This is a genomic window from Bifidobacterium aerophilum, assembly GCF_010667685.1.
Taxonomy (GTDB): Bacteria; Actinomycetota; Actinomycetes; order Actinomycetales; family Bifidobacteriaceae; genus Bifidobacterium; species Bifidobacterium aerophilum.
This window is the reverse complement of sequence record NZ_WHZW01000001.1, coordinates 1-57,671: the sequence shown is the minus strand read 5'-3', so window position 1 is coordinate 57,671 and position 57,671 is coordinate 1. Positions and strand designations below refer to the sequence as shown.

General features: G+C 65.1%; 45 protein-coding genes and 1 pseudogene (1 of these 46 running past the window's edge). 38 read left to right on the top strand and 8 right to left on the bottom strand.

Features of this window, described 5'->3' with window-relative positions; genetic code table 11:
• The 18 genes and pseudogenes from GFD25_RS00230 to GFD25_RS00145 form a co-directional block, all read left to right on the top strand.
• Nucleotides 1-1,492: the end of a PD-(D/E)XK nuclease family protein gene (locus GFD25_RS00230; RefSeq protein WP_239512322.1), read on the top strand. It extends 2,465 nt beyond the left edge of the window; only the last 1,492 of its 3,957 coding nucleotides appear in the window; its start codon lies beyond the left edge, outside the window; it ends in the stop codon at nucleotides 1,490-1,492.
• Entirely contained in the window at nucleotides 1,489-5,685 is a 4,197-nt protein-coding gene (locus tag GFD25_RS00225) for an ATP-dependent DNA helicase (RefSeq protein ID WP_163228757.1), read from the top strand. Before GFD25_RS00230 ends, GFD25_RS00225 begins: the two co-directional genes overlap by 4 nt.
• A gap of 139 nt (nucleotides 5,686-5,824) precedes the next feature.
• A complete protein-coding gene (locus GFD25_RS00220) occupies nucleotides 5,825-6,601 on the top strand; it encodes a GNAT family N-acetyltransferase (protein WP_163228755.1) in 777 nt (258 codons plus the stop codon).
• Complete coding sequence (locus GFD25_RS00215) at nucleotides 6,598-7,917, top strand: MFS transporter (protein WP_163228753.1); 1,320 nt, start codon at nucleotides 6,598-6,600, stop codon at nucleotides 7,915-7,917. The genes GFD25_RS00220 and GFD25_RS00215 overlap by 4 nt, the downstream gene beginning before the upstream one ends.
• Before the next feature lie 123 nt (nucleotides 7,918-8,040).
• A complete protein-coding gene (dapB, locus tag GFD25_RS00210; RefSeq protein ID WP_163228751.1) occupies nucleotides 8,041-8,793 on the top strand; it encodes a 4-hydroxy-tetrahydrodipicolinate reductase in 753 nt (250 codons plus the stop codon).
• A 153-nt stretch (nucleotides 8,794-8,946) separates the two neighbouring features.
• Complete coding sequence (gene dapA / locus GFD25_RS00205) at nucleotides 8,947-9,837, top strand: 4-hydroxy-tetrahydrodipicolinate synthase (protein WP_420837532.1); 891 nt, start codon at nucleotides 8,947-8,949, stop codon at nucleotides 9,835-9,837.
• 459 nt (nucleotides 9,838-10,296) lie between these two features.
• Nucleotides 10,297-11,988: pseudogene (locus tag GFD25_RS00200) on the top strand (ribonuclease J); the annotation flags it as partial.
• An 87-nt stretch (nucleotides 11,989-12,075) separates the two neighbouring features.
• Nucleotides 12,076-14,685, top strand: coding sequence for an aminopeptidase N (pepN, locus tag GFD25_RS00195; RefSeq protein WP_163228747.1), 2,610 nt, complete (start codon nucleotides 12,076-12,078; stop codon nucleotides 14,683-14,685).
• 254 nt (nucleotides 14,686-14,939) lie between these two features.
• Nucleotides 14,940-16,328: a phosphoglucosamine mutase gene (gene glmM / locus GFD25_RS00190; RefSeq protein ID WP_163228745.1), complete on the top strand. Its 1,389-nt coding sequence runs from the start codon at nucleotides 14,940-14,942 to the stop codon at nucleotides 16,326-16,328.
• Nucleotides 16,329-16,378: 50 nt separating this feature from the next.
• On the top strand, nucleotides 16,379-17,032 hold the full coding sequence (locus GFD25_RS00185; RefSeq protein WP_163228743.1) for a peptide deformylase: 654 nt from the start codon (nucleotides 16,379-16,381) through the stop codon (nucleotides 17,030-17,032).
• Nucleotides 17,033-17,158: 126 nt separating this feature from the next.
• The gene (locus tag GFD25_RS00180; RefSeq protein WP_163228741.1) at nucleotides 17,159-18,790 is read left to right on the top strand and encodes an ABC transporter substrate-binding protein; all 1,632 of its coding nucleotides are present in this window, start codon (nucleotides 17,159-17,161) and stop codon (nucleotides 18,788-18,790) included.
• Nucleotides 18,791-19,127: 337 nt separating this feature from the next.
• Complete coding sequence (locus GFD25_RS00175) at nucleotides 19,128-20,105, top strand: ABC transporter permease (RefSeq protein ID WP_163228739.1); 978 nt, start codon at nucleotides 19,128-19,130, stop codon at nucleotides 20,103-20,105.
• Nucleotides 20,106-20,119: 14 nt separating this feature from the next.
• On the top strand, nucleotides 20,120-20,953 hold the full coding sequence (locus GFD25_RS00170; RefSeq protein WP_163229027.1) for an ABC transporter permease: 834 nt from the start codon (nucleotides 20,120-20,122) through the stop codon (nucleotides 20,951-20,953).
• Entirely contained in the window at nucleotides 20,950-21,729 is a 780-nt protein-coding gene (locus GFD25_RS00165; protein ID WP_163228737.1) for an ATP-binding cassette domain-containing protein, read from the top strand. Before GFD25_RS00170 ends, GFD25_RS00165 begins: the two co-directional genes overlap by 4 nt.
• A 2-nt stretch (nucleotides 21,730-21,731) precedes the next feature.
• On the top strand, nucleotides 21,732-22,475 hold the full coding sequence (locus tag GFD25_RS00160) for an ABC transporter ATP-binding protein (protein ID WP_163228735.1): 744 nt from the start codon (nucleotides 21,732-21,734) through the stop codon (nucleotides 22,473-22,475).
• A 132-nt stretch (nucleotides 22,476-22,607) separates the two neighbouring features.
• On the top strand, nucleotides 22,608-22,976 hold the full coding sequence (locus GFD25_RS00155) for a GntR family transcriptional regulator (RefSeq protein WP_163228732.1): 369 nt from the start codon (nucleotides 22,608-22,610) through the stop codon (nucleotides 22,974-22,976).
• Nucleotides 22,973-23,896, top strand: a complete 924-nt coding sequence (locus GFD25_RS00150) for an ATP-binding cassette domain-containing protein (RefSeq protein WP_163228729.1) — start codon at nucleotides 22,973-22,975, stop codon at nucleotides 23,894-23,896. The genes GFD25_RS00155 and GFD25_RS00150 overlap by 4 nt, the downstream gene beginning before the upstream one ends.
• A gap of 3 nt (nucleotides 23,897-23,899) precedes the next feature.
• The gene (locus GFD25_RS00145; RefSeq protein ID WP_163228726.1) at nucleotides 23,900-24,847 is read left to right on the top strand and encodes a hypothetical protein; all 948 of its coding nucleotides are present in this window, start codon (nucleotides 23,900-23,902) and stop codon (nucleotides 24,845-24,847) included.
• A gap of 6 nt (nucleotides 24,848-24,853) precedes the next feature.
• Here the strand turns inward: GFD25_RS00145 and GFD25_RS00140 are convergent, their stop codons facing one another.
• The gene (locus GFD25_RS00140; protein ID WP_163229025.1) at nucleotides 24,854-25,867 is read right to left on the bottom strand and encodes an NAD(P)-dependent oxidoreductase; all 1,014 of its coding nucleotides are present in this window, start codon (nucleotides 25,865-25,867) and stop codon (nucleotides 24,854-24,856) included.
• A 202-nt stretch (nucleotides 25,868-26,069) separates the two neighbouring features.
• On the opposite strand from GFD25_RS00140, the gene GFD25_RS00135 reads away from it, so the two are divergent.
• Together GFD25_RS00135 and GFD25_RS00130 are read left to right on the top strand one after the other, a co-directional pair.
• A complete protein-coding gene (locus GFD25_RS00135; RefSeq protein ID WP_163228723.1) occupies nucleotides 26,070-26,288 on the top strand; it encodes a helix-turn-helix transcriptional regulator in 219 nt (72 codons plus the stop codon).
• Nucleotides 26,289-26,303: 15 nt separating this feature from the next.
• Nucleotides 26,304-26,780: a DUF2178 domain-containing protein gene (locus GFD25_RS00130; protein ID WP_163228721.1), complete on the top strand. Its 477-nt coding sequence runs from the start codon at nucleotides 26,304-26,306 to the stop codon at nucleotides 26,778-26,780.
• 105 nt (nucleotides 26,781-26,885) lie between these two features.
• Here the strand turns inward: GFD25_RS00130 and GFD25_RS00125 are convergent, their stop codons facing one another.
• Entirely contained in the window at nucleotides 26,886-27,293 is a 408-nt protein-coding gene (locus tag GFD25_RS00125) for a GNAT family N-acetyltransferase (RefSeq protein ID WP_163228718.1), read from the bottom strand.
• Between the two features lie 122 nt (nucleotides 27,294-27,415).
• The gene (locus GFD25_RS00120; RefSeq protein WP_163228715.1) at nucleotides 27,416-28,030 is read right to left on the bottom strand and encodes a sugar O-acetyltransferase; all 615 of its coding nucleotides are present in this window, start codon (nucleotides 28,028-28,030) and stop codon (nucleotides 27,416-27,418) included.
• 602 nt (nucleotides 28,031-28,632) lie between these two features.
• Here GFD25_RS00120 and GFD25_RS00115 point away from each other — a divergent pair.
• From GFD25_RS00115 to GFD25_RS00095, 5 genes are all read left to right on the top strand, one after another.
• Entirely contained in the window at nucleotides 28,633-29,649 is a 1,017-nt protein-coding gene (locus tag GFD25_RS00115; protein WP_163228713.1) for a pyridoxal-phosphate dependent enzyme, read from the top strand.
• A 131-nt stretch (nucleotides 29,650-29,780) separates the two neighbouring features.
• Entirely contained in the window at nucleotides 29,781-30,962 is a 1,182-nt protein-coding gene (locus tag GFD25_RS00110) for a cystathionine gamma-synthase (RefSeq protein WP_163228710.1), read from the top strand.
• Between the two features lie 305 nt (nucleotides 30,963-31,267).
• Nucleotides 31,268-31,639, top strand: a complete 372-nt coding sequence (locus tag GFD25_RS00105) for a hypothetical protein (protein ID WP_163228708.1) — start codon at nucleotides 31,268-31,270, stop codon at nucleotides 31,637-31,639.
• Nucleotides 31,640-31,687: 48 nt separating this feature from the next.
• Nucleotides 31,688-33,727 carry a RecQ family ATP-dependent DNA helicase gene (locus GFD25_RS00100; RefSeq protein ID WP_163228705.1) on the top strand — a complete coding sequence of 680 codons (2,040 nt, stop codon included), beginning with the start codon at nucleotides 31,688-31,690 and terminating at the stop codon, nucleotides 33,725-33,727.
• A gap of 223 nt (nucleotides 33,728-33,950) precedes the next feature.
• A complete protein-coding gene (locus tag GFD25_RS00095; protein ID WP_163228703.1) occupies nucleotides 33,951-34,433 on the top strand; it encodes an S-ribosylhomocysteine lyase in 483 nt (160 codons plus the stop codon).
• Nucleotides 34,434-34,552: 119 nt separating this feature from the next.
• On the opposite strand, the gene GFD25_RS00090 is transcribed toward GFD25_RS00095, so the two are convergent.
• Entirely contained in the window at nucleotides 34,553-35,290 is a 738-nt protein-coding gene (locus tag GFD25_RS00090; RefSeq protein WP_163228700.1) for a FadR/GntR family transcriptional regulator, read from the bottom strand.
• 198 nt (nucleotides 35,291-35,488) lie between these two features.
• Here GFD25_RS00090 and GFD25_RS00085 point away from each other — a divergent pair, with 198 nt between their 5' ends.
• The 3 genes from GFD25_RS00085 (at nucleotide 35,489) to GFD25_RS00075 (ending at nucleotide 37,897) form a co-directional block, all read left to right on the top strand.
• Nucleotides 35,489-36,082, top strand: a complete 594-nt coding sequence (locus GFD25_RS00085) for a gluconokinase (RefSeq protein ID WP_239512314.1) — start codon at nucleotides 35,489-35,491, stop codon at nucleotides 36,080-36,082.
• Nucleotides 36,083-36,152: 70 nt separating this feature from the next.
• On the top strand, nucleotides 36,153-37,046 hold the full coding sequence (gene gnd, locus GFD25_RS00080) for a phosphogluconate dehydrogenase (NAD(+)-dependent, decarboxylating) (protein ID WP_163228698.1): 894 nt from the start codon (nucleotides 36,153-36,155) through the stop codon (nucleotides 37,044-37,046).
• A gap of 365 nt (nucleotides 37,047-37,411) precedes the next feature.
• Nucleotides 37,412-37,897 carry a GNAT family N-acetyltransferase gene (locus GFD25_RS00075; protein WP_163228696.1) on the top strand — a complete coding sequence of 162 codons (486 nt, stop codon included), beginning with the start codon at nucleotides 37,412-37,414 and terminating at the stop codon, nucleotides 37,895-37,897.
• Nucleotides 37,898-38,188: 291 nt separating this feature from the next.
• Here GFD25_RS00075 and GFD25_RS00070 read toward each other — a convergent pair whose 3' ends face one another.
• The gene (locus GFD25_RS00070) at nucleotides 38,189-39,610 is read right to left on the bottom strand and encodes an amino acid permease (protein WP_163228693.1); all 1,422 of its coding nucleotides are present in this window, start codon (nucleotides 39,608-39,610) and stop codon (nucleotides 38,189-38,191) included.
• Between the two features lie 331 nt (nucleotides 39,611-39,941).
• Here GFD25_RS00070 and alr point away from each other — a divergent pair, with 331 nt between their 5' ends.
• The 6 genes from alr (at nucleotide 39,942) to GFD25_RS00040 (ending at nucleotide 48,443) form a co-directional block, all read left to right on the top strand.
• Entirely contained in the window at nucleotides 39,942-41,300 is a 1,359-nt protein-coding gene (gene alr, locus GFD25_RS00065) for an alanine racemase (RefSeq protein WP_163228691.1), read from the top strand.
• Between the two features lie 105 nt (nucleotides 41,301-41,405).
• On the top strand, nucleotides 41,406-42,680 hold the full coding sequence (locus GFD25_RS00060) for a deoxyguanosinetriphosphate triphosphohydrolase (protein ID WP_163228688.1): 1,275 nt from the start codon (nucleotides 41,406-41,408) through the stop codon (nucleotides 42,678-42,680).
• Nucleotides 42,681-42,697: 17 nt separating this feature from the next.
• Nucleotides 42,698-44,833 carry a DNA primase gene (dnaG, locus tag GFD25_RS00055; protein WP_163228685.1) on the top strand — a complete coding sequence of 712 codons (2,136 nt, stop codon included), beginning with the start codon at nucleotides 42,698-42,700 and terminating at the stop codon, nucleotides 44,831-44,833.
• Between the two features lie 126 nt (nucleotides 44,834-44,959).
• The gene (locus tag GFD25_RS00050) at nucleotides 44,960-47,314 is read left to right on the top strand and encodes an LTA synthase family protein (RefSeq protein ID WP_239512313.1); all 2,355 of its coding nucleotides are present in this window, start codon (nucleotides 44,960-44,962) and stop codon (nucleotides 47,312-47,314) included.
• A gap of 195 nt (nucleotides 47,315-47,509) precedes the next feature.
• The gene (locus GFD25_RS00045; RefSeq protein ID WP_163228682.1) at nucleotides 47,510-48,190 is read left to right on the top strand and encodes a hypothetical protein; all 681 of its coding nucleotides are present in this window, start codon (nucleotides 47,510-47,512) and stop codon (nucleotides 48,188-48,190) included.
• 34 nt (nucleotides 48,191-48,224) lie between these two features.
• Nucleotides 48,225-48,443, top strand: coding sequence for a helix-turn-helix domain-containing protein (locus GFD25_RS00040; RefSeq protein WP_163228680.1), 219 nt, complete (start codon nucleotides 48,225-48,227; stop codon nucleotides 48,441-48,443).
• 12 nt (nucleotides 48,444-48,455) lie between these two features.
• Here the strand turns inward: GFD25_RS00040 and GFD25_RS00035 are convergent, their stop codons facing one another.
• On the bottom strand, nucleotides 48,456-49,811 hold the full coding sequence (locus tag GFD25_RS00035) for an MFS transporter (RefSeq protein ID WP_163228677.1): 1,356 nt from the start codon (nucleotides 49,809-49,811) through the stop codon (nucleotides 48,456-48,458).
• Between the two features lie 348 nt (nucleotides 49,812-50,159).
• On the opposite strand from GFD25_RS00035, the gene pdxS reads away from it, so the two are divergent.
• From pdxS to GFD25_RS00015, 4 genes are all read left to right on the top strand, one after another.
• Nucleotides 50,160-51,035 (top strand): pyridoxal 5'-phosphate synthase lyase subunit PdxS, encoded by an 876-nt coding sequence (gene pdxS / locus GFD25_RS00030; RefSeq protein ID WP_163228674.1) that lies wholly within the window; start codon nucleotides 50,160-50,162, stop codon nucleotides 51,033-51,035.
• Between the two features lie 39 nt (nucleotides 51,036-51,074).
• Complete coding sequence (pdxT, locus tag GFD25_RS00025) at nucleotides 51,075-51,713, top strand: pyridoxal 5'-phosphate synthase glutaminase subunit PdxT (RefSeq protein ID WP_163228671.1); 639 nt, start codon at nucleotides 51,075-51,077, stop codon at nucleotides 51,711-51,713.
• Nucleotides 51,714-51,844: 131 nt separating this feature from the next.
• Complete coding sequence (locus GFD25_RS00020; protein WP_163228668.1) at nucleotides 51,845-53,509, top strand: aminotransferase-like domain-containing protein; 1,665 nt, start codon at nucleotides 51,845-51,847, stop codon at nucleotides 53,507-53,509.
• A 79-nt stretch (nucleotides 53,510-53,588) separates the two neighbouring features.
• A complete protein-coding gene (locus GFD25_RS00015) occupies nucleotides 53,589-54,584 on the top strand; it encodes an isoaspartyl peptidase/L-asparaginase family protein (RefSeq protein WP_163228665.1) in 996 nt (331 codons plus the stop codon).
• Between the two features lie 332 nt (nucleotides 54,585-54,916).
• On the opposite strand, the gene phnX is transcribed toward GFD25_RS00015, so the two are convergent.
• Both phnX and GFD25_RS00005 read right to left on the bottom strand, forming a co-directional pair.
• Nucleotides 54,917-55,699, bottom strand: a complete 783-nt coding sequence (gene phnX / locus GFD25_RS00010; protein WP_163228662.1) for a phosphonoacetaldehyde hydrolase — start codon at nucleotides 55,697-55,699, stop codon at nucleotides 54,917-54,919.
• 217 nt (nucleotides 55,700-55,916) lie between these two features.
• A complete protein-coding gene (locus tag GFD25_RS00005) occupies nucleotides 55,917-57,125 on the bottom strand; it encodes a 2-aminoethylphosphonate--pyruvate transaminase (RefSeq protein ID WP_163228660.1) in 1,209 nt (402 codons plus the stop codon).
• Nucleotides 57,126-57,671: the final 546 nt, after the last annotated feature.

The following is a 57,671-nucleotide window of genomic DNA, read 5'->3' as shown; positions in this document are numbered from 1 at the left end:
GAAGAACCACGCGCAGCCGAACCAACGCGAATACGCCCGGGTCGCGGGAAACGACCGATTCGGCGGCATGGACGGCACCCCTCGCGGGTTGGTGGCGGCGGCTCGCACGGTACTGGCCACCCAGCCGCATGACAGCACGCAGTGGAGGGACGCCCTCGACGCCCTGCACGTGCTCCGCGACCATGGCATCGCCGCCGCGGATCCCCGCAACTGGCCATTCGTGGATGATGGCGCCCGTGGTGCGGACCGGCATGAGGAACGCTCCGAATCCGAACCGAACCCGGACATGACGGTCACGATGTCGCCTTCCGACGTGGACGCCATCTGGGCATGCCCGGTGTGCTGGCTGATGGAACGCCGTTTCTCCGGACCTCGCGCCGGCACCGTGGAAGCGTCCTTCGGCTCGCTGATCCACGCGGTGGCCCAGCACGCCAGCGAAGAGGGACTGGACCTGCCGTCGGCGTTCCCCGACCTGTCCGTGGACGGCCGCGTGAAGGCCGTCACCGACCGCATGATGGAGATATACCGCGAACTGGCGAAACAGCCGTCGCCCGGCACGGAAGCGAGCCTCCGGTACGGTGCCGCGCGCAAGGACGCCACCGCCCGCGACGTGCTCGAACGGATCGCCTCGTACTTCGTACGGTCGAACACCGGCGACTATCTGGCGGGCAACTCCGGCAGCTTCTCGGTCGGCACGCTGACGTCGGCGGAATGCGAACGCTCGTTCGCGGCCCGGTTCTCCCTGGACGACATTCTCGCCGCATACCGTCGCATCCCTGGCGCGGAACATACGACACGGCATGAGCTGACCGCCATCATGGGCATGCTGGTCGGCGGCTGGCCGCAAGGCATGGACGAGGGGCTCGTCATACGGCTTACCGGCCGCATCGACCGGTTGGAGCATCGCACGCTGTCCGACGGCGCCGAGCGAATCCGCCTCATCGACTACAAGACCGGCGGCGTGCCTTCGGTCAAGGGGATCTTCAACGATCTGCAGCTGGTGTGCTACCAGCTGGGACTGATATTCCCCGAACACGATTCCCGTAAGGACGCTGAGACGGCCCCGTGGCCGGACATCGCACAAAGCGCCCTGTTCCACGTCGCGTCGAACGACGCCCCGGCGAAAAGCTATGCCCCGGAAAGCCTCTACCAGCCGGCGCTGTTTCTCGCGGACCGGCTGAATGACGGCACATTCACGCCGCGCTACCATTACCGGGATCCCGCGACGCTTATGGACATACCCGATCTGGACACCGACCCGCCGGCCGGAATCGGCGATGCGGCATGGCGTTCGTTCCTGACATTGCGCGGCACGCAGGCGACATGGGCGCTGACCATGATCTCCCGCGTGTTCTACGCTGCGGCGGCAAGCCGTTCGGCATCGCTGACGGCGCACCCCACGCCATCCCATCTGAAACATTGCCGTATGAAAGAAGCGTGTCCCGCCTGCGCCGGGCAGGTCGACACCGTATTCGAAACGAGGCAGCCATGAGCGGCATCATCACCGACAGTCCCGAACAGGCACAGGTCATCCACGCGCCGGCGGATGATGACGTGCTGGTGGTCGCCGGCGCCGGCAGCGGCAAGACCTACACGATGACCAGGCGCATCCTCGGCCTGATCGACGGCGGAGTCCCGCCGGAACGCATCCTCGGCCTGACCTTCACGCGCAAGGCCGCCTCAGAACTGCTCTCCCGCGTCTCCGCCGCCGTAAGCGACCGGCTGTCCGGCGGCGACGAAAACGCCACGCGCCGGGATCCATCAGGACGAAGGCACGCGCCGAACGCGTTCCTCAAACCCGAAGTCTCCACCTATGACGCGTTCTTCCAGTCGATCGTACGCCAATACGGTCTGCTTGTGGGGTTCGACCGGGATACGCAGCCGCTGAGCGACGCGGGCGCGATGAACCTGGCCTCCAACGTGATCGGCCGTCATCTTGACCTGTTGATGCCCTATGATTTCGGCGCGTTCTCCACGATCGTCGACAAGACGCTCCTGCTGTCGCATGCCATCGGCAACGCGATGATCGGCGGCGCGGTCGACACCGTCGACGAGGCGATCGCGCGCATACGCCGATGGGACGCCGACTTCATCCGTCAGCTGGACAAGGCGATCGGGCAGGAGCCGGTGCCTCAGGAACAACCCAAGGTGAAGGTTCCCGCGCGCAGGAAAAAGGACACGGACGCCGCATTCGCCGCCAAACAGGATGCCTACCGTGACGAACTGCGCCAGTTGTGCGTCTGGCGTTGCGCCGCACTGCGCGACGTGACGCGCAAGCGGGAGGTCCTGTTGGAGCTCGTCGAGGAATACGAGCGGGAAAAACGCCGCCAGAACATGGCGGAATTCAGCGACTTCACCGTCGCCGCCTACAAGCTGGTATCCCGCTTTCCCTCCATCGGGGAACGGTACCGCCACCGGTACACGCATGTGCTGCTGGACGAATACCAGGACACGTCCACCACGCAGGCCATGCTGCTGGCCGCGCTGTTCCACCCGACGGATCCCGGCACGTTCTCGGTGAAGGCATCCGGGAACGGCGTCGCCGCATCCGCGGTGAACGCGGTGGGCGACCCGTTTCAGTCGATCTACGCGTGGCGAGGGGCAAGCCCCGGCGCGTTCCGCATGTTCCAACGTGATTTCGGCATGTCCGACGACGCGAAGCCATACCCGCTGAGCGTCACCCGCCGCAATACGAGCATCGTGCTGGAGGCAGCCAACAACCTGACCATGCCGCTGCGCCTGCCGGACAGAAGACCCGGCAGCTCGCTCATGAGGGAGGTGGAGGTCGGCGAACTGTCCGCCCTCGACGACGCCGCGACCGGCACGATCGGGGTGCTGGGATTCGACACGTTCGGCCAGGAGATCGACGCGGTGGCACGGTTCGCGCGCGAGGCGATGGCACGGTATGCGACGGGCGGATCCTCCGGTGCGGCCGGCATGGACGACCACCCCCATGTGGCGGTGCTGTTCCGAGGCAAGAACCGTATGGTCGAATTCGCCCAAGGCCTGGAACGGGCCGGCCTGCGCACGCTGGTCGTCGGACATTCGGCACTGCTGGAACGTCCCGAAACGCGCGACCTGCTCGCCCTGCTGCGCGTGGTGGCCGACCACACCGATTCGGATTCGCTGATGCGACTGCTCGCCACCCCTCGGTTCGGACTCGGATCGCAGGAGCTGACCGTTCTGGCCGATCTGGCGAATCGGCTGGACGCGCAGTACCGGTACCGGGCCCTGGTCCAAGCCGGTCTGATCGACGACATCGCGGCGAAGGACGGGTGGGCGGCGGATGGCGGCGCGCCGGAAACCGACAGGAGATACATGGACATCGTGCGCGCGTACCGCGACCAGGTGCCGCACGCCGTGTTCCTCGCGGACCTGCTTTCCCGCAAGGACCTGGAGACGCTGGTGCGACGGGACGGGCGGATGGACGGCCGATCCGTCGCCGCGGTCGTCCGCGCCGGCCAGACGCTGCGTCAGGTGCAGGCGGTGGAGAACCATCCGATCGGCGCGGTGATCGAAACCGCGGTACAGGCGCTGAACCTCGACATCGACATGATCGTGGCGCAGGCGATCGCGCACCCGGACAAGCCGGTCACCCCGTCATTGGCCAGAGCGGGAGTGGATCCGATCATCTCCCTGGTCGACACGTACACCCAGGAGATCATCGAGGGGCAGAATCCCAGTCTGCGGGGTTTCATGGCCTGGCTGGACTCGCTCGGACGCGTCGAAGAGGAGAACGCCGTCATGCCTGACGTTCCCGCGGACGTGGTGCTGATGACCATCCATCAGTCCAAAGGGCTTGAATGGGATGCCGTCGCCGTCGTCGGCATGGGGGCCGGCATGTTCCCCAGCAACAAAAGCCGGCTGACCATCATGCCCGACGACCGTCATCCGGGCGGCATATCCGAACGGTCGGGACGATGGACGCCCCCCGAATACCATGCGACCGTGCCGACCTGGCTGGACGACGAGGCCGCCGTGCCCGTACCGGTCCGCGTCGACGCCGGCATCCTGCCGAGGTTCCCCCACGACGCCGAGCCCGGAGCCGACCCGTCCGACACGCTCGGCATGCTCGACGACGTCGAAGTGATCGACGACGAGATCTATGGCGACATGCGCGGCGCCGACATCGGCGACGGCATGGGCGAAACGGATCCCGACACCTGGTATCTGACGCAATCCGAGGAATACGGCCGCCGCCTGTTGGCCGACGAACGACGATTGGCATACGTGGCGCTCACGCGCGCCAAAAACGATGCGCTGCTCACCTACAGCAGGTATCCCGACGCCGGCCTCGATCCCAGGGCGGTGACGCAGACGGGAGGCCGCAAGCCCAACGCCACCAAGCCGTCGGTGTTCTGGACCGAAATATGCGATTCGCTGTGCCACAGGGACGACATCGTCATGGCAAACGGGCCGCAACCGTCGGAGCATCCGCAGAACACCGATGCGCCCGAACATCCGTCGGCCGCGCGACATGACGGCCATAAAGACGAAACCCCGCTTGCCGTCACGCCGCAGGAAGCCGGCCTGCCACGCCCCGACGGCTTCTTCGCCGGGGATCACGCCGCCTCGTACGAACATGCGGTGGTGGAGGAGGCCTGGCGGACGCCGATGGAATCCGGCATCGCGCATGATCCGCTGCCGTGGCCCGCCTCGCTGTCCGAAGACGTCATGGAACGCCTGCGATCGGGAATCGACCTGATGGAACGGGAGCCGGGAGACGTAGGCGCGGGAGCGGACGCCGCGACCGGATCGGATACGGGCGCACCCGGGTCCGACGCCCGCGATTCGCTGCTCACACGCGCCCGCATGCTGGTTTCGGATCCCGATCTGATGCCACGATCCTACGAAGACGACACGGAACTCGACTCCCGGGTCCGCCGGCAGGCGATGCGCATGCTCGCACAGGGCCGGCAGTCGGTCACCGCACTGCAGGCGCGCGCGGGCGCGTCGAACGCGCGCGAGACTCGAACCCTATGGCGCGGGCTCATACGGCCGGTCCCGCATGTCGCCACGCCGGCGGCCGAAGCCGGCACGCTGTTCCACGCATGGGCCGAACGATTCGTCAACGCCTATGACGACGGTTGCGGAACCGGCGGCCTCATGGCGGACGGCATGCCATCGGACGCCGGCGCCGACGGCATGATCGCCGATGCGGCCGCACCGGCATCACGCGACCTCATGGTCTCCGAACTGGTCAAGCGAGAGCAGGCGATCCGCGAAGGAAAGGAGCGTGCGGCCAAGAACCGTCACCTTGCCGTCTGGCAGCGTCGTCTCGTCGAATCGACATGGGCCGCACGGCGGCCGGTATGGGCGGAACGCCAGATCGTCGCGGCCCTTCCGCAACTGGGCGGCGGCATCGTCAACGGCAAGCTCGACGCGGTGTTCGAAGGAGGACTCGACGAACGTGACACGTCGAAACGGTTCGTCATCGTCGACTGGAAAACCGGCGCCAAGCCAAGAAAACCCGACGCCGTGGCCGAAAAGCTCCTGCAGCTCGACTGGTACCGACTGCTGCTGTCGACGATCGAACGCGTGCCGCTGGACAGTATCGACGCCACCCTCTACTATCTGAGTGAGCCTGACGAACAGGCGCGCGAGCTGCATGCGGCCGCGAAAACCGAAGAGGAGATCCTTGCCGAGTTGAGCTCCGGCATCCCCGAACAATCCGACGACGACTGACGGGCGGCGAACAGGCCGTACGGGCCCGCGGGAGAAACGCACCGCGGGCGTCGCGCCGGAGGGGGTTCCGCGACCCTTGGCCGGCATGTGTGGGCGGGCACACATGCAGGACAACCAACACAAAGGAGCAAAGATAACCATGGCTGCGACGGACGCAACCAACCGCATTCCCACCACCGCGACGGCACGACCGGCCGTCATCTACCGGGACATGACCCGAACCGACATCGACGCCGTCGTCCGGGAATTCGACGACACCTGGGGAAACTGGTCGAGCGCCGCAGGCACCCCGGCCTCCATCGAACTGTCACGGCATTTCGTGCTGCACTATCTCGAACCGGCGACGCACGCGACCATCGCCGAATGCGACGGCCGGTTCATGGGCGTGCTGATCAGCCGCATCGCAGGCATGCCGGTCATGTTCCCCGAAGCCGGCGGTGCGCTCGCCGAAACCGACCAGCGACTGGAAACGGATCCGCACGGCGCGGACGCCTTGCGGGAGACCCGGCAATGGCATGACCTCGAAACCGAGCTGGAACGCGAATGTCATGTCAACGAGATGACGCAGGCCGAAATCGAGCTGTTCCTGGTCTCCGGCGCGGCACGCGGGCACGGCGTGGGCGGCTCGCTGTGGCGCGACGCGATGAACCGTTTCACGGAACTCGGCGTGGAACGCTATTACCTGCACACCGACTCCAGCTGCGACGTGAGCTTCTACGAGCACAAGGGCCTTGACCGGCTGATCGCATGGCACGCCGCGGAACATCCGCAATACGGCGACGACATGGACGACATCTTCATCTACGCCGGCGCGCCGTCCGCGCGCCGGACGTCCGTGCCCCAGCCGTCCTCGAAACAGGCACACGAACGCGAATCGCAGACGTCCGGACGGAACGCGAAGGGGGAGACCCGATGACGGCCGACGCCAGCCGGACCGTCGTCGAGCGCCGATCCGGATCGCCTTACGCGCGACTGTTCTCCATTCCCGGCACGAAGGCGTTCTGCATCGCCGGAGCGGTCGCCCGACTGCCGATCTCCATGATGAGCCTGGGAATCGTGCTCGCGCTCAACCATCTGTATGACAACTGGACGATCGCCGGTTCGATGAGCGCCGCCTACATCCTCGCGGTCGCGACCGTCACGCCGTTCTACGCGCGGCTGTTCGACCGGTTCGGGCAACGCCGGGTCGGTTCGGTCGCCCTCGCCGTGCAGGTGATCGCCATGCTCGGCTTCGCGTTCGCCGCGCTCGTACGCGTGCCGATCCCGCTGCTGTTCGCATTGGCCGTCGTCATGGGATTCACCCAGTTCTCGTTCGGCGCGCTCGTGCGCACGCGATGGGCGTATGCGTTGCGCGACTCCGGCAACATGGGCCTGCTGAACACCGCGTACGCGCTGGAATCCGCCATCGACGAGATCGTGTTCATCGTCGGTCCGATCCTCGCCGCATTCCTTGCCACATCGGTGCACCCGGTGTCCCAGCTGTTCGTGCCCACCCTGGCATGCGGCATCGGCGGCGCGGTGTTCTTCTCGCTCAGACGCACCCAGCCGCCGGTCATGGAACCCGTCACGGTCCCGGCGCGCAAGGCCGATGGCGACGGGCAGGCGGACGGCAAGGTCGACCCGCTGACGATCCGCCAGCTGCGCACCGACGCTCCGAAGGCGAAAAGCGCGTTGGTCTATCCGGGCGTCATCCCGATCCTCATCGTGTTCCTCGTGTTCAACATGAGCTTCACCGCGTTCGACGTATCGGTCACCGCATCGATGAAGGCGGCCGGCATCGAGCAATGGCTTGGCCTGCAGCTCGCCATGTTCGCGGTCGGCTCATGCATCGGCGCGGTGATCTTCGGATCGCGCGAGATGAAGGGATCCCATTGGCGCCACATGGTCGTGTTCCTGGTGCTGCTGACCATCGGATTCGTGCTGTTCCGCATCATGATGGACGACTTCGTCATCCTCGGCGTCCTCGAGGTGCTGACCGGCCTGTGCGTCTCGCCCCTGTTCGCCACCGGCAACCTCATCGTCAAGGGCGCGGTTCCCGAACGGTCACTGACCGAAGGTCTGTCATGGCTGACCACGGCCGGTTCGGTCGGCACCTCGTTCGGCTCCACGTTCGCCGGCGCGGTGCTCGACGCGGCCGGTACCCACGTAAGCATGATGATCCCCTGGATCGCGGTCGCCTGCTCGGTGCCGCTCGCATTGATCGGATGGGCGCTGTCCAGAAAACGCGGCTGACGGATGATACGAACGCCGGCCATACGGCGCGGCCACGATACGATGGACGCATGCGATGGCCACGCATGCGCACCGGCACATACGGCGGCCACGAGATGACACACAGACGATAAGGAGATACACATGGTTCGAGTTTCCGTAGTCGGCGCCAAGGGACGCATGGGATCGCACGTCGTGGACGCCGTCAACGCCGCGCCGGACACGCAGCTCGCGCTCGCGCTCGACGCCGGCGACGACCTCGCGGCGATCACTCCCGACAACACCGACGTGGTCGTGGAATTCACCGTGCCGAACGTCTCGCTCGGCAACGTGCTCGCACTCGTCAAACAGGGCGTGAACGTCGTCGTCGGCACCACCGGCTGGACCGACGACAAGCTCGCGCAGGTCAAGGACGCGCTCGCCGAAGCCCCGCGCGACAACCAGACCGTGTTCATCGCGCCGAACTTCGCGATCTCCGCCGTGCTCGCCGACCACTTCGCCAAGGTCGCCGCACCGTACTTCGAATCCGCCGAGGTCATCGAACTGCACCACCCCACCAAGGTGGACGCGCCGTCCGGCACCGCCATCCACACCGCCAAGGCCATCGGCGAGGCACGCCGCGCGGCCGGACTCGGCGACATGCCCGACGCCACCCAGACCGACGGCGGATCGCGCGGCCAGGTCGTCGACGGCGTGCACGTGCACGCGGTGCGCCTGCGGGGCCTCAACGCCCACGAGGAGGTGCTCTTCGGCAACGCCGGCGAGCAGCTGGTCATCCGCGCCGACAGCTTCGACCGCATCAGCTTCATGCCCGGCGTGCTCCTCGCCGTACGCAAGGTGGCCTCCGGCGCATATCCGGGACTTACCGTCGGCCTCGACCACTTCCTCGACCTGTAGGGCCGTGGGCCGGCAGATCCGGTAGAGATAGAGATATGGACGGCCGTATCACGCTCGACGATGTTCGCGCGGGATACGGCTTTTCCGTGTCTTGAGACGGATGATCCCGGCGCGTCCCGACCGAGAAGTACCGTAACTCATATGAGTGAGACGATGCATCTTCTTGATCCGGCCCCGTTCGGGCGCATTCTGCCGGCTATGGTCACCCCGATGAAATCCGATGGCTCCGTCGATTTCGACGCGGCGCAGAAACTGGCCAAGCAGCTGGTCGAGGACGGTGCGGACGGCATCGTCGTCAACGGCACCACGGGCGAATCGCCCACCACGCATATGGACGAGAAGGTCGAACTCGTCAAGGCCGTGCGCGAAGCGGTCAGCGTGCCGATCATCTCCGGTGCCGGCTCCAACGACACCGCGCACACCGTGCGCATGGTCGAGCAGACCCAGGAGGCGGGCGCCGACGCGGTGCTCGTCGTCGCGCCGTACTACTCGCGCCCGTCCCAGGAGGGCGTCTTCCAGCACTACAAGGCCGTCAACGACTCGGCCGACAAGCCGATCATCATCTACGACGTGCCCGGTCGCACCGGCCTGCACATCCAGCTCGAAACCTACCGCCGCATGGCCGAACTCGACCATGTCAAGGCCGTCAAGGACGCCACCGGCGACATCGCCGGCGCGGTCCGCAAGCGCATGGAGACCGGCCTGACCTGGTACTCCGGCGACGACGGCCTCTTCCTGCCGTTCCTGTCGGTCGGCGCGGTCGGCATCATCTCCGTCATCGCGCACGCGGCAGCCGGTCCGATGCGCGACCTTGCCGCCGCATTCGACCGCGGCGACATCCACGAGGCGCAGCGCATCGCCGTGCAGCTCGCGCCGCTCGTCGAAGCAATGAACGGCAACGGCTTCCAGGCCGTCATGGCCAAGGCCTCGCTCAAGGTGCGCGGCATCCTCGACGACACCACGATGAGGCTGCCGAACGTCGGCCCCGGCCCGGACGAGTTCCACCGCGCCGAAGAAGGCATGAAGGCGTCCGGCCTGCTGTAGGCCGGAACCGCGAGGCGGGGCGCCGCGGCGCCCACCACACACGTCGTTCCCAGCACAGGCGGGAACACCAAACAATGGAAATCCAACTAGGAAATGGTCACAGAACAAGAAACCACACAACATTCCGCGCGTAAGCGCACCACCAAGCGTTCGGCGGCACAGCCGCAGAGCGAATCCGAGCAGATGGCCGCCGCCCAGGCGGCCGTCGACCTGCTCGACAGTCTGGACGGCGAGGATCGCAAGCCGGCCAAGTCCACCCGTACCCGCAAATCCACGAAGTCGGCCAAATCCGCCGACCGCGCCGACGAGCGTTCGGAACACGGCGAACACGCGGAGAAGTCCTCCGGGCGGTCCCGTTCCTCCCGCGGCGGCCGTTCCGGCAACGGCTCGCGTTCCGGTGGCGCCGGCCGCCGCATCTCGCGTTCAGGCCAGCCCGCCACCGCGCCCCAGCAGGACGCCGTGCTCATCGCCCCGCCGAAGTACCGCAAGGGCTCCATGCGCATCGTGCCGCTCGGCGGCCTCGGCGAAATCGGCCGCAACATGAACGTGATCGAATACAACGGCCACCTGCTGCTCATCGACTGCGGCGTGCTGTTCCCCGAGGAGGAGCAGCCGGGCGTCGACCTGATCCTGCCGGACTTCGACTACATCAAGGACCGTCTCGACAAGGTCGAGGCGCTCGTGCTCACCCACGGCCACGAGGACCACATCGGCGGCGTGCCGTACCTGCTCAAGCTGCGTCCGGACATCCCGCTCATCGGCTCCAAGCTCACCCTCGCGTTCGTGGAAGCCAAGTGCAAGGAGCACAACCAGCGTCCGACCATGATCCCGGTGTCCGGCCGCGACAAGATGAAGGCCGGCCCGTTCAACCTCGAGTTCATCACCGTGACGCACTCCATCCCGGACGCGCTCGCCGTGTACGTGAAGACCCCCGCCGGCTCGCTCATCGACACCGGCGACATCAAGCTCGACCAGCTGCCGCTCGACCACCACATCACCGATCTCGTCGAATTCGGCAAGATCGGCGAGCAGGGCGTCGACCTGCTCATGATGGATTCGACCAACGCCGAGGTGCCGGGCTTCGTCAAGCCCGAGACCTCGATCGGCCCGGCCCTCGACCAGGCGTTCGCGCAGGCCAGCCGCAAGATCATCGTCGCCAGCTTCTCCAGCCACGTCCACCGCGTGCAGCAGGTCGTCGACACCGCGCACAAGTACGGCCGCAAGGTCGTGTTCGTGGGCCGTTCGATGGTGCGCAACATGTCCATCGCGGCCGACCTCGGCTACCTGCATCTGCCGGAGGACACCGTCATCGACCTCAAGCAGGCGCACGACGTGCAGGACGACAAGCTCGTCTACATGTGCACCGGCTCCCAGGGCGAGCCGATGGCCGCTTTGGGACGCATCGCCGACGGCAACCACCGCGACATTACCATCAACGAGTTCGACACGGTCATCCTCGCCAGCTCCCTGATCCCGGGCAACGAGCACGGCGTGTACAAGGTCATCAACAAGCTCGTGCAGCTCGGCGCCCGCGTCGTCAACCGCGACAACGCGGCCGTGCACGTCTCCGGCCATTGCAACGAGGGCGAGCTGCTGTACATGTACAACATCGTCAAGCCCAAGTGCGCGATGCCGATCCACGGCGAGAACCGCCACCTGGTCGCCAACGGCCTGATCGCCGTCAAGACCGGCGTGGACCCGGACAACGTCGTGCTCGCCGAGGACGGCGACGTGGTCGACCTGTACCACGGCAAGGCCGCGGTCGTCGGCTCCGTGCCGTGCGGCTACGTGTACGTGGACGGCGACTCGATCGGCGAACTGACCGACGAGGAGCTCGAAAAGCGCCGCATCCTCGGCACCGAGGGCTTCGTGTCCAGCTTCGTCGTGGTCGACACCGACAACCGCGAGGTCGTCTCCGGCCCGAAGATCTACCTCAACGCCGTGGCCGAGGACGAAAGCGAGTTCGACAAGGTCCGCCATCAGATCGTCGAACAGCTCAACGACGCGATGATGTCCGGCACCCGCGACACGTACAAGCTGCAGCAGATCATGCGCCGCACGCTCGGCGGATGGGTCGCCCGACAGCTGCACCGCAAGCCGATGATCGTGCCGGTCGTGGCTGACATCGCCACCGACGTGATCGAACGGTAAAACGGCGATCCGCAAGTAATTTTGCACAAATCGAGGCGGCGTGACCGGCACAACCGGTCACGCCGCCTCACGTTGACAAGGAGTGACATGCCAGGAGCAAACCTCACCCGCATCGAGGCCGAGGAACGAGCGGGAATCGTCCTCAAGCCCATCCACTACACCGTCGCGCTCGACCTGACCGTCGGCGCGAAGAACTTCGGTTCGACCTCCACCATCGAGTTCGACGCGACGCCGGGCGCCGCCACCTTCCTCGACCTCATCGCCGACGAAGTGAGCGCGATCACGCTCAACGGCCAGGCCCTCGACCCGGCCACGGCCTACGCCGACAGCCGCATCGAACTGCCGAACCTCGCCGAACACAACACGGTCACGGTCACCGCCCTGTGTCGCTACTCGAACACCGGCGAAGGCTTGCACCGCAGCGTCGACCCGTCCGACGGCAACGTGTACCTCTACTCCCAGTTCGAAGTGCCGGACGCCCGCCGCGTCTACGCCGTGTTCGACCAGCCCGACCTCAAGGCCACGTTCGACTTCTCCGTGCTCGCCGCCTCCAGCTGGATCGTCACCTCGAACATGCCGGTCAAGTCCGTCACCGCCACCGACCGCACCACCGCGGAAGGCACCCTCGGCGACCACGAGGCCGAAACCGCCAAGCAGTGGACGTTCGAGACCACGCCGACCATGAGCTCCTACCTGACCGCGATCTGCGCCGGCCCGTACGCCGAATGGCACACCGCCTACCGCAACGAGGACGGCCGCGTCGTGCCGATGGCCCAGTACTGCCGCCAGTCGCTCGCCGACGCGTTCGCCAAGGACGTCGACTACCTGTTCGACATCACCAAGAAGGGCTTCGCGTTCTACGACAAGACGTGGGGCGTGCCGTACCCGTACGCCAAGTTCGACCAGATCTACGTGCCCGAATACAACGCGGGCGCGATGGAGAACATCGGCATGGTCACCATCCGCGACTCCTACGTGTTCGACTCCAAGGTGACCGACGCGCTTGCCGAACGCCGCGTCGTGACCGTGCTGCACGAGCTCGCCCACATGTGGTTCGGCGACTACGTGACCATGAAGTGGTGGAACGACCTGTGGCTCAACGAATCCTTCGCCGAGTTCACGTCCACGCTCGCCACCGCCGAGGCGACCGAATGGCACGACGCCTGGGCCACGTTCTGCTCCGGCGAAAAGAGCTGGGCGCTGCGTCAGGACCAGCTGTCGACCACGCACCCGATCGTCGCCCCGATCAACGACCTCAACGACACGTACGTCAACTTCGACGGCATCACCTACGCCAAGGGCGCCTCCGTCTTGAAGCAGCTCGCGTTCTACGTGGGCCGCGACAAGTTCTTCCAGGGCATCAACGCGTACCTCAACAAGCACGCGTACTCCAACGCGACGCTCGCCGACCTGCTCGGCGAACTCGAAGCCACCTCCGGCCGCGACCTCAAGGCGTGGAGCGCCCAGTGGCTCGAACAGTCCGGCATCAACACGATCACGACGCAGGTCAAGACCGCCGCCGACGGCACGATCGAACAGCTCTCGCTCAAGCAGACCGCGCCGATCGAACACCCCGTGCTGCGTTCGCACCGTCTCGCCGTCGGCTTCTACAACGAGGACCCGGCGACCGGCAGGATCGTGCGCACCGACCGCTTCGAACTCGACGTGGACGGCGAGACGACCGTCGTCGCCGAGGCCGCAGGCAAGGCCCGTCCGTTGCTGATCCTCGTGAACGACGACGACCTGACCTACACCAAGCTGCGTTTCGACGACGAGTCGCTGAAGTTCGCGATCGAGAACCTGCACCGCTTCGACGACGCGCTTGCCCGCGCCGTGATCTGGCTCGCACTGTGGGACATGACCCGCGACGGCGAACTGGCGGCGACCGAGTTCGTCGACACGACGCTGCGCCTGCTCGCCACCGAAACCGAATCGACCACGTTCCGTTACGCGCTCGCCTGCATGAGCACCGCGGCCTGGCATTACACCGCGCCGCTCGCCCGCGCGTCCGTGATCGAGCACGTGGCCGCCGAACTGTGGAAGCTCGCCTCCGCAGCCCCGGCCGGCTCCGACCAGCAGTTCCAGCTCGCCACCGCCTACCTCGGCTACGGCGAGGAAGGCGACGAGGCGTTCACCGCGAACGCGAAGGGTCTGCTCGACGGATCCGTCAAGCTCGACGGCCTCGACATCGACAACAACTTCACGTGGACGCTCGTCAACGCGCTCGCCTCGGTGAACGTGTTCGGCGAAGCCGACATCGACGCGCAGCTCGCCAAGCGCGACACCACCGAGAACCGCGAGTTCGCCTACGGCGCCCGCGCGGTGCGTGGCACGGCCGACGCGAAGGCCTGGGCATGGGATCAGGCCCTCAACAACGACGAGCTGACCAACTCTCAGCTTGAGGCCGTGGCCCGCGGATTCGCCGCCACGCCGCGCGCCGACCTGGCCGAGCCGTACGCCGAACGGTACTTCGCGACCGTCGACTGGATCTGGGAGCACAAGACGTTCCACATGGCCGAAGCGCTGCTCGAAGGCCTGTACCCGGGCTACGCCGATCCGGCCGCGCTCGTCGAGCTCGGCAACGAGTGGCTCGCCAGTCATGAGACCGCCGACAACGCGCTGCAGCGCATCATCCGCAGCAACGTCGAGTCCTCGCAGCGCACCCTCAAGGTCCGCGACTTCAACGCGGCCCTGTAAGCGCGCCCGCAACGGCGATCGGTCATCGGCTGAGTAATCGGCACGGCTAATCGGCGCCGGGCAATCGGCCGCAACTGGCCGCGATCGGTCGCCTCGGCACGTCACGGCAGGCTCCTTACCGGGGAGCCTGCCGTTTTTTCATACCGCAAATGCGGGGAAACCGGGCAATATCCCGCAAGGGAGTGACGTTGCCGGTCCGGTTGAGTACGATGGTGCACCGTAGACTGACAACGAAACAGCGAGGAAGTAACGATATGCCACGTATGTTTGGAACCGATGGTGTTCGTGGATTGGCCAACAGGGACCTGACCGCAAAACTGGCGCTCGAACTGGGCGACGCCGCCGTGCGCGTGCTCGGCAAGTCCGACGCCCGGCGCGACGACCAGCCGGAAGGACGTCGTCGTGCGCTCGTCGGCCGCGACACCCGCGTCTCCGGCGACTTCCTCGCCGCCGCGCTGTCCGCCGGCATGACCGCCGGCGGTTTCGACGTGATCGACGCGGGCATCATCCCCACTCCGGGCATCGCCTACCTCACCTCCGTGCTCAACGTCGAAATGGGCGCGGTGATCTCCGCATCCCACAATCCGATGCCCGACAACGGCATCAAGTTCTTCGCCCGCGGCGGCTTCAAGCTCGCCGACGGCAAGGAAGACGAGATCGAAGCCGTGCTCGGCAAGGAATGGGAACGTCCGACCGGAGCCGGAGTCGGCCGCATCAGCCACGATTCCGTCACCGCCACCAACCTGTACATCGACCACCTCGTCTCCACGATCGCGCCGCTCAACCCGGACAAGACCCAGCCCAAGCCGCTGCGCGGCCTCAAGATCGTCGCCGACTGCGCCAACGGCGCCACCTCCGTGGTCGCCCCGGAAGCGCTGCGCCGCGCCGGCGCCGACGTGATCGTCATCAACGCGTCCCCGGACGGCTACAACATCAACAAGCACGCCGGCTCCACGCACCCCGAACAGCTGCAGGCCATGGTCAAGGCCACCGACGCGGTGATGGGCGTCGCGTTCGACGGCGACGCCGACCGGTGCCTCGCGGTGGACGAGGACGGCAACATGGTCAACGGCGATCAGATCATGGGCATCCTCGCGCGCGCCAAGAAGGAGGCCGGCAAGCTCGCCGACAACACGCTCGTAGTGACCGTCATGAGCAACCTCGGCCTGAAACTCGCCCTGAAGGACATGGGCATCAAGACCGTGCAGACCGCCGTCGGCGACCGCTACGTGCTCGAGGAGATGCTGCGCGGCGGCTACACGCTCGGCGGAGAACAGTCCGGCCACGTCATCAACCGCGAATACGCCACCACCGGCGACGGCACGCTGACCGCGCTCACCCTGTGCAACGAGGTCGTGCGTTCCGGCAAGAGCCTCAAGGAGCTCGCCGCCGACTTCCCGCAGCTGCCGCAGACGCTCGTCAACGTGCCGAACGTCGACAAGCAGGCCGCCACCACGAACGCCAAGGTGCAGGCCGCCGTCGAACGCGAGGAGAAGCTGCTCGGCGACACTGGCCGTGTGCTCCTGCGACCCTCCGGCACCGAACCGCTCGTGCGCGTCATGGCCGAGGCCGCCACGCAGGAGCAGGCCGACGAGGTCTGCAACCGCCTCGCCGCGGTCGTCGCCGAGGAACTCGCCCTGTAAACCAAGCCCCGCACCATCCGGTGCAGTCCCCGCAAAGGAACAACGGAACCATGTTCGCAAAGAACTCCAAAGTCGACATCGAAATCAACCGCGCCGTCGAACAGCTCATCAAAACCGGCGGCAAGGAGCACATCCTGCCGATCGTGCAGGCCGGCGAACCCGTGCTGCGCGAGCAGACCATACCGTACGCCGGCCAGCTGAGCCGCAAGACGCTCGACAAGCTCATCGACACGATGCACACCACCATGCTCGAAGCGCCCGGCGTCGGCCTTGCCGCCACGCAGATCGGCCTCGGCCTGTCGCTCGCCGTCGTCGAGGACCATATCCGCGACGACGAGGACGATCCGCGCGAGATCGGCGAATTCCCGTTCCACGTCATCATCAACCCCAGCTACGAGCCGATCGGCGAGGAGACCCGCAGCTTCTACGAAGGCTGCCTGAGCTTCGACGGCTACCAGGCCGTGCGCAAGCGCTGGCTCGATATCACCGCCCGCTGGCAGGACGAGGACGGCAAGCAGCACGAGGAGCACCTGCACGGCTGGCCGGCCCGCATCTTCCAGCATGAGACCGACCATCTGAGCGGCGAACTGTACATCGACAAGGCCGAAATCCGGTCCCTGGCCACCAACGAGAACCTCGAGGACCTGTGGGCCGACGACCCGGTGCCCACCGCTGCCGCCGAGGAACTCGGCTTCGAACTCTGATAGGAACTTCCAGAAGCAGGATCCCGATGTCCGGCCAGTGCCGGCGCTACAATGACGAACGGCGGTCGACCCGTATGGGCGGCCAGCCGTTTCGTCATATATTGCGATAATTCAAGAGGAAGAACCATGTCAGACAACAATGGTGCGCACGGCCAGACCGGCGCAACCACGGACAGCAGTCTCGAAGGCCGCGCCAAAGCGCGCAAGAAGAACGGCCGCTGGTGGCTGGGAGCCATCATCGGCGTGATCGTCGCGATCGCGATCATCGTCGGCGTCAACATCGCCAAGCCGAAATCGTCAACCAATCCGAACGTCGTCGGCGACGGCAGCGCCACGTCCGGCAACGCGGCCGACACCGTCACGATCGGCCTCAAACTCGCGCCCACCAATCTTGACATCCGCAATACGTCCGGATCCGCGCTTGATCAGGTGCTCATCGGCAACGTGTACGAAGGACTCGTCGCCCGCGACGAGAACAACCAGGTCGTGCCGTCCATCGCGAAAAGCTGGGACGAAAGCAAGGACGGCCTGACCTACACGTTCCATCTCAACGAGAACATGACGTTCTCCAACGGCGACGCGCTCACCGCCGAAGACGTCGCATGGTCGATCAACGAGCTCATCAAGAACCAGTACCACGACGCCGATTCGCTGAGCATGGTCAAGTCGGTCGCCGCAGACGATAGCGCGAACACCGTGACGATCACGCTCAAGACCGCCAACTCGAACCTGCTGTGGACGCTCACCGGCCGTCCCGGCCTCGTCTTCGACAAGGACGCCAAGTACGACGCGAAAACTGAAGCGATCGGCTCCGGCCCGTACACCGTCGCCAAGTTTGTCACCAACGATTCGATCACGCTCAAGGCCAACCCGAAGTACTGGGGCACGCACAAGGCCAAGACCGAGAACGTCGTCATCAAGTACCTCGCCGACGACAACGCGGCCGTGAACGCGCTCAAATCCGGCACCGTGCAGGTGCTTGCGCCGATCACCGAAAACCTCGCCTCGCCGTTCGTCTCCGACGGCGAGCACTACACGGTCAAGGCCGGCGACGACACCGACAAATACGTGATGGCGTTCAACTCCAAGGGCAAGAACACGTCCGACAAGCGCGTGCGCCAGGCCATCCGCTACGCCATCAACCACGACGAGCTCATCGCCTCGCGCGGCGGCGCCGACAAGGCGCTCGGCGGCCCGATCCCGTCGCTCGACCCCGGCTACGAGGACCTCACCGGCCTCTACCCGTACGACCTCGACAAGGCCAAGGCGCTCATGGCCGAAGCCGGATACAGCGAATCCAAGCCGCTGACGCTGACCCTCACCTACGCGAACATCTACGGCACCGAACTCGGCGACCAGCTACGATCGCAGCTCGCCAAGATCGGCATCGACCTCAAGGTCAACGTGGTCGAATTCTCCACGTGGCTGCAGGACGTATACACGAACAAGGACTACGACATCTCGCTCGTCGACCACAACGAAAGCCACGACTTCTACCAGTGGGCCGACCCGACGTACTACTACAACTACGACAACAAGGACGTGCAGCAGCTGTACGCGCAGGCCATCGCCGCGACCTCCGACGACGAGCGCGACGAGCTGCTCGCCAAGGCCGCCAAGCTCGTGTCCGAGGACGCGCCGGCCGACTGGCTGTTCAACTACCGCGTCACCACCGTCTGGGCCAACGGCGTCTCCGGCTTCCCGGTCAACCTCAACCAGACCCTCCTGCCGCTGTACGACGTGACCTACACGAAGTAGGGACTGACATCGCGGACGGTGCGGTGACCGCGTGGGACCGGGATATGCCATTCGCGACACACTCAAGGCCGTTCGGCCAAGCCTACGGTCTCGAACGGCATATCCCGGTCCCACGCTCGTCGGTCTGTTCTGTCGCGTTTGTTGGTCGTGATTTTATGTGGATTATGAAACGTAACGTAACGGACTAACTGAGCGTGGGATCGGGGCATCCTGTTTCCGACCGTATGACTTGGCCGAGCGGCCCGGAGCGTGTCGGGAATAGGATGCCCCGGTCCCACGCGGCCACCGGATGATCTAGTCTCGGACGAAACGATGCCGTACATACAAGGAGCCGTATATGCGATTTCTTCTCAGACGTCTTGCATTGTTCGTCGCGGCGTTGTTCGGCATATCCGTCGTCGTGTTCGCGGCGCTGCGGATCCTGCCGGGCGACGTCGCGTCGGTGATGGCCGGATTGAACTCGCCGGCATCGCGCGTCGAGGCGCTGCGTGAGCAGTTCGGATTGAACCGTCCGTTGGTCGTCCAGTATGCCGACTGGGTGGGCGGATTGCTGCGCGGCGACTTCGGCACGTCGATTCTGACCGGACGATCGGTGACCTCGCTCGTCGGCGCGCGTGCGGCGATCACGTTTCCGCTGATCGTGTTGGGTCTGCTGATCGCGATGCTGATCGGCATTCCGCTCGGCGTGGCGGCGACGCTGGCGCGCTCGTCGTGGGCGCGGACCGTGTTCCACGTGGTCGGTCTGATCGGCGGCGCGATTCCGGCTTTGTGGGGCGGTCTGCTGCTCATCCTGCTGTTCTCGCGCGGCACCGGTCTGATCGGACTGTTTCCCTCGCAGGGGTTTCCGATGTACGGCTGGGGGGCGCCCGGGGAGGCGCTCTGGTCGCTGGTATTGCCGGCGTTGTCGGTCGGCATCATCGTCGGGGCCGGACTCATGCGCTACACGCGCTCGGCGCTGGGGGAGATCGCGGCCTCCGGTCATATCGACATGGCGATGGCGTGCGGCATGACGCGCCGTCAGGCCGTGATCCGTGTCGGGTTACGTCTCGCCATGCCGCAGCTGGTGTCGGTGATCGGGCTGACGTTCGCGGAAATGATCACCGGCGTCATGGTCATCGAAAACCTGTTCGCGCTGCCCGGCATCGGCTCGGGCCTCGTCACCGACGTCGGCAACCGCGATCTGATCGCCGTGCAAAGCGAACTGTTCATGCTCGCCGCGTTCTTCCTGGCCGTCGGTTTGCTCGTCGACCTCCTGCACCGCGCACTCGACCCGCGGCTGGCTACCGCGTCCACCATTGCGGAGGTGATCGCATGATCGTCGTTCGTTCCATGTGGCGACGGGCCGAAGGCAAATTCTCGCTGATCGCGCTCGGATTGTGGCTGGCCGTGTCGCTGGTCTCCCTGTTCTGGACGCCGCAGCCGCTGCTGGCGACCGACGGATACCATGTCTGGGCGAAACCGTCCGCCGCGCACTGGCTCGGCACCGACGGCACCGGTGCGGACGTGCTCAGCTGGCTGATGGCCGGCTCGCGCACGAACCTGCTCATCGTGATCCTGACGGTGCTGTTCGCGGCCGCGTTCGGACTGCTGCTCGTCGCGGCGATGGTCGCACGGTCGTCCGCGCTCACCTCCGCATCCGTGGTGATCGTCGACGCGTTGATTTCCATACCGACCGTGCTGCTCGCGTTGATCCTCGCCGTGCCGCTCGGTGCGTCGATCGTCGTGATCGTCGTCGCCTGCGGATTCGGGTACGGGCTGAACCTCGCGCGCGTCGCACGTCCCGCCGCACTGCTCGCCGCGCGGTCGTCGTATGTCGAATCCGCGCTGTCCAACGGGGCTTCCGGCTGGTGGACATTCGTGCGGCACATCGTGCCGAACACACTGCCGGTATTGCTCGTGCAGCTTTCGCTGTCGGCCGGAACGGCGGTGTTGGCGGAAAGCGGACTGACATATCTGGGCATCGGCGTGCCGAGCGGCGTGCCGAGCTGGGGGCATTCGCTCGCCACGTCGGTCAAGTTCATCAACGTGTATCCGCTGACGGTGCTGTGGCCGGGATTGATCGTCACGGTGATCGTCGTCGCGCTCAACATCTTCGGTGACGTGCTGCGCGACGCCATTGACCCGCTGACCAATCCGGAACTGCGGAAGGAGACCTCGCGGTGAGCGTTGAGATTCGGGGATTGAACGTTGCGATCGGCGGGAAGTCCATCGTTCGGAACGTGGATATGGATATCGCCGATGGGGAGCGCGTCGGGTTGGTCGGCTCGTCAGGGTCGGGAAAGTCGATGATCTCGCGCGCGATCATGGGACTGTTGCCGGCGAATGCGACGGTATCCGGCTCGATCATGGCCGGCGATCGGCAGATCGTCGGAACGGATGATGCGACGTTGGCCGATCTGCGCGGCCGGTATATGGGCATGGTGTTCCAGAATCCGGCCGTCTCGCTCAATCCGGTGATGACCGTCGGCCAGCAGATCGCCCTGCCGTTGCGATTGCATTATGACCTGAACCGTGCCGAACGGCAGGATCGCGTGCGGGCGATGCTCGACAAGGTCGGTCTGCCGTCCGACGTGATGGACAAGTATCCGCATCAGCTGTCCGGCGGACAACAGCAGCGCGTCGGCATCGCGACCGCGTTGATCACGTCGCCGCGGTTCATCATCGCCGACGAGCCGACCACCGCACTCGACTCGATCGTCCAACGGCAGATCGTCGACCTGCTCGTCTCGCTGGTCGACGACGCCGGCGCGTCCATGCTGTTCATCACCCACGATTTCGCCGTGCTCGCCCACGCCACCACGCGCTGCTACGTGCTCTCCGACGGTGCGATCGCCGACTCCGGCTCCACCTCTGGCCTGCTCGAACGCCCGACCACTCCCGAATCCACTCATCTCGTCTCCGCGGCCCGCACGTTGTCACTGATTGTCGAAGGATGTTGATCATGACCGTAGCCTCGCTCCTCTCCGCCCGCCATGTCAATAAATGCTTCGGCCGTCGTTCCGCGCGCCGTCAGATGCTTTTCGACGTGTCCGCCGACGTGTATCCGGGAGAATGCCTCGCCGTCATCGGCGGTTCCGGTTCGGGCAAATCGACGTTGACCCGCATCATGCTCGGCCTTGAATCCGCAGACTCGGGCACCGTCGATTATGCGGGAGGCGATATCCGTCGCGAATCCGGCCTCGTGTTCCAGGACCCGTTCTCCTCGCTCGACCCGCGCTGGCGCGTCGCACGGTCCGTTGCGGAACCGCTGCTGATCCAGCGCCGCGATCTGTCCCGTGCCGACATCGACGCACGGGCCGCCGCGGCGCTGCGTACCGTCGGCCTTGATCCGGCGATCTTCGCAGGCCGGTATCCGATCGACCTGTCCGGAGGCCAGGCGCAACGCGTCGCCATCGCGCGTGCGATCGTGAACGAGCCGAAGATCATCCTCGCCGACGAACCGATGAGCGCGATCGACGTGGCGGCCCGCATCCAGATTCTCGACGCGTTCGCCACCATCCGTGAAACACATCGTGAAACGGCGATCGTCATGGTGTCGCACGATCTCGGCGTCGTCCAGCACATCGCCGACCGCATCCTCGTGCTCCACGACGGACGCGTCGAGGAATGCGGGTCGGCCTCCGCGGTGCTTGGCGATCCGCGATCCGCCTACACCCGTCAACTCATCGAAGCCGCATCGCTGTAGCGCGACACGATCACGGTGCGTTATTGACGTTCCATCCCATTGGTTATATGGTTAGTTACATAAGTAATGAACCAATGAGGTTGTGTCGTATGCGTGGCACGGCCGAGGGGATCAAGGAGGTGACCGCAACCCGTGCATTTCGACGATTCCAACGGCGTCCCGCTGTTTAGACAGGTCGCCGACCAGCTCAACGAGGCGATCATCGCCGGCACCTACCGCGAAGGCGACCAGGTACCCAGCACCACGGAAATCTCCTCGGCCTACCGCATCAACCCGGCGACCGTGCTCAAAGGCATGAACCTGCTCGTCGAACAAGGACTGCTCGAAAAACGCCGCGGACTGGGCATGTTCGTCACCCCGGGAGCGGCGGAACGGGCGAAGGCCGCCAAACGCGAGGAATTCCTCACCGAACAGGTCGCGAGGTTCGTCGCCGAAGCCAAACGGCTCGGCATCACCGCCGACGAACTCGCCGACATCGTCAAGAAAGGCTACCGGTCATGAGCCTCACCGTCACCAACCTCGTCAAAACCTATGGCAACGGCGCCAAACCCGCGCTCGATCATGTCAATCTCGTCCTGCAGCCGGCCATCTACGGACTGTTCGGCCGCAACGGCGCCGGCAAATCCACTCTGCTTGGGCTAATCGCCAATCGCCTGCTGCCGAGCGACGGCATGGTCATGCTCGACGGCGCCAACGTGCGCGACAACGAAACCGCGCAGGGCCGCATCTACCTCGCCAACGAAACCCGCCCGTTCCTCTGGCCGGTGCGCCTGAGCACATTGTTCCGCCGCGAGGAACGCTACTACGGCGGCTTCGACTGGGGATTCTGCTCGCGCATGCTCGCCGAATTCGGCATAGCGCCGGGCATGATGTACGGCAACCTGTCGCTCGGCCAGAGGCAGATCGTGCAATTGGTCGCCGCGCTGTGCGTGCCGGTCGACGTGCTACTGCTCGACGAACCGGTGCTCGGACTCGACGCGGCCAATCGGCAGCTGTTCTACCGGTTCCTGATCGAATCGTACGTCGAACGACCGCGCACCATCGTCGTCTCGACGCACATCATTGACGAGATCACGCATGTCGTCGAACGTGCGATCATCCTCGACCGGGGCCGCGTCGTGGACGAATTCGCCGCCGAAACGGTCGGTTCCCGCGCCGCGGTGCTGGTGGGCGACGAGAATACGGTGGACGATTTCATCGCGGACGCCGGACTGGGCGTCGTCGCGAAGGAACGGATGGGCCGACTGGCCAGTGTGACCGTCCGTGGCGAGATCGACGCGAACGACCTGCCCGAAGGCATCGTCGCCAGCGGACTGAGCTTGCAGGATTACGTCATCGCAGCGACCGGGCAATCGGGCAATGTTGCGGGCGATGTCGCGGACGACCCGACACCAATGACAACGAACGCAGGGGAGCGGTGAACCATGATCAGACCACAATCGCATCTCAGCCGCCAGTTTGTCGCGATGGCGAAACGTTGCGCGATTCTCTATGCGGTGATGCTCGCCATTCCTTTGGCGACGCTCAGCATCTCCGCCTACCGCGTGTATGCGCAGCTCACGGAGTCGGGTTCCGAATCTGCCGCATTTCCCGTGGACACCGAAGCCCGCATGTTCCCGTTCCTGTTCCTGGTCGGCGTGATCTGGTTCGTCGGATTCTTCGACGTCGAACTGTGTCATGGCGTATCGCGCCGATCGTTCGCGAACGTCGGCATGATCGCGAACGTGGCGATCGCCGCCGCGACGACGCTCATTCTCATGCCGGTGCAGTACGCCGGTGCGTTACTGACGCGAACGGTGCGATCCGCGACGGAATCCCAGCAGGCCGATCTGCTGCGCTCGCCGTCGGGCGTGCTGCTGTATCTGCAAGGAGATCGGTCCGGACGCTTCCAGTTCGCGGGAACCGATTGCCCGGTCGGAACGTTGGCGAGCCGCGCGGTGTGCAGCGAACCGGCCGTCGTGCCGTTCGATTGGCTGTATATGTCGATGAAGATATTCTCGATGATGCTGATCGTCGCCTCGTTGGGCATGTTGGCAGGCGCGTTGATCGCATGGGCGTTCAACGGCGGCGTGATGCGCTGGTCGGGCGGTTCGCTGCTGCTGATCGCGGTGGTCGCCGTATATACGGTGGCTAGTTCGTGGTGGTATACGGGCGACACATATGACGAGGCGTTGCCGCGGGCGCTGTACTGGGTGAAGAACCTGCTGTCCGGCAGCGTGATCCGTTACGTGGGGACTCGGCAGGTCATCTCGTACGTCGCGTGGATTCCATTCGTGTTCTCGATCTTGGTGTTCACGGTGTGCGCGTTCGCCGTGGACCGGATGACAGCACGGCGCGAGATCCGACCGTTCCGTCGAAGCCTGATCGGATGATCGGGCTCAGTTCGCCACGTTGAAGTCGCCGCCGGTGAAGAACGATGCGACCGACTGCACGACCTGCCTGGTGAGGCTCACGTATGCCTCGTCGTTGCGCCACGCCACATGCGGGGTCAACACGATACCCGGCACGGTACGCAACAGATCGTCCATCGGCAGCGGCTCATGGTCGAACACGTCCAACGCGGCTTGGACGTCGCCTCGCAGCAGCCGTGCGGTCAGCGCGCCCGGCTCGATGATCTCAGCTCGCGCGGTATTGACGAACAACGTGCCCGGACGCATACGGTCGAGCTGACGGGCCGTGATGATGCCGGCCGTGGACTCCAGCAGCGGCAGGTGAAGGCTCACGATGTCCGCGCGTTCCATCAGATCTCCCATATCGTCGATCAATTCCACGCCGAGTTCGGTTGCCGCGGCCGGGTCGACGTGTGAATTCCATACGGCCACATGCATCCCAAACCCGTTGGCGATACGGGCCACGGTCTGGCCGATGCCGCCGAATCCGATCAGGCCCAGTGTTTTGCCATGCAGCGCGTAGCCTTCCGCGCCGGTCCAATCGTCGGCCTTCACCTCGGCGTCCAGCCGGCCGGTCTCGCGGGCCAGTTCCAGAATCAGCGCGAACGTGTGCTCGGCCACCGCATGATCGCCGTAATGCACGATGTTGCATACGCGCACGCCGCGTTCGCGGGTCTTCGCCATGTTGATGTAGCTCGCCACGCCGGTGCCGCCGAATGCGAAGCAACGTACGTGGCCGTCGCCGCCGTCGAAGCCGCAGAAGCGGTCAAGCGCCGCGTCGGGAATGTGGAATCCGATCACCATCACCGCGTCCGCGTCGGCGGACCGCGCGAGCAGCGTCTCCTTGTCCGTCGTGCGATCCGTATACATGCGCACGCGTGCGATGTCGTGCAGCAGGGGCAAATTCGCCTTGAACGGCTCGATCATCGCCTCGAACACCGTCGGCATCACCGCCAGCGGCAGATCGGTGCGGTCGGGTTGCGTTTCGATGATCTGCGGCATGGATTGCTGTTCGCTCATGCCTTCACTGTAATGCGACACGTCGAACGGGCTTCGGCGCGTCGTGTGGCTGATATGGTCGACGCCTGGAACTAACATGAAGTCAACTTCATATGAAGCATGCTTCAGTTTATGATCGAACGATGATCGCCGGCGGCGTTGCGGGCAATGCCTCCGGCGGCATGACGGGAGGTGATGCGGGTCGATGAAGACCAAGGTTCGCGAATACCGGAAAGCAGCCGGCATGACGCAACAGGAGTTGGCGGATGCGGTGCATGTGTCGTCCCGCACGATCATCTCGATCGAAAAGGAACAGTACAACCCCTCGCTCATGCTTGCCTACCGCCTGGCGCGGGTGTTCGGCACCAGCATCGAAGACCTGTGCATGCTGGACGAAAACGAACGCATCGAGGACGGCGAATAGGAATCGAACAGGAACATGGATGGAAAGGCAGGGATTGCAATGAAACCGAGAATACGAAGTCGCAAGGCGTTGCGCAGCGCGATCTGCATGGGCTTGGCCGCGCTGTTGCAGCTTGGATTGGCGTTGGGGGCCTTTGGCGGTGGCCGTTCGGAACGCTATGCGTGGTCGCGGGCATTGGAGGTGATCACGTTCGTGATGTTTCTCGCCATGGCCGTCATGTGGCTGTGCGCGGCGTATTCCGAGACGGCGGCCCTTGCCTTCGGCGAACAGAAACCGGAGGACGAGCGTGACCGCGCGGTGCTGACCAAAGCCAACGCGAAGGCGTTGCGGGTGCTGGAGATAACGATGCTGTCGGTTGCGATCGTCGCGCTGTTCGCCGGCATCGCGTTGGATAGCGCGATCCTGGCCGTCATCGGATTGACGGTGATCACGTGCGGATTGGTGGCGTTGATATTGCAAATCGGACTGGCATGGTGGTATTTCCGGCACTGATTGCCCGCGAAATACCACCGATGATGCCGATTCGTGCGAGGCGGGCCGATTGAGGTCGGATGCCGATGGCCCCGATCGGTTCGACTGATTGTGACTGGTTGCGTCTCACCAGTTCGGATTGACGGTCTGCATGGCCACGCCGTCGGTCATGACCTTGAAACCGAAGCGTTCGTAGAACGATGCGTTCTTGCTTTCCTCCGGCATGACCTCGACATAGAAGAAGTCGCGGTACTTCTCCTGGATCATGCGCACCATGTGCCCGGCGATGCCATGGCCCTGATAGGCGGGGTCGACCAGCACGTAGTGCATGTAGGCCAGCATCGCGCCGTCGTCCAATGCGCGCACCAGACCGACCAGACGGTCGCCGTCCCACGCCGAAACCACCGTCGACGATCCCATCAGCGCCTTGTACAGCTGATCGGGATACTCGCCCGACACCCAGCCGACCGATCGGAACAGTTGCTGGACCTGATCCTTGGTGAAATTGCGTTCCTCGGTGTATGCGATGGCCATGTGATTCCCCTCCGTCATGGTGTGATATCGGGGCTGATGCGAGCGAGCCGTGTCCGCCCCGGCGTAATGTATCGATAACTCGGTCGATGCCGGTTCATCGTAGGGCATGAAAGCCCGGGAAATCAGATGCCGTCCGGAATGCGGCGATCCCGCCAATAGTATTCCCGATCATGATCGTTGATCTCGCGCACCACACGGCATGGGGAGCCGAACGCGACCGAATCGGCAGGAATGTCCCGCGTGACCAGGCTGCATGCGCCGATCACCGCATTGTCGCCGATCGTCACCCCGGGAAGCACCGTCACGTTCGCGCCGATCCACACGTTGCGTCCGATATGGATCGGTTCCGAGAACTGCGCGATGCGTTCGCGCAGATCGGGTCGGATCGGATGGCCGGTCGTTACCAGCGTCACGTTCGGGCCGATCATCGTGTGATCGCCGATGAAGATCTCGCCGTCATCCACCAGCGTGAGATTGAAATTCGCGTACGCATGGGCGCCCCAATGCGTGCCGCACCCCCAGTTCGCGTGCACCGGAAGCTCCACGTAGGCGCCCTCGCCGAACTCGGCGAAGAACTCGCGCAACAGCTCGCCGCGTCGCGGATCGCCGGGCAGGGTGCCGTTGAGCTCGTGAAGCATCCTCATCTGCCCGAGCTGCGCCGCGTCCATTTCCGGATCGCCGCAAAAATACACGCCGGGGGAGTGCATGATGTCAAGTACGCGTTGCGGAACGGTCATAGTCACCTCGTTGTCGTCGTGGCCGTATGAAATGCCTTCGTTCAGCATAGCGGAGCGCGTCATGTCCGTCCGGATCCGGCGCGTCCGGCCCCGGGTGCGGCGTGCGGGGCTGGACGCGCCTCGTATGGACTTGTCTCTGTATGCGAAACGACGCGACACGCGGATGCCTGGCGAGGTGCTATCGTATGAGCCATGACGTATCTCATGTGTTGTTGTTGTCGCTGACCGCGCCGCCCGTATCGGGCATGTGGCGAACGGTCGACAACGCATAACTTGAGATAGGATTCATGCTTCTGAATCACGGCTGGTCCATGGCGGATCGCGTACGGTTCCATAATATGGTTTCATGCGATGCCCTGATGGTTGTTTCAAATGGTTGTTCCATGAGTATCGCGAGCGGCCGTAACCCCCTCGGTCAGCTTTGCTGACAGCTCCCCTGGTAGGGGGGCGCAGGGAAGAAAAATCACTTTTCCGTGACATGGCGGAGGCATCATCTCTCCTGTTTCTCGTAACCGCGGCGTCGGCCGATGAGCCAAGCCCCCCCCCATCCATCCGTATAGCAAGCTCCAAGCACACCGCCAGCAGAAGAAACGAGAAACGAAATGACCATCCACGCTTCCATCGTCGAAACCATCGGCAACACCCCGCTCGTCAGGCTCAACCACGTAGCCGAAGACGTCCGTGCCACCATCGCCGTCAAGATCGAATACCTCAATCCCGGCGGCTCGTCCAAGGACCGCATCGCCGAACGCATCATCGACGCGGCCGAACGATCCGGACAACTCAAGCCCGGCGGCGTGATCGTCGAACCGACCTCCGGCAACACCGGCGTCGGTCTCGCGCTCGTCGCCCAGCAGCGCGGCTACCGCACCATCTTCACCTTGCCCGACAAAGTCAGTGAATCCAAGCGCGCCGTCCTGCGCGCGTACGGCGCGGAAGTCGTCGTCACCCCCACCGATGCCGGCCCCGACGACCCGCGATCCTACTATCAGGTCGCCGAACGGCTCGCCAACACCATCCCCGGCGCATTCCGCCCCAACCAGTACGACAATCCGAACGGCCCCGCCAGCCACTACGCCACCACCGGTCCCGAGATCTGGGAGGCCGCGGACCACAAGGTCACGCATTTCGTGGCCGGCATCGGCACCGGCGGCACGATCTCCGGCACCGGCCGCTACCTCAAGGACGTCTCGGACGGCGCGGTCAAGGTCATCGGCGCCGACCCGGAAGGCTCGATCTACTCCGCGCCCAGCATGGACGCGGTGCACCAGTACGACATCGAAGGCGTCGGCGAGGACTTCTACCCGAAGGCGTTCGACCGGACCATCACCGACGACATCATCAAGATCGACGACCATGACGCGTTCCTGATGACGCGACGTCTCGCCGGGGAGGAAGGCCTGCTCGTCGGCGGATCCTCCGGCATGGCCGTGGCCGCCGCCGTACGATACGCGCGCGAACGCGACCTGGACGAGAACCAGCTCGTCGTTGTGCTCATGCCGGACTCCGGACGCAGCTACCTGGAAAAGATCTTCAACGACGACTGGATGCGCGACCACGGGTACGGCGACATCGTCGAAGCGACCCGCAGGCCCTCGCTCGCCGCGCAATACCTGTGAACACCGGTACGGCCGTCGCCTGCCGGATCCCACGCCCATAACACGCTATCGGCAACGCCGATAGCCACGCCATCACAAAACGAGAATCACGACACTACCCTCGCAAGAGGAACACTCGAAAGGAACCGACCATGACCATCTCCACCAACGCCGCCGCCCTCGCAGCCTCCCAGCTCGCCACCCGCGCCATCCACGCCGGACAGGAACCCGACCCGACCACCGGCGCGGTCGTCACCCCGATCTACGCCACCTCCACGTTCAAGCAGGACGGCGTCGGCGGACTGCGCAACGGCTACGACTACAGCCGTTCCATCAACCCGACGCGCAACAGCTTCGACGCGCAGCTCGCCTCCGTCGAAGGCGCGAAGTACGCGCTGTCGTTCTCCTCCGGCCTCGCCGCGATCGACGTGCTGCTGCGCTCGACCATCAAGCCCGGCGACAACATCCTGCTCGGCAACGACGTGTACGGTGGCACCTACCGACTGCTGTCCAAGGTGTTCGTGCCGTGGGGCGTGGGCCTCGACGTGGTCGACATCACCGACCTGGACGCGGTGGCCGCGGCGTTCAAGACCAAGCCGTACGCGTACATCTGGGTGGAGACCCCGTCGAACCCGCTGCTCAACATCACCGACATCAAGGCCGTGGCGGCGCTCGCGCACGAGCATGGCGTCAAGGTCGCGGTCGACAACACGTTCGCCTCGCCGGTGCTCCAGCATCCGCTCGCCGAAGGCGCGGACGTGGTCGTGTACTCGACCACCAAGTACATCGGCGGCCATTCCGACGTGGTCGGCGGCGCCGTGGTCCTCAACGACGAGGAGACGCGCGACAAGGTGGCGTTCCTGCAGAACGCGGCCGGCGCGGTGCCCTCGCCGTTCGACTCGTGGCTCGACATCCGCGGTCTCAAGACCCTTGACCTGCGCGTCAAGCAGCACAGCCGCAACGCGCTCAAGGTCGCGCAGTGGCTGGAGGGCCACTCCGAGGTGGAACGTGTGTGGTACCCGGGTCTCGAATCGCACCCGGGCCATGAGATCGCGGCCCGTCAGATGCACGGTGGCTTCGGTGGCATGGTCTCCGTGCAGATCAAGGCCGGATTCGAGGCGGCCAAGCGTTTCGCCGGCGCGACGCAGGTGTTCACGCTCGCCGAATCGCTCGGCGGCGTCGAATCGCTCATCGAGCACCCGGGCGCGATGACCCACGCATCCGTGGCGGGAACCACGCTCGAGGTGCCGGCGAACCTGATCCGCCTGTCGGTCGGCATCGAGGACGCCGACGATCTGATCGCCGACCTCGATCAGGCGTTCAAGGCGATCTGATTCCCGCCTCGCGGCGAATCGTCGCGTTGTGAATCATCCCGTATCGGCCGTGCCCGTCGTCTTTCGATGGGTGCGGCCGATGTCGTATGCGGGTCTCCTATGCGGGTCTTCCGGTTTCTGCCTGTATGGTTTCGGGCCGTGTGGATCAGCGTGGAACGAACGGATCCGTGCGGACGATTTGGTTCGGGAGTCGCGTCAGGCTCCGGCGGATCATGCCGTCGAGGGGACGATCCCCCGATGAAAGTCTTGGGGGGGGGGGTATCCTTTGGAGCCGATTTATACCAGAAAACCGAGGAGGATTCTCGATGACCGACCATCCGCTCGGAGAACGAACCCGCGCCTATCTACTGACCCTTCCGGCGGTTCGCGATGTCATCGGGGACCGCATCTACTATACGGACGAGTTCATCCGAGGCGCCGTCGAACAGGACCGTGACGGCGTCGACCCCATGACCATCTTCGACAAGGCCGGACTGTATCCGAAGCTCATCGGTCACCAGCGTATTCTCAGCGCCATGCGACGTTGGCGGGCGAGCCACGCCGCCGACGAATCCCTGCCGACATACGTTCCGGACGCGCGCGACCGTCTCATCGCCGAACAGGCGCTGCGCATCCGCGCCCTCGAACGGGAGATCGAAGACCTGCGGCGGGCGTGCGACGGGGCGACGCCCGTCTGACCCGCTCCCGTCCGCAATTCGCCGTTCCGTCGCCTACACTGGGAAACCATGACAGACCAAGCGGCGGCGCTGGGGGCGCTCAGACAGTATTTCGGCTACGACTCGTTCAGGCCGGGCCAATCCGGGCTGGTCGAGGCGATCCTCGCCGGGCGGGACGCGCTCGGCGTCATGCCCACCGGTGCCGGCAAATCCGTGTGCTACCAGATTCCCGCCATGCTGCTGCCCGGCGTCACCGTGGTCATCTCGCCGCTGATCTCCCTGATGCGCGACCAGGTCGACGGGCTCAACGACGCCGGAATCCCCGCGGCGTTCATCAACACCACGCAAAGCCCCGACGAACAGGGCATGGTGCTCGCCCAGGCAGCCCAAGGCGACGTGAAACTGCTGTACGTGGCGCCAGAACGCCTCGAAACCGAGCGGTTCCGCGATTTCGCCGCACGCACCCCGATCTCGCTCGTCGCCGTGGACGAAGCGCATTGCGTCTCCCAATGGGGACAGGACTTCCGCTCCTCGTATCTCGGCATCGGCGAATTCATCGCCGGTCTTCCCGTTCGCCCGGTCGTCGCCGCGTTCACCGCCACCGCCACCGAACGGGTACGCCGGGACGTCGTCGCCATGCTCGGTCTCAACGATCCGCAGATCACCGTCACCGGCTTCGACCGCGACAACCTGTATTTCGACGTCATCAAGATGGAAACCAAACGCAAGGCCGCATGGGTGGCCTCGTACATCGCCGCGCATCCGGACGAGTCCGGCATCGTGTACTGCGCCACGCGCAAGGCGACCGAGGAACTTGCGGCATCGCTCAACCGGGCCGTGCCGGCGATGCGCGCGGCGTCCGGCACGGCCGGAGCATCGGACGAGACGGTTGCGACCGACGGGGGGTCATCCGGCGACGATGCGGCGCGTCTCGGTCCGATCGCCGTCGCCTACCACGGCGGCATGTCTGCCGAAATCCGCGACCGGGCGCAACGCGACTTCGTCACCGACCGCATCCCCGTCGTCGTGGCGACGAACGCGTTCGGCATGGGCATCGACAAGTCGAACGTGCGCTACGTGATCCATCACAACATGCCGGACTCGATCGAAGCCTACTATCAGGAGGCCGGGCGTGCGGGCCGCGACGGCGAGCCGAGCCGGTGCACGCTGCTGTGGAACGACGGCGACATCGTCACGCGCCGCCGCCTGCTCGACACCGATTACGACAACGAGCGCATGACCCCCGAGGAACAGGAGATCAACCGCGTCAACAAGTGGCACAAGCTCGATGCCATGATCGGCTACTGCCGCACCACGGACTGCCTGCACGAGTACATGACCCGATACTTCGGCGAAACGGCGCCGGCCGACGGCGCTCGACCCGGCACGTGCAAGGGCGGATGCACGAACTGCAACGGCACGTTCGAAACCCTTGACGTGACCGACATCGCGCGCGCCATCAGCCGATGCGTGCATGACGTGATGTACGACTACGACGAACAGGGGCGGCCCACGCGCATGCCGATGCGGCAGGGTCTCGGCTCCGGAAAGATCGTCGCCGTATTGCGAGGATCGCGCGCGCAGGACGTGCTCGGCCGCGGGCTGGACCGGTGTCCGAGCTACGGACGGTTGCGTGAGACGCCCGAGGCGCGCGTGCGTGACGTGCTCAGCCAGATGACGACCGACAAGTTCCTGTTCGTGTCGGAAGGGCGTCTGCCGATCGTCGGATTCGGTACGCGGGCCGCCGAGACGGTCGCGCCGGATTTCCATTACGAGATCAAGCGGGTGGAACGCAAGGCCGCCCGCGTATCCGGCGGCGCATCGGCCGGCATGGGGGAGACGGGCGCCGCGCTCGGCTCGTTCGAACCCGTCAGCGAGGCCGACGAGGCGTTGTTCCAACGGCTGCGCGCCCTGCGCCGCGACATCGCGCAGGAAATCGGCAAGCCGCCGTACATCGTGTTCTCCGACAAGTCGCTGCGCGACATGGCCCGCGTCAAGCCGGTCTCCGACGACCAGTTCCTTGAGGTCAACGGCGTGGGCGAAAGCAAGCTCAAACAGTACGGCGAGCGGTTCATGAAGGCGATCGCCGAGTTCGATGCCGGAGCGTGAGTGTGGCGGATGCTGTTTGTGGGGCACGTCCCGGGTGACCCCCTCAGTCAGCTTCGCTGCCAGCTCCCCCTATCAGGGGGAGCAGAGGAAGGTCGTATAAGAACTCGGAAAGCAACCGCCTATAAGCAACGTCTATAGGCGATTTGCGCCGATTCATCCTCGAATGCCGTCAATGGTGGAACAATGGGTAGCGGACACGAATCTTCAAGGCAAGGAGTCTGAAATGGCCGACAAGCCAGTCGTCGAAAGCTTCCAGTTGGACCACACCAAGGTGAAGGCGCCGTATGTGCGTTACATCGATACGCAGACCGGCCCGAACGGCGACGTGATCTCGAACTATGATCTGCGTCTCGTCCAGCCGAACGAGAACGCGATCCCCACCGCCGGACTGCATACGATCGAACACACGATCGCGGTGCTGCTGCGCGAGCGCATTCCCGGCTACATCGACTGCTCGCCGTTCGGCTGCCGTACCGGATTCCACCTGCTGACGTGGGGGACTCACTCGACCGAGGACGTGGCGAAGGCGCTCAAGGAATCGCTTGAGTTCATCGCCTACAAGGCCACGTGGGACGACGTGCCGGCCACCACGATCGAAAGCTGCGGCAACTACCGCGACCACAGCCTGTTCACCGCGAAGGAGTGGGCGAAGGACATCCTCGCCAAGGGCATCAGCTCCGACCCGTTCGAACGCAAGGTCGTCTGAGCCGCCGCATCCATTGCGGACGGCCGGTTCCGCATGACGGGATCGGCATGACGACGACGCCCGGTCTTTCCGTCGTTCCTTGACGGAAAGACCGGGCGTCGTGCGTTGGCCGGGTATGTTCAGCGCTCTCCGTTCGAGCCGAGCTTCATGATCGCGGCGTCGGACTCGTCCACGATCCTGCGCATCGCCGCTTCGGCGGCCTCGCCGTCTCCCTTGCGTATCAGCGCGGCGATCTCGACGTGGAGGTTCAGCGCGTTCTGGTCGGCCGTCCGGGGCATCAGCTCGTGCTGCGTGCGGCCCTTCAGGGTCGAGGCGATCACGTCGCCCAGTTCGGCGAACATGCGGTTGCCGGACGCCTGCAGCAACGTGCGGTGGAATCGCATGTCCGCGTCCAGATAGTCCTGTCCGTCGGCGTGGTCCGAGTGCGACACCATGCCGATCGCGGCTTCGGTGAGTGCGGCCCATTGCTGCGGCGTGGCCGCCGAGGCCGCCAGCCGTGCCGCCATCGGCTCGACCGCCGCGCGCAGTTGGGAGAGTTCGTGCAGCGCGTCCAGGCGGTGGGTGCCGCGCAAACGCCAGCCGATGACCTGCGGGTCGAACATGTTCCACTGGCCGATCGGATTGACGGTCGCGCCGGTTTTGCGCTTGACGCTCACCAGTCCCATGGATTCGAGCACGCGCGTGGCCTCACGCGTCACGGTGCGTGACGGCTGGGCGTCGCCGTCCATCGACGGGTCGGGCAGGCGCTCTCCCGCGGCGATGTCGCCGTTGACCACGGCCATGCCCCATTCCTCGAGCAGCCGGTCGTGCAGTGGCCGGTCCGTGCGGATGTCGCCTTTGATCGTCTTGACAGTCATACCGTCCAGTATCGCACATACAAAAACCGGTTATGCCGTTTCTTATGGCATACGTAAATAAACGTCGACCATCTTTCGTATTGCGTATTACTACATCTGTGATATAGTTGATAAAGGCATACAAAATATGTGCCACATAGTAAAACGTAATGCAAAAAGAATGGCTCGCGGCAGCGGACCGGACAACAGGAGCGGCAGATGACGGATACAGCTGCATTGAACACGACCGAACCGCGCGCGACGGACGGACTCATCTCGGCGAACACCATTCCCGAAGGATATTTCGACCACACCAAGCCCATCGCCATCATCATGGGCGTGTGCGGATGCGGCAAAACCACCGTCGCCGAACATCTCGCCGCCGAACTCGGCGTGAAATACGCCGAAGCCGACGATTTCCACCCGAAAGCCAACATCGAGAAGATGGCCTCCGGACACCCGCTCACCGACGAGGACCGCTGGCCGTGGCTCGACGCGCTCGCCGCATGGATCGACCGGCGCGTGGCCGCGGGAGAACCGGCCGTCGTCACCTGCTCGGCCCTCAAGAAGGTCTACCGCGACAAGCTCCGCCGTCCGGGCGTCGTTTTCGTCTACATGAAGGGCACGTACGACGAGGTGCTCGCACGCATGTCGCACCGTCAGGGCCATTTCATGAAAACCGACATGCTGCGCTCGCAGTTCGACATCCTCGAAGAGCCCGGCGACGACGAAGTGCACGTCGACGTCGAGATCGGCCACGGCACCACCCCCGACCAGGAGGCCGCCGCGGTGATCGGAGCGCTCGGCCTGTGACGCCGGGCCGCTGAGATTTCCACCCACCAACCACCAACAACATCAACCAACCACCAAAGAAGGTGCCAACATGCAAATGGGAATGATCGGCCTCGGCCGAATGGGCGGCAACATGGTCAAGCGGCTGCGCGAAGGCGGCCACGAGATCGTCGGTTTCGACATGAACCCCGAATCCGGCCGCGACATGGACTCGCTCGAAGCGCTGGTCGGCGCGCTCAAGACCCCGCGCGTCGTATGGGTCATGGTGCCCGCCGGCGTACCCACCGAATCCACGATCGCCAAACTCGGCGAGCTGCTCGAGCCGGGCGACATTGTCGTGGACGGCGGCAACTCCAAGTACACCGAGGACCGCGAGCATGCGGCCTCGCTTGCCCAGCGCGGCATCGGCTTCCTCGACTGCGGCGTCTCCGGCGGCGTGTGGGGCGCGGAACGCGGCTACGCGCTCATGGTCGGCGGCTCGGCCGAGGACTACGCCACCGTGCTGCCGATCTTCGAAACCCTGAAGCCGGAAGGCGAATACGGCCTCGTGCACGCCGGTCCGGTCGGCGGCGGCCATTTCGCCAAGATGGTGCACAACGGCATCGAATACGGCATGATGCAGGCCTTCGGCGAAGGATTCGCCACGATGATGCGCAGCGAATACGTGACCGACCCGGCCAAGACGATGGCCTCGTGGCGATCCGGCTCGGTCGTCGCCAGCTGGCTGCTCGACCTGTTCGAAAACGCGACCAAGGACGACCCGACCCTGCACAACGTGCCGCCGGTCGCCAACGAATCCGGCGAGGCCAAATGGATGGTCGAGGCGGCGCTCGAACTCGGCGTGCCCACGCCGACCACCGCCGCGGCCCTGTGGCAGCGTCAGGATTCACGCGGCGCCGCCGACGACATCCTGCGCGTCGTCACGGCCCTCAGGGCCCAGTTCGGCGGCCACGTCACCAAGATCGACGAAATCGCCACGCACTGAGTCGGTCCGGCGGCCATAACTCAGCGCCATGACGAACTTCCTGTTGAGTTACGGTCGTTACGGAGGGCGAAAACGACCGTAACTCAACAACATCGGCACCGGCTGCATCACGCGCGGCCGATGCCGAGATAAACGTGCGGGGCGTGACCGTTGCAACAGGCACAACGGCCACGCCCCGTCTTCGTCTGTCCGGCGCGATATTGGTTTCGCCGTTTGCATATCGAACAGCCCCGTCGTGAACGCCGTCGATTGTGACGCAGACGTGGTAGCCTATCGGCTCAGTTACGTTCCCTTCGATCATGAGGTGAGTTGTGGGTTCCGAAGCGTCATCCGCCACGTCGTCCCGCCGGTTCCGGCACGCGACCATGCGTGACTTTCCGCAGATGCAGAAGATCTACGCGCACGCGCGCGAACTCATGGCGCGCAACGGCAACCCGACCCAGTGGGGCAGCACGTTCCCGCGCGAAGAGGTGATCCGCGACGACATCGCCAACCAGCGCACCATGCTGCTCGTCGACACGGCCGGCGGCCACGAACGCATCCTCGCGCAATTCGCCCTGTGCCCCGGCGAGGATCCGACCTACGCGCATATCGACGGCGCATGGCTCGATGACGACACGTACGTGACCATCCACCGCATCGCCTCGTCCGGACTCGTCAAACACGCCGCGCGCGACTGCATCCGCTGGGCACTCAAGCATTACGGCAACGTGCGCGCCGACACCCACCCCAACAACAAGGCCATGCAGCACGTCCTCGAAACCAGCGGCTTCGCCCGCTGCGGCCTCATCCAACTCATCGACCGACCGACCGATACTACGAGAATCGCCTACCAACGCCACGAGTGGTAGCGAAAACGGCACGATGATGGAGCGTTATCTGCGTTGCTCCTCGGTCGACGCACTGTAGTGCGCCTTCCCTCGGTGCTTTTTGAGGGCATTATCGCGTAGACCGGCAGGGTCCGGCATATACAACGTCCGACACGCTCCAGGCCGCTCGGCCAAGTCATACGGTCGGACATTGCATATGCCGGACCCCGCCTCGTTTCAGCGAACGTCACGTAGGAGGGCATAACAGCTGAGGGGTGGTCGAAAGAGCATGAGCAACTTTCGACCACCCCTCGGATCCCTACGCGTGGTGGATCAGGCGGCGGCGTTGAGCTTGGAGCGCTTGCGGCTGTAGGTGAAGTACACCACCAGGCCGAGTCCGAACCAGACCGCGAACCGCAGCCACGTCTCCCAGTTCAGGCCGGCGATCAGGATCAGGCAGAACACGATCGCGCAGATCGGCGTGAACGGCACCAGCGGTGCGCGGAAGCCGCGGTGCGCGTCCGGCTGGGTCTTGCGCATCCACAGGATGCCGGCCGACACGATGATGAACGCCGACAGCGTGCCGATGTTCACCAGCTCGAACAGCACGTTGATGTTGATGAAACCGCCCGCGACCGCGGTCAGGATGCCGAAGAACCACGTGCCCTTGAACGGCGTGCGGTACTTCGGATGCACCTCGCCGAAGAACTTCGGGAACAGGCCGTCACGGCTCATCGCATAGCAGATGCGGGACTGGCCGTACAGCTGCACGAGCATCACGGTGGTCATGCCGATCAGCGCGCCGAGGTTCACGATGAACGCGAGCCAGTTCATGCCGGTCGCGAGGATCACGCCGGCCACCGGCGCGTCGATGAACTTCGCGAACTCCTGGTACGGCACGATGCCGGTCATGATGAACGTCATGACGATGTACAGCACGGTCGACACGGCCAGCGACAGCAGGATGCCGCGCGGTAGCGTCTTGTTCGGCTCGACCGTCTCCTCGGCCGACGAGGACACCGCGTCAAAGCCGATGAAGCTGAAGAACACGATCGACGCGGCCGGCACGATGCCGTACGGCTGGGTCGAATTCGGCTGGAACGTGTACACGCCGTACGGGGAGAACGGCTTCCAGTTCTCCGGGTTCACGTACCAGACGGTGCACACGATGAACAGCACGATGATCGCGAGCTTGATCATCACCATGATGTCGTTGGTCTTCTTCGTCTGGTTGATACCGATCGACAGCACCCAGGTGATGAGCAGCACGATCACGAAACCGGGCAGGTTGAAATACGTGGTGACGCCCGGCGTGGTGCCGTATGCGGCGGTCAGCTCCACCGGAAGATGCAGCCCGAACCCTTCAAGGAACTTGTTGAAATATCCCGACCATCCGGCGGACACCGTGGCCGCCTGCAGCGCGTACTCGAGAATCAGATCCCAGCCGATCACGAACGCGATCAACTCGCCGAACGCTAGATAGGAGTAGGAGTAAGCGGAACCGGAAACCGGGGCCATCGACGCGAATTCCGCATAGCACAGGCCGGCGAAACCGCAGCAGACCGCGGCCAGCAGGAACGATACGGACAGCGCCGGGCCGGCGGTCAGCGCGCCCTTGCCGGTCAGCACGAAGATGCCGGTGCCGATGATCGCGCCGATGCCGAGCATCGTCAGATCGAACGTGTGCATCGTGCGCTTTAACGGAGTGGATTCAGCGACCAGCTGATCCACCGATTTCTTGCGAAAAAGATCCATGATGAGTCTTCTCTCAATACGGAATGGATATGGGCTGGACCGGACGGTTTTCCGGGACCCCGGCACGCCTCAACGCCGGGAATCAGAATGCTCGCGGGGTGCCCGATGAACAATGACGGCACTGCGAACGAGTGGTAGACAGTGTATGGCCGTGCCGTGGACAAGGGCGGGGATGTCGCGGCCATCGTCTCGATGCGTGGGATGATGTCGCTCGTAATCGTCGGCATCGCGACGGGCGCCATATGGCTGTTCGGGCCGCCTCCGTGACGCCGAGCGTCGGGCCGGGCGGCGCCCGGGCGATTCGTCATTGTGCCGAGCCACAATAGAGGCCATGACTTTGAACGCAGTATCGAATTGGCAGTTCTCATCACCGGACGGCAAGGCGAATTACGAGGCCGCGCGCCGACGCTATCCGGCGCAGGCGATCGTCGACATGGCCGCATTGCGCGACAACATGCGCCACTTGGTGGATGTCGTCGGAGGTCCGAACTCCGGCACCGCCGTGATGGGCGTGGTCAAGGCCGACGCCTACGGCCACGGGCTGCTGCCGACCGCGCTGGCCGCATTGGCGGGCGGTGCGACCTGGCTCGGCACCGCGCAATCGCATGAGGCGCTGCTGCTGCGCAAGCTCGGCATCGGACCGGACCGCTGCCACATTCTCACTTGGGTCTACAACGGCCTGGAAGTGCCGTTCGACGAGCTCATCGACAACGACATCGACGTGTCCGTCGGATCCCTGCCGGGCATCGACGCCGTCGCGGCCGCCGCCCGACGCCTCGGCAAGACCGCGCGCGTGCACGTCAAGGTCGACTCCGGGTTCGGACGCAACGGCTTCACCGAGGAATCGTTCGACGCGGCGCTGGCCAAGCTCGTGCCGCTCGCCAAGGAAGGCGTGCTTGACATCGTCGGACAGTGGAGCCACCTCGCGGTCGCCGATTCGCCGGACGTGCCCGAATTCGTGGCGTCCACCGACCGTCAGATCGAGAACTTCAAGGCGTTCACCGCGTGCATGGAGGCCGCCGGCATCGCGCCGCGCATCCGTCATCTGGCCAACACCGCCGCCACTCTCGACCGTCCCGAAATCCACTTCGAACTCACCCGTCCGGGCATCGGCCTGTACGGCTACGAACCCGACCCGGCGATGGGAACGCCGCGCGACTGGCACCTGAAGCCCGCCATGACCCTGCAGGCGCAGCTCGGCACCGTCAAGCACATCGACAAGGGCCACGGCATCTCCTACGGCCGTACCTATCTCACCCCCGACGACACGTCCACCGCGATCGTGCCGCTCGGCTACGCGGACGGCATCCACCGCTCCGCCTCCGGCTTCGACATGCAGGGCGCCAAGCACATCGAGAAACTCGGCGGCCCGGTGCGCGTCATGACCGCGGAAGGCCCCAAGCTGTACCGCGTGTCCGGCCGCGTGTGCATGGACCAGTTCATGATCGACCTGCACGGTTCGTGCGACTCGCTCGGCGTGCACGAGGGCGACACGGTCGAGCTGTTCGGACCGGGCCGCGGCGAACAGTACGCCGAACCGACCGCCGACGACTGGGCCCGCGCCGCCGACACCATCAGCTACGAGATCTTCACCTGCCTGCGCAACCGCATCCCGAGGCTGTATCTCAACGCGGCGGACGTGCTCGCCCCCGACGATCTCGCCAAGCTCGACCCGACGACGCTGCTGTAAGCCATACGCGAGCCGACTGCCGGCCCGCACATCGTCGAATGACATGACGGTGATATGTGGGCCGGCCGCCAACCGATGCCACGGCCGACACCAAGGAGGCGGACGATGCGTGAGACGATACCGGCCGGCGAATGCTACACCGCCTTCGACGAGGAACGCTGGGCGGCCGAACCTCCCAAATCGCGTTCGCGCACCGCATTCGAACGCGACCGCGCCCGGCTCATCCACTCCTCGGCGTTGCGTCGGCTCGGCGCGAAAAGCCAGATCCTCATCGCCGGCACCGACGATTTCGCCCGCACAAGGCTCACCCATACGCTTGAGGTCGCCCAGATAGGCCGGCAGATCGGCAAACTGCTCGGTTGCGATCCCGACGTGGTCGACTGCGCCTGCCTCGCCCACGACCTCGGCCATCCGCCATTCGGACACAACGGCGAACGCGCGCTGGCGACCATCGCCGCCGGCATCGGCGGATTCGAAGGCAACGCGCAGACCCTGCGGCTGCTCACCCGCCTCGAACCCAAGGTCTTCCACGCGGACGGCCGCCCGGCCGGCGTGAACCTCACCCGCGCCTCGCTCGACGCGGTCGTCAAATATCCATGGACGCTCGCCGAAGCCGACCTGCATCCCAAAGGGGAGCGCAGCAAGAAGTTCTGCGTCTACCCGGACGACGAGGCCGTGTTCCGATGGCTGAAAACCGGAATATCCGACGTCGCCGCCAGGCCGATCGAATGCCAGGTGATGGATCTGGCCGACGACATCGCGTACAGCGTGCATGACGTGGAGGACGCGATCGCCACGGGCGCGTTCGATCCGGTCGCGCTCGTCGACCCGCGCGTGCTGGACGGCATCGTGACCGCGGCGCGCGAATGGTACGGCAGCCGATGGGACGCGGACGAGCTGCTCGACGCCCTCCGCCGGCTCAAAACCCTGCATCTGTTCCCCGATCATTTCACCGGTTCCAGATCCTCGCTCGCACAGCTTAAAAACATCACCAGCGATCTGATCGGCCGGTTCTCGTGGTCGGTCGAACAGGCCACTCGCGACACGTACGGCGACGGGCCGCTCGCGCGGTACGGCGCGAACGTGGTCATCCCCGACGAGACAAGCTATGAGATCGTCGCGCTCAAAGGCATCGCCGTGTACTTCGTCATGGCCCCGAACGAACGCGAACCCATGCACCAGGAGGAGCGCAGGATCATCGAGGACCTGATCGATGTGCTCATGGCAAACGGCGCCGCGCCGTCCGACGCGCTCGAAAGCGTGTTCCTCGATGATTGGAACGAAGCCACCAACGACGACGAACGCCTGCGTGTCGCCGTCGATCAGGTCGCCTCCCTCACCGACAACTCCGCCCTCGCCCTCCATTCGATTCTGTGCTGACGGTATCCTAGATCGTTATGGCCGGGATGATCAGGAAAGAAGACGTGGAGAAGGTGCGCGCCGCCGCGGACCTGTACGACATCGTATCCGCAAGCGTGACGCTCAAGGCGTCCGGCACGGGCACGTTCGTCGGCCTATGCCCGTTCCATGACGAAAAATCCCCGAGTTTCAACGTGCGTCCCGCGCTCGGCGTCTGGCATTGCTTCGGCTGCGGTCTCGGCGGCGACGTGTTCAAATTCGTCGAACAGCAGGAGAACATCGACTTCCGCGAGGCGGTCGAACTGCTCGCCGACAAATACCACATCGAACTGCACTACGAGAACGGCCAGTCGACGGACCGTCCCACCGGTTCGAAACGCACCCGTCTGCTCGAGGCGAACGAGGAGGCGCAGCGCTTCTTCGTCTCCCAGATCCTCACCAAGGAGGCGCTGCCCGCACGCAAGCTGCTCGGCGGGCGCAACTTCAGCCAGGCCGACTGCGAACGGTTCGGCTGCGGCTACGCGCCGCAGGGTTGGGACAATCTCGTGCGGCACCTGGCGGGCAAGGGATTCACGCAGCAGGAGATGCTCGACGCCGGCCTCGCGAGGCAGGGCCAGCGCGGCGTCTACGACTATTTCCGCGGCCGTGTGACCTGGCCGATCCGCGATTCGACCGGCCGTACGCTCGGCTTCGGCGCGCGCAAGCTGTATGAGGACGACGCGATCAACGCGAAATACATCAACACGCCCGACACGCAGCTGTACCGCAAGACGCAGGTGCTGTACGGCATCGACATCGCCAAGTCCGCGATCGTCAAGAAACGCCAGGTCGTGATCGTCGAAGGCTACACGGACGTGATGGCCATGCATCTGGCCGGCATCGACACGGCCGTGGCGACCTGCGGCACCGCGTTCGGCGCGGAGCACGCGAAGATCGTGCGCCGACTCATCGCCGACGACTCGCTCGGCGCGGTCCAGCTGGTCGGCCCGCTCAAGGTGGAGGGCCAGTCGCTCAGCTCGCGCATCGTGTTCACGTTCGACGGCGACGCGGCCGGCCAGAAGGCCGCGCTGCACGCGTTCGGCCTCGACTCCGCGTTCCTGTCGCAGACGTTCGTGGCCGTGGCCGACGACAACCTCGACCCGTGCGACCTGAGGATCGAACGCGGCAACGAGGCGGTGCGCGCGCTCATCGCCGGCGCGAAACCGTTGTACAACTTCGTGATCGACGCGGCGATCAACCGGTTCGACCTGTCCTACGAAACCGGTCAGATGGGTGCGGTGAAGGCGTCTGCGCCGCTGATCGCGCAGATCCGCGACCGTTCCCTGCTGGACTGGTACACGCGCAAGGCCACCCGACGCATCGGCATCGACCTGGACATCATGCAGCGCGAGGTGCGTGAGGCCAGACGTCAGTTGCACGTGCGCGACGAGGATGCATACGCGCCGAAACGCCGGAACTTCGGGCCCAATGCGGGCGGCGACTTCGGCGAACCGGGGCAGGCATCCGGTTTTGCCGGGCGCGGGCAGAACGGCCCCTCCGCCGGCAATCCGTATGCGAATCCCGCCGAACGCCGCAATCTGGAACGCCGCGACGCCAACGAACAGACCTACTATCGCATCGACGACGCGGTGTTCATCTGCGAACAGCAGTTCATGGCCATGCTGATCCAGGTGCCGCGCGCCGTCGATCCGTCCATGTTCGCCTCGCTGTCGCTGTCGAACTTCATGACGCCGGTGTTCCGTTCGCTGTTCCAGGCGATCGCCGCGGCGGGAGGACTGCCTCCCGAGGACATGCCGCAAGGACTGTGGCTGCATAATCTCGCGAAGGCGGGCGGCCCGCTGCTCGAACCGGTGGTCAACGAGCTGGCGGTGATGCCGCTTCCCCTGCCTCCCAGCGAAAGCGACCTGCGCGCGGGGGAGCAGACCGCCGACGCGCAGGCGAACGGCGCCGCGGCCCAGCTGCGACCGGCGTCGCCCGCCGAAACCCAGTATGCGGCGGAACTGACCGCGAAACTGCTCGACATGGGCCTGATGCGGCGCATCGGCGCGGCCAAACGGCAGATGGCGTCCCTGCCGGACGGCTCGCAGAAGATCGCGATCCTCGGGCAGATCACCCAGATGGAGGCCATGCGCAAGGATCTCGCCGCGCAGATCTTCGGCAACAACGTCGGCTGACCGCGGCGCCGGTCGGGGGACGCCTGCGGCCGGCCGACGTGTCCGACAAGTGAACTTTGCCTACGTTGAAGTGACATCTTGCCGACCGGCATGGCCGTGTCGATATGTCGGCCATAGGCTGAAGGCATGAAGCAGTGGCAGGATGACGGTAGGGTGGAGTTGGATTCGGGCTCGCAGATGATGGCTGCGATGCAATCCGCGGTGAGCATGCCGGAACCGGTGGGATTGCCGGGATCGGCGTTGGCTCCGCGTCCATTGCGCCATCCGTTGGGCGACGTGCGCGACCGTGTGCGCGAACGGCTGTCGTCATCCGTCCGCCGTCTGCGTCCGGAACGGGACCGGGGCAAGGCGGCGCGGACCGTCCGGGCACGTCGTCCTTTCCCGTGGTGGACGTATGCGATCGCGTTCCTGCTGTTCGCGTCCGCCGCCGTGCTCATGCTCCAGTGGAGCGTGATGATCGCCCGCAGCCGCACCACGCCGTGGGAGTTCGTCGTCAAGATGTTCGGCGTCGGTCCGGACGGGCGCGCGATATCGTCCGGCCAGCTCCAGTTCCTGCTCAACCTGCTCGTGATCGGCGTCGTCTACGCGGTGCTCGTGCTGGCGATCAACCGGTTCTGGATCGCCAGCGGGCTGTTCGTCACGGTGATCGGCGTCATCGCCGTGCTCGAACGCATGAAGGTGCTCGTGCGCTCCGAAACGATCCGTCCCACCGACATCACGCTTATGGCCAGCGGCGGTGCGGGCGGCATGGGCGACACCGTCACCAACACGCCCGCGGGTTCCACGGAGGCGATCGTCCAGATGTCGGTCACCGTCGTGATACTGCTTGCGATCTGCGCCGCCGCCGCGATCCTCGACGGGCGTCGCTCGCTGATCGCCACCCCGCGCCGGTTCGTCGGACGCATCCGCCGCGGACTCGCCGCCGTGATCTGCGCGGCGATGCTGGTCGCGTTCTCGGCCGACCTCGGCACCACCGGATCATGGGCGAACTCGTTCGCGTCCGGCTTCGGCGACAAGGCGAAACTGTGGGATTCCATCGAGGACGCGCAGTCGAACGGCGTCGCGGTCGGATTCCTTCGTCTCACACGTCCCAAAGTCATGGACAAGCCCGCCGGCTACAGCGAAGCGGCCATGCGCGACCTTGCGAAACGATACGCGACCCAGGCCGCGGCCATCAATGCGGGCCGCACGACGAACCTCACGGACGGCACAATCGTCATGATCCTGTCCGAATCGTTCTCCGACCCGACCCGTGTGCCCGGCATAACGCTCAACGCGGATCCGATGCCGTACATCCGCGCGCTCAAAAAGACCACCACATCCGGACTCATGCTGTCGTCCGGCTACGGCGGCGGCACCGCGAACCTCGAATTCCAGGCGCTCACCGGCCTGAGCATGACCAACTTCGATGCGTCGCTGTCCAGCCCCTACCAGCAACTCGTGCCGCAGATGAGCTGGGCGCCGGCGTTCAACCAGATCTGGAACGCGGGCGGCGCGGGCAGCCAAGCCGTCCACCCGTACAATCCCGCGCTCTACTCGCGTACCACGAACTACCGCAAGTTCGGCTTCGGGGCCTTTTATTCGCAGAACGATCCGCTCATCGCCGATCATGCGAAACGGCTCGACCGATCGCATTACATCAGCGACGAAACGTCGTACGACAGCGTGCTCAGACTCATCGACGGCAAGGCAGGCGGCACGTCGGACGGTTCCACAAGTGGCGCATCCGGCAAGTCCGGAGGCCGGTTCATCCAGTTGGTCACCATGCAGAACCACATGGGCTACGAGAACTGGTACGACCACAACCAGTTCAAGGCGTCCTCCACGACCGGAACGCCGCTTGCGGCCGACGAGCGAACGCACATCGACACGTACGCCAAGGGCATGAGCTACACCGACCAGTACACCAAGGAGTTCCTCTCCGCGCTCGACGCGATGAACAAGCCGGTGACGGTGATCTTCTACGGCGATCACCTGCCGAGCATCTACAAGCATGCCAGCGCCGACGACCGCAACTCGATCCCGCTGCACGAGACGGACTACTTCATCTGGTCGAACAAAGCCGCGCGCACGGCGACGGGCAGGTCGGAGGCGGAGGCCGCAGACGAGAAGAACGGTGAACACGCGGGCGGCGAAGGTTCGAACGCCGCCGAGAACGCGTACACGTCGCCGAACTACCTCATGGCGCAGGCCGCCACGCACCTGAACGCGCGCGTCTCGCCGTACCTCGCGTTCCTGACGGCCATGCACCGGGCCGTGCCCGCGATGGAACCGCCTGTGGTCAACGTGACGCAGGGCTGGACGCGCATCCCCGAAGGCACGCCGCTCTACCTCGACGCGAACGGCAAACGGATCGACGTCAGCCGCGCGTCGGCCGGGACCAAACGGCTGCTCGACGACTACCGGCTCATCCAGTACGACATCACCGCAGGCAACGGCTACCTCAAGTCGCTGGGATTTATGGACGTGCCGGCGGAATGATCGGCCCCTCCCTTTTCGGTTCCCCTTGTCGGGGGAGCCGGCCGACGATGTCGGACTGAGGAATGGTCGACCGGTAACGTGCCTGAATGCCGACATGATGAAAATAGTCGTCGCGCATTAAAAAATTAACGACAAACGATAAATTTGGCGTATACTGGAAGCGTAAGCACCACTATCGATGACAAGGAGGTCATCATGGTCACGCAATCCGCATCCGCAAACCGGCAGCCCAAACCGGACTTCCTGCTCGACCGTGCCGGCGGCGTGGCCGTCGTCATCGCGCGCATCGCAGCGGTCGTCCTCGCGTTCTTCGCGGTCATCCAGCTCGTCATCACCGTCCTGTTCATGGTCGACGGCCATGCGTTCGCGCCCGACGCCACATCGGACTACGCCGTATCGATGGACGCCGGCATCGGCACCGCGATCATCACCGGGCATTTCCTCGACAGCGACATCCGGCTCGTCGACTGGACGACCGACGTGGTCAACGCGCCGGCCGTCGTGCTCGTCAGCCTCGAACGCACCGTCATCTTCGTGCTGCTCGCGCTCGTCTTCGGCGAACTCGCCGCGTTGCTCGCGAACCTGCGCGACTGGCTGCGCGAGCGCGCGCGTTACGCCGATACCGACTCCGGCACGCCATCGCCGTTCCGCACCGTGCCGATCGAACGGCTCGACCGCGTCGGCTGGTACCTCATCGCCGCGCCCGTCTCGGCGCTCGCCGTTTCCGGCATCTGCGCGCTGCTCGGCTGCGCGGTTTCGGTGACCGGCGGCGCATCCACGGCCGTCCTCATCATGCTCGGCGTTCTTTCGTTCATGTTCGCGCGGGTGTTCGGCTACGGTGCCGCGCTGCAGAACGACGTCGACGGGCTGCTGTGAGCGTGGCGATGCACGTGACGAGAGGAGCGTGGAGATGAGCGGGCGGATCGTGCTCCGGCTCGACCGGATGATGGTCGAGCGCGGACGGTCGTTGAACTGGCTGGCCGAACAGGTGGGCATCACGAACGTGAACCTGTCGAAGATCAAGAACAACCGCGTCTCCGCCATCCGGTTCAGCACGCTTGCCTCGATCTGCGAAGCCCTCGACTGCCAGCCCGGCGACATCCTCGAATACGAGTACGACGAAGCGTAACGGCCGCTGCGATCACGCGACGGCGAAGGCGGGCGATTCTCCGTCGCGTGACCAGCCGGCGGCGGTGCGTGCGGACGACAGGAGTCCCGCGCCGCCCGTCTCGCCGGCGAACGGCATCAGCGCCAATGCCGCCGCGAACCCGACGATCGCATACAGGAACATCCACCGGTACGAACCCGTGGCCTGCTGGATCAGGCCGAACAGCGTCGGGCTGATCGCCGCGCCGCCCGACGTGGCGAGATAGTAATACGCCGTCAACGTGCCGGTGTGTTCGGTGCCGCCCAGCTCGGTCGCCCACGGCAACGCGTTGACCAGCACCATCATCCACAGGATCCCGAATGCGAACGCCAGCCACGGCAGCAGTTCCGCGCGGCCGGCCCACGGCATCGGCGCAAGCATCGCCATCGCCAGCACCAGTCCCGCGCTCATCGTCTCGCGTCGCCCGAACCGCGTGCCCATCCAACCGGCCGGAATCGCGAACAGGATGCCGCTGACCGCGAACCAGACCAAGCCGCCGCTCGCCGAGCCCGCATCCATGCCCAGATCGTGCGTCGCATACAGCGTGAAATACGTTTCGATCGCGCTCGACCCCATCGTGTACAGGAACAGGACCAACAGGATCATGCGGAACCGCCGGCGCGCGTCGCCGTCGAGATCAAGCCGCGGAATGGCGGCGTCGCGGAACTCTCGCCATCCGACGAACGGCAACCGCGCCCGATCGTGCGGTTTCGTGCGGTATTCCGCCGGCTCGCGCACCAGGCAGGCCAATGCCGCAATCGCGCCGACCATGATGAACGCGCCCGCGACGAACGTGACGGACATGCCGTAGCGCCGGTACAGGAGGCTGCCGCCGCCGAGCGCGAGCACGTTGCCGATCGAGCCCATGAAGTTGATGACGCCGTTCGCCGTGCTGCGCTGGACGGGTGCGGTCACGTCGGGCATGAGCGCGACGATCGGCGCCCGGCAGGTCGACATGAGGACCGCGTAGGCCACGACCGCGACGATCGTCAACGGGGCGTTCGGCGCGGCGGCGATGAGCATCAGACACACGGCCGCACAAGGGATGGCGAACAGCGCGAACGGGATGCGCCGGCCCCAACGGGTGCGTACCTTGTCGGACAGGATGCCGCACAACGGCTGGACGGTGAAGCCGCACAGGTTGTCGATGCCCATGACGACGCCCACGATGGCGGTCGGGATGGCGAGCTCCTTGAGCTTGATCGGCACGAACGCGTTGTACATGGCCCAGGCGGCGGCGATGGCAAGCATGCCGAAGCCGATGGAGAAGGTCTGGACGAGGTCGAGGCGCGGTGCGGTGTTCGAGGGGGTTCGCGCGGAGCGTGCGGGACCGGACCGGATATGTGGCATGCGGACTGTTGCTTGGTGTGCGGCCATCCTGATCTGCATGCTTCCAGTAGTAGGTGAGCGACCTGTCGGAGCCGTTGACCGAATGGTGTGTTGCAGTGAAGTGAAGATGAATTCTTGCGGACCGGGCCAGGTCGCGACCGTGCGACTGGCGTTGGCGTGCAGCTGCGCGGACGACGGACGAACCGCGATTGGACGGGTCGACAGCCATTGGATTGGTCCGATCCGAATTGGACCGGTCCATATGCGGGCAACGTGAGCGTCATGATAATGGTCGCGTTGCCAATCGCACTTCAGCGGACTGCCGGCCAGTCGTGGCCGGCCCATCCGCGCAATCACCAGGGGGACACCATGACGCAGAACCGCGCCGAACTCAACCGCAACCTCGCCCAGATGCTCAAGGGCGGCGTCATCATGGACGTGACCACGCCCGAACAGGCCAAGATCGCGCAGGACGCCGGAGCGTGCGCCGTCATGGCTCTCGAACGCATCCCGGCCGACATCCGCGCGGCCGGCGGCGTCTCGCGCATGTCCGACCCGGCCATGATCAAGGGCATCCAGGCCGCCGTATCCATCCCGGTCATGGCCAAGGTCCGCATCGGCCACATCGCCGAAGCCCGCATCCTGCAGGCCATCGACATCGACTACATCGACGAGTCCGAAGTCCTCTCGCCGGCCGACGACGTATACCACATCGACAAGAACCAGTTCGACGTGCCGTTCGTGTGCGGCGCGAAGAACCTCGGCGAGGCGCTGCGCCGCATCGCCGAAGGCGCCGCCATGATCCGCACCAAAGGCGAGCCCGGCACCGGCGACGTCATCCAGGCCGTGCGTCACATGCGCACCATGGCCAAGCAGATCCACGAACTGACCGCCCTGCGCGACGACGAGGTGTACGAGGCCGCCAAGCAGCTCGCCGTGCCGTATGACCTCGCCAAGTACGTGCACGACAACGGACGCCTGCCCGTCGTCAACTTCGCCGCCGGTGGCGTCGCCACCCCCGCCGATGCGGCGCTCATGATGGAACTCGGCGCGGAAGGCGTGTTCGTCGGCTCCGGCATCTTCAAGTCCGGCGACCCGGCCAAGCGCGCCGCCGCCATCGTGCAGGCGACCGCGAACTGGCAGGACGCCGACCTGCTCGCCAAACTGTCCGAAAACCTCGGCGAGGCGATGGTCGGCATCAACGAGGACGAGATCCAGACCATCATGGCTGCCCGCGGCGAGTGACTCCGCGCCCGTTGCATTGACCCGATCGGAGGTTCGTTCATGGTCGTAGCCGTCCAATACATCTCCAAAGAGGAATCCGACGACGCCGAAACAGCGAAACACGGCGTGACCGGCATCCTCGCCGTCCAAGGCGCGTTCGCCGAACACGCGGCCGTACTCGACAGGCTCGGCGCGCCGTGGAAGCTGCTGCGCGCCGCCGCCGATTTCGACGCGTCGATCGACCGCGTCATCCTGCCCGGCGGCGAATCCACCACCCAGGGCAAGCTGCTGCGCTCGACCGGCCTGTTCGAGCCGATCGCCCGGCACATCGCCACCGGCAAACCGGTGTTCGGCACTTGCGCCGGCATGATCCTGCTCGCGAATCGTCTTGACAATGACCCGAACGTGTACTTCGGCGCTCTCGACGCGACCGTCCGCCGCAACGCGTACGGACGCCAGCTCGGCTCGTTCGAGACGACCGCCGACTTCGGCCGGTCGGGCGACGCGGACTATCTCGCGGATCTGCCGCTCGTGTTCATCCGTGGACCGTACGTCGTCTCAACCGGACCCAACGCCGACGTGAAGACGACGGTCGACGGGCATCCGGTCGCGTTGCGGCAAGGCAACATCATCGCCACCGCGTTCCACCCCGAACTGACCGGCGACACACGCCTGCACGAACTGTTCCTCTCGCTGTAACGAGACGGACGGTCCTGTTCCGCGTGGCGGTTTTCGCTCGGTGACGGGTCCGTCACCGAGCGAAAACCGCCACGAAGAGGTAGGGTGACGGGAGACTGTGACGCATGGCGACGGACAGAGGGGGTGGACGCATGCAGCTGCGACTCGATCGGCACAGCAGCGTGCCGATGTATCGGCAGCTGGCCGGCGAACTGCGCGAACAGATCGTCTCCGGCGCGCTCGCCGAAGGGTACCGGCTCCCGCCCGAACGCGAACTGGCCGCACGAATGTCGGTCAACCGCGCCACCGTCCTGCAGGCATATCAGCAGCTCAAGGACGAAGGGCTGATCGCATCCCGGGTAGGCAAGGGCACGTTCGTGTTGCCCGCCGCGCCGGCACCCTCCGCAGTTCAACCATCTGCGCCGCCGGCATGGGGCCGGTCATCGTCCGTGTCGGCATCGGGGTCGTCGACCATCCCGGCCATCGCGGCGTCGTCCGCGGGATCCGGCACCGGTCATGATCGCACCCTCCCGCAGGTCGTCACCATCCGCGACACGCGTCCGCCGGTTTCGGCCCCCGAACCGTCCGTCATCCGACCGCCGTGGTCGGTGCTGTTCAGCGACTATTCCAACCGCTTCACCTACCACGACATCGCCGAGGCCGAACGGGCGCAGCGCGGCGGCACACGCGGGAACGGTCCCGTCATCGACTTCGCCACCGGCTCGCCCAACCCGGCCGACATCCCCGACGACCTGCTGCGCGCGGTCAGTCTCGAAGCATTCTCCTCGCACGACTTCGACGGTCAACCCGAATCCCCGATCGAGGGTTTCGACGAACTGCGCGAACTGCTCGCCGGCCATATGCGCGACCGCGGCGTGCATTGCGACGCGCGCAACGTGATGGTGCTCTCCGGCTCCGAACAGGGCATCGACCTGATCGTGCGCGCGTTCGTCAACCCCGGCGACCGCGTGCTCGTCGAACAATCCACGTTCTTCCCCGCATTGCAGGCGTTCCGCTCGGCCGACGCGCGCATCGTCGGCATGCCGATGGACGAACATGGCATGCGCACCGACCTGCTCGACGGCTACTGCGCGCGCTTCCGTCCCAAACTCATCTACACCGTGCCCACGTTCCAGAATCCGACCGGCACCACGTTGTCGATCGAACGACGGCGCGAGCTCGTCGACGTGGCGCGGCGGTACCAGTGCCTGATCGTCGAGGACGACGCATACGGGGAACTGTGGTATGGCGGCGCGGCCGAACGGCCGGTGCCGCTCGCCGGCATGGAAAACGCGGGATACGTGATGTACCTGTCGACGTTCTCGAAAACCGTGACCTCGGGCCTGCGCACCGGATGGGTGGTGGCCGACCCGCACGTGATCGCGCGGCTGGCCGCATTGCGGCGCATGGTCGACCAGCATACGAGCACGTCGTCGCAGCGCATCTGCCTGGAACTGCTGCGCGAAGGACGGATCGCCGCACACGTGCGCGGACTGACCGGGGCATACCGGGCGCGGAGGGACGCGGCCGTGCGCGCGTTGGAACGTTACGCGCCGGACGGCATGCGCTGGAACGTGCCCGAAGGCGGGTACTACGTATGGGTCGCCCTGCCGGACGGCGTGCGATCGCTGGACCTGCTGGCCGACTGCCGATCGCGCGGCGTCACGTTCATGCCGGGAGGCGTGTTCGACGTGGACGAGACCGATGACGCACATATCAGGATCAACTTCGTGCGGCCCGATGCGACGGATATCGAACGAGGCGTGCGCGTGATCTGCGAGACGGCCGATAATCGTGTCCGGAATCACGGTCGATAGGGCTGCGAGGGTAGTAGACAGCCATTGACCATTTGGCCGTCAACGCGTTAAGGCCAATGCGTTGGGAAAGGGACACATCATGACGCAACAGGGAAGCGCGCCGCTGGCGACCGTCGAATCGGCCGGCGGCGAAAGCGGCATCACGTTGATCATCCACGCAGGGGCCGGCGATCGCGGCAGACACCACACGCCGGAACGTTCGGCGCAGGTACGGGTCGACCTGCGGCGCGCCTTGGACGCCGGATACGCGGTGTTGGAGACAGGCGGTGCGGCCGAGGACGCGGTGGTCGCGGCCATTCACGTGATGGAGGACGCGCCCGAATTCAACGCGGGACGAGGCGCGGCGCTCACCGGTGACGGGCTGGCGCGCATGGACGCGTGCCTGATGGACGGCGACGGGGAGGTCGGCGCGGTCGCAGGAGTCAGCACGGTGAAGAATCCGATTGATGCGGCGCGTGCCGTCAAGGATCGGACCAAGCATGTGCTGTTCGCCGACCCGACCGACGAGGAAATCGCCGCGTGGGGCGTGGAAACCAGGCCGAACGAATATTTCGTCACCGAAGCGCGGCAGCGTTCGCTGGCCGAGGCACAGGCCGGCGGCGACGCGTGGGAGAAGCGCGCCGGCGAGCCTGTTGGTGCCGGGACATCGGGCGGCGGCGTGATCGGCGACGAAAAACACGGCACGATCGGCGCGGTGGCGCGCGATGCGGCCGGACATATCGCGGCCGGAACCTCCACCGGCGGCATCACGAACCAGATGCATGGCCGCGTCGGCGACTCGCCGTTGCCCGGATGCGGCACGTTCGCAGACCAGCGCACCGTGGCCGTCTCGTGCACCGGCATCGGCGAGGCGTTCATCAAGGCGGTAGCGGCGCATCAGGTGGCCGACCGCGTGCGTTTCGCCGGCGAATCCGTGCACGACGCGGCCGTGGCCACGCTTGGGGAAGTCGCCGCCCATCGAGGCGACGGCGGCATGATCGTTTTGCCCGCGCAAGGTCGTGGCGTGGTGGCCTACAACAGCGAAATGATGAACTTCGGCTATCGCAGCGCCGCCGGGGAACGCGTCAACGGGTGATCGTGCGTCCGTCGGCGGCGCTCGCGTCTATCCATTCCGAATCAGGGCCATGCCGCAATGGTCGATTCGCAAATCCTGAGGCAGTTTCCTTCGTGCGCACGGCTCTTTCTCCAAAGCCTGAGGCAACCTCGACGCGCATAACCGCCAACCACGTCCGCTTATAGGCGAATTTCAGGGCGATAACAGCGATAGGACATTGAGCTGTTGCCTCAGGCTTTGGAGAAAGACCCATACATACGAAGGAAACTGCCTCATACTATGCAAAAGCCGGTGTTCGTCAGCTCTTCAAGAGCTGACGAACACCGGCTTCTTAACGGCGTAACCGAGGAAAGTCAGGCGAGCTGGGCGAGCAGCGCGGGCAGCTCCGCCATCGTGTCGATCACGGCGTCGGCGCCGGCCTTGACGAACGCGTCGCGCGCGGCGGCGCGGGCCGCGGCCTGGTCGGCGGGGGAGAGCGCCTCGAACTCGGACTGGCTCAACGCCATCTGCGAGCTGCCCTCGGTCACGCCGATCGTGAACACGCCGGCGTTCTTGCCCTCGCGGATGTCGGAGAGCGTGTCGCCCACCTTGGCGGCGCGGCGCACGTCGGTCACGCCCAGCATCTCGAGGTTGCGGAACACCATGTACGGGTAGGGGCGGCCGAATCCGTTCGTGGAATCCGGGCTGAACCAGCAGTCCGGCGCATAGCCGTTCGCCGCGGCCTGCGGCACGACGATGTCCATCATCTTGTCGGTGTATCCGGTGGTCGAGCCGATCTTGATGCCGGCCGCACGCAGCGCGGCGACCGCATCGGTCACTCCTGGCTTCGGATCGGCGAACTCGTGCAGGATCGACAGCAGCTTCGGCTCGAAATGCGCGTACACGGCATCCACGTCCGCGTCGGTCGGGGCCGAGCCGTGCTCGTCCTCCCATGCTCGGGCGATGCGGTCCATGTGCAGCATCGTGCTGATGTGGTCGTGCTTGAGCATGCCCATCGGCTTGCGCGTCTCGGCCATCGTCGGCATGATGCCGAACTCCTTGAACGCCTCCTGGAACGCGCGCACCGGCGCGAAGCACCCGTAGTCCACGGTGGTGCCGGCCCAATCAAAAATCACGGCCTCAAAACGATTGGTCATAATAAACTCCTTGATAGCAACAGTATGTATTGCCGGTATGCCGTGTCTGTCCCCGGCATGTGTTGCCCGATACGCTCCGAAGCCGCTCGACTTCGCTCCGGCGTGTGCTCGCGGAGCTTAGCACACGCCTTCGCTGCTTACGATCTGGCAACACATGCCGGGGACAGACACTCCGCGATGACTCTGACTGATAACGATCCGAGATCCGAAAAACGTCTCAGGCGGAGAGCTTCACGCCGGCCGGGGCGGCGGCCTTGATCGGCTCTCCGGCGGCGTCCATCGCGGCGATCGCAGCCGGTACGGAATCCGAACCGGTGGCCGCCTTGAGCAGTCCGCGCTCGCCCATGTACAGCGCCAGCAGCTCGGTCACCTTCTCGATGTCGTCGGCGTAGATCTCGCCGATGTTGCCCAGGCGGAACGTCTCTTCGGTGGTGAGCTTGCCCGGGTAGATCGCGTAGCCGCGCTCCTTGATGAACTCGTACATGTCGTGGAAGTCGAACTTCGTGCCTTCCGGGTACAGGAACGTGGTGATGATCGGACCTTGGTGCTCGTCCAGGAACGTGCGGAAGCCCAACGCCTTCATGCGCGCAATGAGCAGGTGGTTGTTGAGCGCGTAACGGGCGGAACGCACGGGGATGCCGCCCTCGGCGAACATCTCGTCGAGCGCCTTGGAGAACGCGAGCACCACGTGGGTCGGGGAGGTGTAGCGCCACTTGCCGTTCGCCTTCTCGAGCGTGTTCCACTGGTCCCACAGGTCGAGGGAGAGCGAGCGCGCCTTGCCTTTGGACGCTTCGAGCTTCGCCTTGTTGCAGATGATGAAGCTGAAGCCCGGCACGCCCTGGATGCACTTGTTGGCCGAGGAGACGAGGAAGTCGATGCCCCAGCCGGACACCGGGATGTCGACGCCGCCGAACGAGCTCATCGCGTCGACCATGAACGTGCAGCCGTGCGCGTGCGCGACGGTCGCGACCGCGGCGATGTCGTTGAGCAGGCCGGAGGTGGTCTCGGAGTGGATCATGGACACGTGCGTGATCGACGGGTCGTTGCGCAGGTATTCGTCGACCTTCGCCGCATCCGGGATCCGGTCGTACGGTTCCGCGTACTGGACGTAGTTGATGCCGGCGTGCTCGCAGATCTTCACCTGGCGATCACCGTACGCGCCGTTCGTGCACAGCAGCACCTTCTCTTGCCGGCCGATAACGGAGGTGAGCACGCTTTCCACGCCGAACGTGCCGGAGCCCTGCATGAGCACCACGGTGTACTCGGACGGATCGCAGTGCGCGAGTTCGAGCAGCTGGCGGCGGATCTTCTGCGTGATCTGCTGGTAGTCCTCGTCCCAGGTGCAGTGGTCGAAGAGCATCTCCTCCTTGACGGTGCGCGTGGTGGTCAGCGGGCCGGGGGTGAGGAGCTTGTATTCGTTTGCCATGATGGTGTGTTCCTTTCCTGATTTCCGTTTGCCGACTGTAGTCATTCGCGTAGTCACTGGCATCTTCTACGTAGTTTGACGACTTCCGTCGGCGTGTTGTCTGTAGTCCTGTTGGTTTGTTTGATTTCCGTTTACGATTTGCTGGTTAATGGTTGGTTGGAGTGGTTCCAGCGTGGGCTGTTGGCTGGGATATATGTCGCTTGACACGCTCCGGGCCGCTCGGCCAAGTCATACAGTCGAGCGACATATATCCCAGCCAACAGCAGTTTGATCCGAAACCTTACGTGAGATATATCAAACGCGACGTTGAGCGAAAACGTAGGGGTGGGGTCGGGGATGCGTTGTCAGACCGTAAGACTTGGCCGAGCGGCCCGGAGCGTGTCAGATAACGCATCCCCGACCCCACCCCGGTAGGGGCGCCTACATAACGATGTTGTCGGAACTTATTAGGGTGTGTTTACTCTATGGTGCTTTGGTGACATGATGGTGGTATGTGTACGCCGAGGTATGACATCACGAGGGAGCAGTTCGACAGGATCTCCCACT

Bases quoted from the DNA above. Each gene is read 5' to 3' on its own strand.
- GFD25_RS00225 (WP_163228757.1), top strand. From the start codon at position 1,489: ATGAGCGGCATCATCACCGACAGTCCCGAACAGGCACAGGTCATCCAC.
- GFD25_RS00220 (WP_163228755.1), top strand. From the start codon at position 5,825: ATGGCTGCGACGGACGCAACCAACCGCATTCCCACCACCGCGACGGCA.
- GFD25_RS00215 (WP_163228753.1), top strand. From the start codon at position 6,598: ATGACGGCCGACGCCAGCCGGACCGTCGTCGAGCGCCGATCCGGATCG.
- dapB (WP_163228751.1), top strand. From the start codon at position 8,041: ATGGTTCGAGTTTCCGTAGTCGGCGCCAAGGGACGCATGGGATCGCAC.
- dapA (WP_420837532.1), top strand. From the start codon at position 8,947: ATGCATCTTCTTGATCCGGCCCCGTTCGGGCGCATTCTGCCGGCTATG.
- pepN (WP_163228747.1), top strand. From the start codon at position 12,076: ATGCCAGGAGCAAACCTCACCCGCATCGAGGCCGAGGAACGAGCGGGA.
- glmM (WP_163228745.1), top strand. From the start codon at position 14,940: ATGCCACGTATGTTTGGAACCGATGGTGTTCGTGGATTGGCCAACAGG.
- GFD25_RS00185 (WP_163228743.1), top strand. From the start codon at position 16,379: ATGTTCGCAAAGAACTCCAAAGTCGACATCGAAATCAACCGCGCCGTC.
- GFD25_RS00180 (WP_163228741.1), top strand. From the start codon at position 17,159: ATGTCAGACAACAATGGTGCGCACGGCCAGACCGGCGCAACCACGGAC.
- GFD25_RS00175 (WP_163228739.1), top strand. From the start codon at position 19,128: ATGCGATTTCTTCTCAGACGTCTTGCATTGTTCGTCGCGGCGTTGTTC.
- GFD25_RS00170 (WP_163229027.1), top strand. From the start codon at position 20,120: ATGTGGCGACGGGCCGAAGGCAAATTCTCGCTGATCGCGCTCGGATTG.
- GFD25_RS00160 (WP_163228735.1), top strand. From the start codon at position 21,732: ATGACCGTAGCCTCGCTCCTCTCCGCCCGCCATGTCAATAAATGCTTC.
- GFD25_RS00150 (WP_163228729.1), top strand. From the start codon at position 22,973: ATGAGCCTCACCGTCACCAACCTCGTCAAAACCTATGGCAACGGCGCC.
- GFD25_RS00145 (WP_163228726.1), top strand. From the start codon at position 23,900: ATGATCAGACCACAATCGCATCTCAGCCGCCAGTTTGTCGCGATGGCG.
- GFD25_RS00140 (WP_163229025.1), bottom strand. From the start codon at position 25,867: ATGCCGCAGATCATCGAAACGCAACCCGACCGCACCGATCTGCCGCTG.
- GFD25_RS00135 (WP_163228723.1), top strand. From the start codon at position 26,070: ATGAAGACCAAGGTTCGCGAATACCGGAAAGCAGCCGGCATGACGCAA.
- GFD25_RS00130 (WP_163228721.1), top strand. From the start codon at position 26,304: ATGGATGGAAAGGCAGGGATTGCAATGAAACCGAGAATACGAAGTCGC.
- GFD25_RS00125 (WP_163228718.1), bottom strand. From the start codon at position 27,293: ATGGCCATCGCATACACCGAGGAACGCAATTTCACCAAGGATCAGGTC.
- GFD25_RS00120 (WP_163228715.1), bottom strand. From the start codon at position 28,030: ATGACCGTTCCGCAACGCGTACTTGACATCATGCACTCCCCCGGCGTG.
- GFD25_RS00115 (WP_163228713.1), top strand. From the start codon at position 28,633: ATGACCATCCACGCTTCCATCGTCGAAACCATCGGCAACACCCCGCTC.
- GFD25_RS00110 (WP_163228710.1), top strand. From the start codon at position 29,781: ATGACCATCTCCACCAACGCCGCCGCCCTCGCAGCCTCCCAGCTCGCC.
- GFD25_RS00105 (WP_163228708.1), top strand. From the start codon at position 31,268: ATGACCGACCATCCGCTCGGAGAACGAACCCGCGCCTATCTACTGACC.
- GFD25_RS00100 (WP_163228705.1), top strand. From the start codon at position 31,688: ATGACAGACCAAGCGGCGGCGCTGGGGGCGCTCAGACAGTATTTCGGC.
- GFD25_RS00095 (WP_163228703.1), top strand. From the start codon at position 33,951: ATGGCCGACAAGCCAGTCGTCGAAAGCTTCCAGTTGGACCACACCAAG.
- GFD25_RS00090 (WP_163228700.1), bottom strand. From the start codon at position 35,290: ATGACTGTCAAGACGATCAAAGGCGACATCCGCACGGACCGGCCACTG.
- GFD25_RS00085 (WP_239512314.1), top strand. From the start codon at position 35,489: ATGACGGATACAGCTGCATTGAACACGACCGAACCGCGCGCGACGGAC.
- gnd (WP_163228698.1), top strand. From the start codon at position 36,153: ATGCAAATGGGAATGATCGGCCTCGGCCGAATGGGCGGCAACATGGTC.
- GFD25_RS00075 (WP_163228696.1), top strand. From the start codon at position 37,412: ATGCGTGACTTTCCGCAGATGCAGAAGATCTACGCGCACGCGCGCGAA.
- GFD25_RS00070 (WP_163228693.1), bottom strand. From the start codon at position 39,610: ATGGATCTTTTTCGCAAGAAATCGGTGGATCAGCTGGTCGCTGAATCC.
- alr (WP_163228691.1), top strand. From the start codon at position 39,942: ATGACTTTGAACGCAGTATCGAATTGGCAGTTCTCATCACCGGACGGC.
- GFD25_RS00060 (WP_163228688.1), top strand. From the start codon at position 41,406: ATGCGTGAGACGATACCGGCCGGCGAATGCTACACCGCCTTCGACGAG.
- dnaG (WP_163228685.1), top strand. From the start codon at position 42,698: ATGGCCGGGATGATCAGGAAAGAAGACGTGGAGAAGGTGCGCGCCGCC.
- GFD25_RS00050 (WP_239512313.1), top strand. From the start codon at position 44,960: ATGAAGCAGTGGCAGGATGACGGTAGGGTGGAGTTGGATTCGGGCTCG.
- GFD25_RS00045 (WP_163228682.1), top strand. From the start codon at position 47,510: ATGGTCACGCAATCCGCATCCGCAAACCGGCAGCCCAAACCGGACTTC.
- GFD25_RS00040 (WP_163228680.1), top strand. From the start codon at position 48,225: ATGAGCGGGCGGATCGTGCTCCGGCTCGACCGGATGATGGTCGAGCGC.
- GFD25_RS00035 (WP_163228677.1), bottom strand. From the start codon at position 49,811: ATGCCACATATCCGGTCCGGTCCCGCACGCTCCGCGCGAACCCCCTCG.
- pdxS (WP_163228674.1), top strand. From the start codon at position 50,160: ATGACGCAGAACCGCGCCGAACTCAACCGCAACCTCGCCCAGATGCTC.
- pdxT (WP_163228671.1), top strand. From the start codon at position 51,075: ATGGTCGTAGCCGTCCAATACATCTCCAAAGAGGAATCCGACGACGCC.
- GFD25_RS00020 (WP_163228668.1), top strand. From the start codon at position 51,845: ATGCAGCTGCGACTCGATCGGCACAGCAGCGTGCCGATGTATCGGCAG.
- GFD25_RS00015 (WP_163228665.1), top strand. From the start codon at position 53,589: ATGACGCAACAGGGAAGCGCGCCGCTGGCGACCGTCGAATCGGCCGGC.
- phnX (WP_163228662.1), bottom strand. From the start codon at position 55,699: ATGACCAATCGTTTTGAGGCCGTGATTTTTGATTGGGCCGGCACCACC.
- GFD25_RS00005 (WP_163228660.1), bottom strand. From the start codon at position 57,125: ATGGCAAACGAATACAAGCTCCTCACCCCCGGCCCGCTGACCACCACG.